Source organism: Agromyces soli, from assembly GCF_022811605.1.
Lineage (GTDB): Bacteria > Actinomycetota > Actinomycetes > Actinomycetales > Microbacteriaceae > Agromyces > Agromyces soli.
Genome location: NZ_CP094533.1, coordinates 1,620,985 through 1,676,017, shown reverse-complemented (window position 1 = coordinate 1,676,017; position 55,033 = coordinate 1,620,985). Strand labels below are relative to the sequence as shown.

Annotated in this window: 52 protein-coding genes and 1 riboswitch (1 of these 53 cut by a window edge); of the genes, 28 read left to right on the top strand and 24 right to left on the bottom strand. The window is 73.6% G+C overall.

Annotated elements, in window-relative coordinates; genetic code table 11:
* The 6 genes from MTP13_RS08070 to MTP13_RS08045 form a co-directional block, all read right to left on the bottom strand.
* On the bottom strand, positions 1-79 hold the start of the coding sequence (locus tag MTP13_RS08070; RefSeq protein WP_243570545.1) for an amidohydrolase family protein. 1,160 nt of this gene lie to the left of the window's left edge; 79 of the gene's 1,239 nt are visible here — the first part of the coding sequence; the start codon lies at positions 77-79; its stop codon lies off the left edge, out of view.
* The gene (locus MTP13_RS08065; RefSeq protein WP_243570544.1) at positions 76-933 is read right to left on the bottom strand and encodes an ABC transporter ATP-binding protein; all 858 of its coding nucleotides are present in this window, start codon (positions 931-933) and stop codon (positions 76-78) included. The genes MTP13_RS08070 and MTP13_RS08065 overlap by 4 nt, the downstream gene beginning before the upstream one ends.
* Entirely contained in the window at positions 930-1,760 is an 831-nt protein-coding gene (locus MTP13_RS08060) for an ABC transporter ATP-binding protein (RefSeq protein WP_243570543.1), read from the bottom strand. Before MTP13_RS08060 ends, MTP13_RS08065 begins: the two co-directional genes overlap by 4 nt.
* Positions 1,757-2,665, bottom strand: a complete 909-nt coding sequence (locus tag MTP13_RS08055) for an ABC transporter permease (protein WP_243570542.1) — start codon at positions 2,663-2,665, stop codon at positions 1,757-1,759. Before MTP13_RS08055 ends, MTP13_RS08060 begins: the two co-directional genes overlap by 4 nt.
* Complete coding sequence (locus MTP13_RS08050; protein WP_243570541.1) at positions 2,662-3,684, bottom strand: ABC transporter permease; 1,023 nt, start codon at positions 3,682-3,684, stop codon at positions 2,662-2,664. The genes MTP13_RS08055 and MTP13_RS08050 overlap by 4 nt, the downstream gene beginning before the upstream one ends.
* 123 nt (positions 3,685-3,807) lie before the next feature.
* Positions 3,808-5,400 (bottom strand): ABC transporter substrate-binding protein, encoded by a 1,593-nt coding sequence (locus MTP13_RS08045; RefSeq protein ID WP_243570540.1) that lies wholly within the window; start codon positions 5,398-5,400, stop codon positions 3,808-3,810.
* Positions 5,401-5,603: 203 nt separating this feature from the next.
* Here MTP13_RS08045 and MTP13_RS08040 point away from each other — a divergent pair, with 203 nt between their 5' ends.
* The gene (locus MTP13_RS08040) at positions 5,604-6,140 is read left to right on the top strand and encodes a cupin domain-containing protein (RefSeq protein ID WP_230763890.1); all 537 of its coding nucleotides are present in this window, start codon (positions 5,604-5,606) and stop codon (positions 6,138-6,140) included.
* Between the two features lie 35 nt (positions 6,141-6,175).
* Here the strand turns inward: MTP13_RS08040 and MTP13_RS08035 are convergent, their stop codons facing one another.
* Positions 6,176-7,342, bottom strand: a complete 1,167-nt coding sequence (locus tag MTP13_RS08035; protein WP_243570539.1) for an RtcB family protein — start codon at positions 7,340-7,342, stop codon at positions 6,176-6,178.
* A gap of 366 nt (positions 7,343-7,708) precedes the next feature.
* A riboswitch (TPP riboswitch) is annotated at positions 7,709-7,801 on the top strand.
* Here MTP13_RS08035 and thiM point away from each other — a divergent pair.
* From thiM to MTP13_RS08020, 3 genes are all read left to right on the top strand, one after another.
* A complete protein-coding gene (gene thiM / locus MTP13_RS08030; protein WP_243570538.1) occupies positions 7,792-8,652 on the top strand; it encodes a hydroxyethylthiazole kinase in 861 nt (286 codons plus the stop codon). Its footprint overlaps the riboswitch before it by 10 nt.
* Positions 8,649-10,934, top strand: coding sequence for a bifunctional hydroxymethylpyrimidine kinase/phosphomethylpyrimidine kinase (locus tag MTP13_RS08025; RefSeq protein WP_243570537.1), 2,286 nt, complete (start codon positions 8,649-8,651; stop codon positions 10,932-10,934). The genes thiM and MTP13_RS08025 overlap by 4 nt, the downstream gene beginning before the upstream one ends.
* Entirely contained in the window at positions 10,931-12,106 is a 1,176-nt protein-coding gene (locus MTP13_RS08020; RefSeq protein WP_243570536.1) for a DUF2510 domain-containing protein, read from the top strand. Before MTP13_RS08025 ends, MTP13_RS08020 begins: the two co-directional genes overlap by 4 nt.
* A gap of 201 nt (positions 12,107-12,307) precedes the next feature.
* On the opposite strand, the gene gap is transcribed toward MTP13_RS08020, so the two are convergent.
* The 3 genes from gap to MTP13_RS08005 form a co-directional block, all read right to left on the bottom strand.
* Positions 12,308-13,309 (bottom strand): type I glyceraldehyde-3-phosphate dehydrogenase, encoded by a 1,002-nt coding sequence (gap, locus tag MTP13_RS08015; protein ID WP_243570535.1) that lies wholly within the window; start codon positions 13,307-13,309, stop codon positions 12,308-12,310.
* A gap of 87 nt (positions 13,310-13,396) precedes the next feature.
* A complete protein-coding gene (locus tag MTP13_RS08010; RefSeq protein ID WP_424221967.1) occupies positions 13,397-14,338 on the bottom strand; it encodes a GlxA family transcriptional regulator in 942 nt (313 codons plus the stop codon).
* 57 nt (positions 14,339-14,395) lie between these two features.
* Positions 14,396-14,770 carry a hypothetical protein gene (locus MTP13_RS08005; RefSeq protein ID WP_243570533.1) on the bottom strand — a complete coding sequence of 125 codons (375 nt, stop codon included), beginning with the start codon at positions 14,768-14,770 and terminating at the stop codon, positions 14,396-14,398.
* A 132-nt stretch (positions 14,771-14,902) separates the two neighbouring features.
* Here MTP13_RS08005 and msrA point away from each other — a divergent pair, with 132 nt between their 5' ends.
* Positions 14,903-15,451 carry a peptide-methionine (S)-S-oxide reductase MsrA gene (gene msrA / locus MTP13_RS08000; RefSeq protein ID WP_243570532.1) on the top strand — a complete coding sequence of 183 codons (549 nt, stop codon included), beginning with the start codon at positions 14,903-14,905 and terminating at the stop codon, positions 15,449-15,451.
* 5 nt (positions 15,452-15,456) lie between these two features.
* Here the strand turns inward: msrA and MTP13_RS07995 are convergent, their stop codons facing one another.
* Positions 15,457-16,392, bottom strand: coding sequence for a 5'-3' exonuclease (locus MTP13_RS07995; RefSeq protein WP_243570531.1), 936 nt, complete (start codon positions 16,390-16,392; stop codon positions 15,457-15,459).
* Positions 16,393-16,427: 35 nt separating this feature from the next.
* Here MTP13_RS07995 and MTP13_RS07990 point away from each other — a divergent pair, with 35 nt between their 5' ends.
* The 4 genes from MTP13_RS07990 to MTP13_RS07975 all read left to right on the top strand — a co-directional run bounded on the left by MTP13_RS07990 (position 16,428) and on the right by MTP13_RS07975 (position 21,428).
* On the top strand, positions 16,428-18,251 hold the full coding sequence (locus MTP13_RS07990) for a BCCT family transporter (RefSeq protein WP_243570530.1): 1,824 nt from the start codon (positions 16,428-16,430) through the stop codon (positions 18,249-18,251).
* Positions 18,252-18,310: 59 nt separating this feature from the next.
* Positions 18,311-19,348: an FUSC family protein gene (locus MTP13_RS07985; protein WP_243570529.1), complete on the top strand. Its 1,038-nt coding sequence runs from the start codon at positions 18,311-18,313 to the stop codon at positions 19,346-19,348.
* A 119-nt stretch (positions 19,349-19,467) separates the two neighbouring features.
* On the top strand, positions 19,468-21,051 hold the full coding sequence (locus MTP13_RS07980; RefSeq protein WP_243570528.1) for a molybdopterin-dependent oxidoreductase: 1,584 nt from the start codon (positions 19,468-19,470) through the stop codon (positions 21,049-21,051).
* A gap of 35 nt (positions 21,052-21,086) precedes the next feature.
* Positions 21,087-21,428: a hypothetical protein gene (locus tag MTP13_RS07975; RefSeq protein ID WP_243570527.1), complete on the top strand. Its 342-nt coding sequence runs from the start codon at positions 21,087-21,089 to the stop codon at positions 21,426-21,428.
* Positions 21,429-21,438: 10 nt separating this feature from the next.
* Here MTP13_RS07975 and MTP13_RS07970 read toward each other — a convergent pair whose 3' ends face one another.
* The gene (locus MTP13_RS07970; RefSeq protein WP_243570526.1) at positions 21,439-21,696 is read right to left on the bottom strand and encodes a hypothetical protein; all 258 of its coding nucleotides are present in this window, start codon (positions 21,694-21,696) and stop codon (positions 21,439-21,441) included.
* A 78-nt stretch (positions 21,697-21,774) separates the two neighbouring features.
* Between MTP13_RS07970 and MTP13_RS07965 the strand changes: the two genes are divergently transcribed.
* From MTP13_RS07965 to MTP13_RS07950, 4 genes are read left to right on the top strand one after another with little or no spacing between them, the layout of a single operon-like run.
* Entirely contained in the window at positions 21,775-22,317 is a 543-nt protein-coding gene (locus MTP13_RS07965; protein ID WP_243570525.1) for a hypothetical protein, read from the top strand.
* Between the two features lie 16 nt (positions 22,318-22,333).
* Entirely contained in the window at positions 22,334-25,258 is a 2,925-nt protein-coding gene (locus tag MTP13_RS07960) for an aminotransferase class III-fold pyridoxal phosphate-dependent enzyme (RefSeq protein ID WP_243570524.1), read from the top strand.
* Positions 25,259-25,303: 45 nt separating this feature from the next.
* Complete coding sequence (locus tag MTP13_RS07955) at positions 25,304-26,431, top strand: DUF2207 domain-containing protein (protein ID WP_243570523.1); 1,128 nt, start codon at positions 25,304-25,306, stop codon at positions 26,429-26,431.
* Between the two features lie 52 nt (positions 26,432-26,483).
* On the top strand, positions 26,484-27,194 hold the full coding sequence (locus MTP13_RS07950) for an alpha/beta hydrolase family protein (protein WP_243570522.1): 711 nt from the start codon (positions 26,484-26,486) through the stop codon (positions 27,192-27,194).
* Between the two features lie 78 nt (positions 27,195-27,272).
* Here the strand turns inward: MTP13_RS07950 and MTP13_RS07945 are convergent, their stop codons facing one another.
* From MTP13_RS07945 to MTP13_RS07935, 3 genes are all read right to left on the bottom strand, one after another.
* Complete coding sequence (locus MTP13_RS07945; protein ID WP_243570521.1) at positions 27,273-28,217, bottom strand: NADP-dependent oxidoreductase; 945 nt, start codon at positions 28,215-28,217, stop codon at positions 27,273-27,275.
* A gap of 62 nt (positions 28,218-28,279) precedes the next feature.
* Positions 28,280-30,010, bottom strand: coding sequence for an amidase (locus MTP13_RS07940; RefSeq protein ID WP_243570520.1), 1,731 nt, complete (start codon positions 30,008-30,010; stop codon positions 28,280-28,282).
* Complete coding sequence (locus tag MTP13_RS07935) at positions 30,007-31,050, bottom strand: agmatine deiminase family protein (RefSeq protein ID WP_243570519.1); 1,044 nt, start codon at positions 31,048-31,050, stop codon at positions 30,007-30,009. Before MTP13_RS07935 ends, MTP13_RS07940 begins: the two co-directional genes overlap by 4 nt.
* A gap of 121 nt (positions 31,051-31,171) precedes the next feature.
* Between MTP13_RS07935 and MTP13_RS07930 the strand changes: the two genes are divergently transcribed.
* Positions 31,172-31,804, top strand: a complete 633-nt coding sequence (locus MTP13_RS07930) for a TetR/AcrR family transcriptional regulator (RefSeq protein ID WP_243570518.1) — start codon at positions 31,172-31,174, stop codon at positions 31,802-31,804.
* Positions 31,805-31,811: 7 nt separating this feature from the next.
* Here the strand turns inward: MTP13_RS07930 and MTP13_RS07925 are convergent, their stop codons facing one another.
* Positions 31,812-32,204: an MmcQ/YjbR family DNA-binding protein gene (locus MTP13_RS07925; RefSeq protein WP_243570517.1), complete on the bottom strand. Its 393-nt coding sequence runs from the start codon at positions 32,202-32,204 to the stop codon at positions 31,812-31,814.
* A 72-nt stretch (positions 32,205-32,276) separates the two neighbouring features.
* Between MTP13_RS07925 and MTP13_RS07920 the strand changes: the two genes are divergently transcribed.
* Positions 32,277-35,834: a TM0106 family RecB-like putative nuclease gene (locus MTP13_RS07920; RefSeq protein ID WP_243570516.1), complete on the top strand. Its 3,558-nt coding sequence runs from the start codon at positions 32,277-32,279 to the stop codon at positions 35,832-35,834.
* An 85-nt stretch (positions 35,835-35,919) separates the two neighbouring features.
* Here the strand turns inward: MTP13_RS07920 and MTP13_RS07915 are convergent, their stop codons facing one another.
* Positions 35,920-36,357 carry a YdeI/OmpD-associated family protein gene (locus MTP13_RS07915; protein ID WP_243570515.1) on the bottom strand — a complete coding sequence of 146 codons (438 nt, stop codon included), beginning with the start codon at positions 36,355-36,357 and terminating at the stop codon, positions 35,920-35,922.
* A 102-nt stretch (positions 36,358-36,459) separates the two neighbouring features.
* On the opposite strand from MTP13_RS07915, the gene MTP13_RS07910 reads away from it, so the two are divergent.
* A complete protein-coding gene (locus MTP13_RS07910; RefSeq protein WP_243570949.1) occupies positions 36,460-36,690 on the top strand; it encodes a glutaredoxin family protein in 231 nt (76 codons plus the stop codon).
* Positions 36,691-36,747: 57 nt separating this feature from the next.
* Here the strand turns inward: MTP13_RS07910 and MTP13_RS07905 are convergent, their stop codons facing one another.
* Positions 36,748-37,749 carry an LLM class F420-dependent oxidoreductase gene (locus tag MTP13_RS07905; RefSeq protein ID WP_243570514.1) on the bottom strand — a complete coding sequence of 334 codons (1,002 nt, stop codon included), beginning with the start codon at positions 37,747-37,749 and terminating at the stop codon, positions 36,748-36,750.
* 92 nt (positions 37,750-37,841) lie between these two features.
* Here MTP13_RS07905 and MTP13_RS07900 point away from each other — a divergent pair, with 92 nt between their 5' ends.
* Entirely contained in the window at positions 37,842-38,222 is a 381-nt protein-coding gene (locus MTP13_RS07900) for a hypothetical protein (RefSeq protein ID WP_243570513.1), read from the top strand.
* Positions 38,223-38,296: 74 nt separating this feature from the next.
* Here the strand turns inward: MTP13_RS07900 and MTP13_RS07895 are convergent, their stop codons facing one another.
* Positions 38,297-39,499 (bottom strand): baeRF11 domain-containing protein, encoded by a 1,203-nt coding sequence (locus MTP13_RS07895; protein ID WP_243570512.1) that lies wholly within the window; start codon positions 39,497-39,499, stop codon positions 38,297-38,299.
* A gap of 158 nt (positions 39,500-39,657) precedes the next feature.
* Here MTP13_RS07895 and MTP13_RS07890 point away from each other — a divergent pair, with 158 nt between their 5' ends.
* The gene (locus tag MTP13_RS07890; RefSeq protein WP_243570511.1) at positions 39,658-40,707 is read left to right on the top strand and encodes an LLM class flavin-dependent oxidoreductase; all 1,050 of its coding nucleotides are present in this window, start codon (positions 39,658-39,660) and stop codon (positions 40,705-40,707) included.
* A 16-nt stretch (positions 40,708-40,723) separates the two neighbouring features.
* Here MTP13_RS07890 and MTP13_RS07885 read toward each other — a convergent pair whose 3' ends face one another.
* Together MTP13_RS07885 and MTP13_RS07880 are read right to left on the bottom strand one after the other, a co-directional pair.
* Positions 40,724-41,953: a sensor histidine kinase gene (locus tag MTP13_RS07885; RefSeq protein WP_243570510.1), complete on the bottom strand. Its 1,230-nt coding sequence runs from the start codon at positions 41,951-41,953 to the stop codon at positions 40,724-40,726.
* Positions 41,946-42,629 (bottom strand): response regulator transcription factor, encoded by a 684-nt coding sequence (locus tag MTP13_RS07880; protein WP_243570509.1) that lies wholly within the window; start codon positions 42,627-42,629, stop codon positions 41,946-41,948. Before MTP13_RS07880 ends, MTP13_RS07885 begins: the two co-directional genes overlap by 8 nt.
* Before the next feature lie 142 nt (positions 42,630-42,771).
* Between MTP13_RS07880 and MTP13_RS07875 the strand changes: the two genes are divergently transcribed.
* The 4 genes from MTP13_RS07875 to MTP13_RS07860 are packed head-to-tail and all read left to right on the top strand — an operon-like array spanning position 42,772 to position 46,239.
* Complete coding sequence (locus MTP13_RS07875) at positions 42,772-43,302, top strand: hypothetical protein (RefSeq protein WP_243570508.1); 531 nt, start codon at positions 42,772-42,774, stop codon at positions 43,300-43,302.
* The gene (locus MTP13_RS07870; RefSeq protein WP_243570507.1) at positions 43,299-44,351 is read left to right on the top strand and encodes a peptidoglycan-binding protein; all 1,053 of its coding nucleotides are present in this window, start codon (positions 43,299-43,301) and stop codon (positions 44,349-44,351) included. Before MTP13_RS07875 ends, MTP13_RS07870 begins: the two co-directional genes overlap by 4 nt.
* Entirely contained in the window at positions 44,348-45,055 is a 708-nt protein-coding gene (locus MTP13_RS07865) for an ABC transporter ATP-binding protein (RefSeq protein ID WP_243570506.1), read from the top strand. Before MTP13_RS07870 ends, MTP13_RS07865 begins: the two co-directional genes overlap by 4 nt.
* Positions 45,052-46,239: an ABC transporter permease gene (locus MTP13_RS07860; protein ID WP_243570505.1), complete on the top strand. Its 1,188-nt coding sequence runs from the start codon at positions 45,052-45,054 to the stop codon at positions 46,237-46,239. Before MTP13_RS07865 ends, MTP13_RS07860 begins: the two co-directional genes overlap by 4 nt.
* A gap of 90 nt (positions 46,240-46,329) precedes the next feature.
* On the opposite strand, the gene MTP13_RS07855 is transcribed toward MTP13_RS07860, so the two are convergent.
* Positions 46,330-46,746 carry a transferase gene (locus tag MTP13_RS07855; protein ID WP_189083430.1) on the bottom strand — a complete coding sequence of 139 codons (417 nt, stop codon included), beginning with the start codon at positions 46,744-46,746 and terminating at the stop codon, positions 46,330-46,332.
* A gap of 130 nt (positions 46,747-46,876) precedes the next feature.
* Between MTP13_RS07855 and MTP13_RS07850 the strand changes: the two genes are divergently transcribed.
* A complete protein-coding gene (locus tag MTP13_RS07850; protein WP_243570504.1) occupies positions 46,877-48,607 on the top strand; it encodes an ABC transporter ATP-binding protein in 1,731 nt (576 codons plus the stop codon).
* The gene (locus MTP13_RS07845; RefSeq protein WP_243570503.1) at positions 48,604-49,416 is read left to right on the top strand and encodes an energy-coupling factor transporter transmembrane component T family protein; all 813 of its coding nucleotides are present in this window, start codon (positions 48,604-48,606) and stop codon (positions 49,414-49,416) included. Before MTP13_RS07850 ends, MTP13_RS07845 begins: the two co-directional genes overlap by 4 nt.
* 67 nt (positions 49,417-49,483) lie before the next feature.
* Here MTP13_RS07845 and MTP13_RS07840 read toward each other — a convergent pair whose 3' ends face one another.
* Positions 49,484-50,470: an FKBP-type peptidyl-prolyl cis-trans isomerase gene (locus MTP13_RS07840; protein WP_243570502.1), complete on the bottom strand. Its 987-nt coding sequence runs from the start codon at positions 50,468-50,470 to the stop codon at positions 49,484-49,486.
* A gap of 264 nt (positions 50,471-50,734) precedes the next feature.
* Here MTP13_RS07840 and MTP13_RS07835 point away from each other — a divergent pair, with 264 nt between their 5' ends.
* From MTP13_RS07835 to MTP13_RS07820, 4 genes are read left to right on the top strand one after another with little or no spacing between them, the layout of a single operon-like run.
* Entirely contained in the window at positions 50,735-51,550 is an 816-nt protein-coding gene (locus MTP13_RS07835; protein ID WP_243570501.1) for a class I SAM-dependent methyltransferase, read from the top strand.
* Between the two features lie 43 nt (positions 51,551-51,593).
* The gene (locus MTP13_RS07830) at positions 51,594-52,172 is read left to right on the top strand and encodes a TetR/AcrR family transcriptional regulator (protein WP_243570500.1); all 579 of its coding nucleotides are present in this window, start codon (positions 51,594-51,596) and stop codon (positions 52,170-52,172) included.
* The gene (locus MTP13_RS07825; RefSeq protein WP_243570499.1) at positions 52,169-52,597 is read left to right on the top strand and encodes a cupin domain-containing protein; all 429 of its coding nucleotides are present in this window, start codon (positions 52,169-52,171) and stop codon (positions 52,595-52,597) included. Before MTP13_RS07830 ends, MTP13_RS07825 begins: the two co-directional genes overlap by 4 nt.
* A 28-nt stretch (positions 52,598-52,625) precedes the next feature.
* Complete coding sequence (locus MTP13_RS07820; RefSeq protein WP_243570498.1) at positions 52,626-54,086, top strand: hypothetical protein; 1,461 nt, start codon at positions 52,626-52,628, stop codon at positions 54,084-54,086.
* Here MTP13_RS07820 and MTP13_RS07815 read toward each other — a convergent pair.
* Entirely contained in the window at positions 54,083-54,925 is an 843-nt protein-coding gene (locus MTP13_RS07815; RefSeq protein WP_243570497.1) for a sulfurtransferase, read from the bottom strand. The two genes, MTP13_RS07820 and MTP13_RS07815, sit on opposite strands and share 4 nt — an antisense overlap.
* Positions 54,926-55,033: the final 108 nt, after the last annotated feature.

The window sequence follows — 55,033 nt, the reverse complement described above, 5'->3', positions numbered from 1 at the left end:
CGTCGAGGAGCTCGGCGTCCGCGCCGGTGAAGATCCGGGCCCCGACGAGCAGGGTGGGGGCGGTGGTCGTGTTGGTCATGCTGATGCTCCGTTCGTGGCTGCCGCGTCGACGCCGGCCGCTGCCGGTTCGACGACGTCCTCGTCGAGGCCCGGCAGCTTCTTGACGGGTCCGATCTCGGGGATCGCGGCGATGAGGGTCTTCGTGTAGGGATGCGTCGGCCGCTCCCAGAGCTGCTCGCTCGGGCCGCGCTCGACGATCTCGCCGGCGTACATCACCGCGGTCTCGTCGGCGATGGCCCGGACGAGCGAGAGGTCGTGGGAGATGAAGAGCATCCCCATGCCGAGCTCGCGCACGAGCGACTGCAGCAGCTGCACGATCTGCGCCGAGGAGAAGGCGTCGAGCGCCGTCACCGGCTCGTCGGCGACGACGAGGCTCGGCTTCGCGGCGAGGGCGCGGGCGATCGCGAGCCGCTGCCGCTGCCCGCCGGAGAACTGCGAGGGGTAGCGGCTGCCCGCCGCCGCGTCGAGGCCGACGAGCTCGAGCAGCCGCGCGACCTCCGCGGCCCGCTGCTCGCGCGGGATCGGCTCCGTGGCGCCGTCGAGCAGCTGGCTCGCGATCGTGCGGCGCGGGCTCAGCGAGGCGTAGGGGTTCTGGAACACCATCTGCAGCTTGCGGTCGGCGGCGGGCCGCTGCCGCATCCGGAGCGGTTCCAGCGGCGCGCCCTCGAAGCGCACCGCGCCCGAGGTCGGGGCGTGGATGCCGCAGGCGACCCGGGCGAGCGACGACTTGCCGCAGCCCGACTCGCCGACGAGCCCGACGACCTGGCCGGGCGCGACGGTCAGCGAGACGCCGCGGACGGCCTGCACCGCCGGGCCGCCGCTGCGGCGGTGGGTGACGACGATGTCCTCGAGTTCGAGCACGTTGGCGGTCATGGGCGGGCCTCCTGCTGCACGCGCTCCTCGGCGAGCGACTGCGCGCGCGAGGCGATGAGCGCCTTCGTGTACTCGTGGCTCGGCTCGTTCAGGATCGTGGTGGTGACGCCCGACTCGACGACCGTGCCGTCCTTGAACACGTAGGTGCGGTCGGCGATCGAGTTCATGACGCCGAGGTCGTGGGTGATGAAGAGCATCGAGACCCCGGTCTCCCGGGCGAGCCGGTCGAAGAGCCGCAGGATGCCGGCCTGCACGGTCACGTCGAGCGCCGTCGTCGGCTCGTCGGCGATGAGCAGTCGCGGCTCGCACGCGAGCGCGATAGCGATCGCCGCGCGCTGGCGCATGCCCCCGGAGAACTGGTGCGGGAAGGCCTTGACCGCGTGGTGCGGGTCGCGGATGCGCACGAGGTCGAGCAGCTCGACCGCGCGGGCGTTCGCCTGCTTCTTCGTGACGCCCTTGTGGTGGATCAGGTGCTCGGTGAGCTGCGTGCCGATCGTGAGGAGCGGGTGCAGCGCCGCCGAGGGGTCCTGGAACACGATCGCGATGCGGTTGCCGCGCACCGTGTCGAGCTCGGCGCGGCTCAGCGAGAGCAGATCGCGGCCCTCGAACATGATCCGGCCGCCGGCGCGCGCGCCGGGCGGGAGGATGCCCATGATCGCCGAAGCGGTCATCGTCTTGCCCGAGCCGCTCTCGCCGGCGAGGCCGACGATCTCGCCCTCGCCGATCTCGATGTCGGTGCGGTGCACGAGCTCGACCGGCCCCGACGGGGTCGGCATGGTCACCGAGAGGCCCTCGACGGAGAGCAGGGGGTCGGCTGCGGTCGTCATCGCGTCCTCGCATTCCGCGACCGGGGGTCGAGGTGGTCCTGGATGGCGTCGCCCAGGAGGTTGAAGGCCATCACGATCGTGAGGATGGCGAGGCCGGGGAACAGGCTCACCCACCAGTTGCCGAGGTTCTGCGAGCCGAGCGCGATCATCGCGCCCCACTCGGCGGCCGGGGGCCGCGGGCCGAGGCCGAGGAACGACAGGGCGGCGAGCATCAGGATGGCGTTGCCGAGCTCGATCGTCGACATCACGAGGGCGGGGCCCGCGCTGTTCGGGATGACGTCCTTCACGATCGAGCGCAGCGTCGGCAGGCCGAGCATCCGGCCGGCGACGACGTACTCCTGCTCGCGGACGCTCAGCACCGAGCTGCGGATGATGCGCGCGTAGAGCGGCCACGACACGATGACGAGCGCGAGCACCGCGTTGCCGACGCTCGGGCCGAAGGCCGCGGCGACGGCCATCGCGAGGATGATCTGCGGGAACGCGAGCACGAGGTCGGCGAGCCGCATCGCGACGTTGTCGACGGCCTTGCCGAAGTAGCCCGCCGCGAGGCCGACGATGCCGCCGACGAGGAGCGAGCACGCGACGATGGCGACCGCGAGCGGCAGCGAGAGGCGCGAGCCCCAGATGAGCCGGCTGAGCACGTCGCGGCCGAGGTCGTCGGTGCCCATCCAGTGCGCGCCGGACGGCGGCTGCAGGTTGTCGCCGACGGTCTCGAGCGGGTCGTAGGGCGCCACCCACGGCGCGAAGGCCGCGAGCAGGCACCACACCACGATGATGCCGAGGGAGATCACGGTGAGCGGTCGCCAGAACGACCCTGTGCCGAGGCTGCCGCCGACGCGCAGGCGGTCGCGCCGGAAGCGCGAGGCGCGCGAGACGGCGACCCGGTCGGAGGGCAGGATGGTCATTTCGCTCCGATCCTCGGGTCGATGACGCTGTAGAGCACGTCGACGAGGAGGTTGATGAGGGTGTAGACGACCGCGATGAACAGCGTCACGCCGAGGATCGCCTGCAGGTCGAGCGAGATGGCGCTCTTGTAGGCGTACTGGCCGAGGCCCGGCCAGGACAGCACCTGCTCGACGAGCACGGCGCCGCCGAGGAGCGACGCGAGCATGAGGCCCGAGACGGTGAGCACCGGCAGGAGGCCCGCGCGGAACACGTGCCGCCAGGTGATGATCCGCCGCGGCAGGCCCTTCGCGATCGCCGAGCGGATGTACTCGGCATCCAGCACCTCGATCATGGCCGAGCGCACGAAGCGGAGGAGGCCGGAGACGGTGAGCGCGGTGAGGATGCCGACCGGCAGCACGAGGTGCCAGAGCGCGTCGCCGAAGACGTCCCACTGGCCGGCGATGGCCGCGTCGACGGTGTACATGCCGGTGACCGCGGGCGGCGGGTCGTAGATGTTGCTGAGGCGGCCGCCGTTGGGCACCCAGCCGAGCAGGTAGAAGAAGACGTAGAGCGCGACGAGCGCGAGCCAGAACGGCGGGGTGGAGAGGCCGACGAGCGCGGCGCTGCGGATGCCGGTGTCGGTCGGGCGGTTCTTGCGCATCGCGGCGAGCATGCCGAGGCCGACCGCGATGACGATGGCGAGGGCCATGGCCGGCAGCGCGATCTCGATCGTCGCCGGCACGTACTGACTGAGGTCCTCGGCGACCGGGCGATGCGTCTGCTGCGAGGTGCCGAGGTCGCCCTGCAGGATGTTGCCGAGGTAGCGCACGTACTGCACCCAGATCGGCTGGTCGAGGCCCCACTTGGCCTCGAAGGCGGCCCGGATCTCCGGGTCGTCGTAGGCCTGCTGCGAGAGGTTCGCCGCGGCGGCGTCGCCGGGGACGACGTTCACGAGCAGGAAGGTCACGACCGTGACGCCCCAGAGCAGCACGATGGCGCTCAGCAGGCGTTTGCCGATCATCTTGAGGAGGGGTGGCATCGAAGCTCCGTCTCGGGTCGCGGTGGCGACGGGTGGTCGCTCGCGCGACGGGGTCGCCTGCGCGACGGGGGAAGCGGGCGCCCCTGACAGGAAGAGAGCAGGGGCGCCCGCGGTCCGTTCCGGCTACTTGCCGGCGATCGCCGCGAGGTCGACCGTCCAGCCGGCGGGCGTGTAGTCCGCGCCGGTCAGGTCGCTCGTCGCGACGACGATGCCGGCGTTGTTCGCCAGGGCGATGTAGGGCGAGACCTCGTTCATCACGTGCTGCCACTCGATCATGGCCTCGTTGCGCCCCTCGGGGGTGAGCTCCGCGGTCACGGCGTTGCTGGCGTCGATCGCCGACTGGTCGGCGCGCTCCAGGGTCCAGCCGGTGCGCAGCGAGGTCGAGGCGCCGGGGGCCATGTTGTTCACGAGCGACGACGAGGCCGGGTAGTTCAGGCTGTTCGGCGAGAAGTTGATCTCGTTCTTGCCCTCGGACTGCGACTGCAGGAACACGTTGATCGGCTGCGGGGTGAGCTCGATCTCGATGCCGGCCTTCTTGGCGTCCTGCTGCACCTTCGTGACGATGGTGCCGAGGTCGACGCCGCGGTAGGTGATCGCCGGGTAGACGAGCGCCACCTTCACGTCGCTGAGGCCCGCGTCGGCGAGCAGCTTCTTCGCGCCGTCGAGGTCCTGCACGGGGTTCTCCGACTCGTCGAGCGCGCCGGCGAAGGCGGGCGGCACGAGGCCGGCCGCGGGGGTCGCCCCCTCGCCGAAGAGCTTCGCGAGGCCCTCGCCGTCGACGGTCAGGCGCAGGGCCTTGATGAACGCCGGGTTCGAGGTGACGGCCGAGACGGCCGGGTCCTGGTTGAGGCTCAGGAAGTACGAGGTGTCGGCGACGCCCGAGACCTGGAGGTCGTCGGACAGCTCGGCGGCCTGCGGGCCCGAGAGGTCGAGCGCGATCTCGTCGCCCTTGGCCTTCGAGATGGTGAGCTTCTGGTTCTGCACGTCGACGTTCTGGATGACGACGCGGCTGTAGGCCGGCTGCTCGCCCCAGTACTTCGGGTTCGCGGTGAGCACGATCTTCGTGCTCGGGTCGTAGCTCTTCAGCACGTACGGGCCGCTGCCGAGGCTGGCGGTGTCGAGCTGGGTGCCGATCTGGTCGCTCGTGGCGGCGTCCTCGGCGTCGGTCGCGCCGAGCTTCTTGGCCTCGGCCGAGTTCAGCACGCTCGCCGCGGGCATCGCGAGGATGACCGGGACGTCGGGGTTCGGCGTCGCGGAGGTGACGACGACCGTGTCGTCCCCCTCGGCGGCGAAGTCGAGGCCCTGCACGGTCTGCGAGGCGGAGCCCTGCAGGTTCTTCAGTCGGTTGAGGCTGAAGACGGCGTCCTCGGCGGTGACGGCGGCGCCATCCGAGAAGACCGCGTCGTCGCGGAGGGTGAAGGTCCAGGTGGTGCCGTCACTCGACTGCTCCCAGCTCTCGGCGAGCTCGGGCTGGAGGGTCGTGACGTCCGAACCCTCGTACGTCACCAGGGTGTCGTAGAGCGCGTGCACGGCGATGTTGCCCGTCTGCTCGTACACTGTGCCGGGGTCGAGTGTCTTCACGACGAATGAGGTGTCGACGGTGAGCGTCTGGTCGCCCGCGTTGGAGGTGCTGTTGCCTCCGGCGCATCCGGCGAGCGCGAGCGTCAAGGCGACGGCGCCGGCGGGCACCGCGAGCTTGGCTGTGAGGGATCTCATGTGCTTCTTTCCCCGGTCGGCGACGGTGACGAAGGAGTTGGAGGAGCGCTCAGCCTCGCTGCCAGTCAGTGCCCGGTGTCGTGTGGATGATGTTCAATCCAGGTACCATGAATTCAAGCACATTAAACACGTGCGGACTCACATGTCAAAACGCGGCCGCCCGTCACACCCAGACGGGGGACGCACAGGAAGGATGACTCAGCGTGCTCGGTGACCGATTGAAGGCCCTGCGCCAGGCCAAGGGCCTGACCCTCCGCGAGCTCTCCGAGCGGACGGGCTTGTCGGTCAGCATGCTGAGCCAGATCGAGAACGGCGCCGCCGACCCGAGCCTCGGCTCCGTGCGCAAGCTCGCCGAGGTGTTCGAGGCATCCATCGCGACCCTCTTCAGCGACCCCGACGCGCCCGCCATCCACATCAGCCGGCCCGGCGAACGGCACAGCCTCGGCGTCGCCGACGCCAGCTTCGCCTACGAGCGGCTCACGCCCGGACGCGGCGACCTCGAGGTGCTGCGCGCCGAGATCCCGCCGGGGCAGGCGACCTCGCCGCGGCTGTGGGGCCACCCCTCGACCGAGTGCGCCTACGTCATCTCCGGCGAGCTGACCGTCGAGCTCGGCGCCGAGCGGGTGACCCTCGCGACCGGCGAGTCGGTCACGTTCGACTCGCGCGAGCCGCACCGCTACGTGAACGAGAGCGACGGCGTCACCACGATCGTCATCGCCGTGACGCCGCCGTCCCCGTAGGCGGGCTTCCCTTCGACGAGCTCAGGGAACCAGGGTCAGTCGCCCTTCACGTTGACGATCTGCCGCAGCGTGTGCCGCACCGCGACGAGCGACGAGGCATCCGCCATCACCCGGTCGATCGGCTTGTAGGCCTGCGGAATCTCATCGATGAAGGCATCCGTGTCCCGGAACTCGATACCGACCATCGCCTCCCGGAGCTGCTCGTGGGTGAAGGTCTTCCTGGCCTTCGACCGTGAGTACTCCCGGCCCGCGCCGTGCGGCGAGGAGTTCAGCGACATCGGATCGCCGAGCCCCTCCACGACGTACGAGGCGGTGCCCATCGACCCCGGGATGAGGCCCGGCCGGCCGACGTCGGCCTGGATCGCGCCCTTCCGCGACACCCACACCCGCTTGCCGAAGTGCTCCTCGCTCTCGGTGAAGTTGTGGTGGCAGTTGATGCGCTCCTGCTCCTCCACCGGCACGCCGGTCCACTCGGACAGCTGCCGGATGACCCGGTCCATCATCTCCTCCCGGTTCAGCAGCGCGAAGTGCTGCGCCCACCGGAGCTCGGCGATGTACCGGGTGAACTCCGGCGTGCCCTCGACGAGGTAGGCGAGGTCGGGGTCGGGCAGCTCGATCCACCACTGCTTCGCGAGCCGCCGGGCGATGCCGATGTGCCGCTGGGCGATCTTGTTGCCGACGCCCCGGCTGCCGGAGTGCAGGAACAGCCACACCCGGTCGACCTCGTCGAGCGAGACCTCGATGAAGTGGTTGCCGCTGCCGAGTGAGCCGAGCTGCTGCCGCCAGTTCCCCGCGTGGGAGGCCGGGTCGAAGCCGCTGCGCTCCGCGAGCTCCTCGAGCTCGGCGATCCGGGGCTGCGCCGTCGCGACGACCTTGCGGTTGTACTTGCCCGCCGACAGCGGGATGGCCCGCTCGATCTGCTCCCGCAGCTCCCGCCGGTCGGCGGGCAGCTCGGACGCGTGGAACTGGGTCCGCACGGCGATCATGCCGCAGCCGATGTCGACGCCGACCGCGGCGGGGATGATCGCCCCGAGTGTCGGGATGACCGAGCCGACCGTCGCACCGAGGCCCAGGTGGGCGTCGGGCATCAGGGCCAGGTGCGGGTGGATGAACGGCATCGTCGACGAGGTGCGCGCCTGCGCGACGGTCTGCTCGTCGAGCAGGCTCGCCCAGGAGACGAGCCGATCGGAGAGTCTCTCCATGATGGTGATTCCTGTCTGCTTTCCCGGAGCCCGCGGTGACGGGCTCCGCTCCGGTGGGTCCTCGGGCCCGAGGGTCCACCGTCGCGCGCAGACGGAATCACCCCGGGCCTCGAAGCGGCACGGGGTGACGGTGGCGATGGATTCGCTGGCGTCAGGGTGCCGGCTCGAGAGCCTGCTCGAGCTTCGCTTCGGGGCGCTGGTAGCGCCCCGCGTTCGCGGGCTCGGCGAAGGCGGGCGTGAAGGTGCGCTGCAGAGACACGGTCACGATTCCACCTGCTTTCAGACTCCGGGGCTGCCGCGCGATGGCGCAGCCTTGGAACCCTAGCGGCCCGCAGCGGTCGAGGTCAAGGACGGGGTAGGCTCGCCCACAGTGACACGGGGTGCCGCACCGCGGCTGAGAACACACCCGTCGAACCTGATCTAGTTCGGACTAGCGAAGGGATGTCGCGATGCAGACGCACGCCGCCATCGCCCCTGCCCACCTCATCGAGACGAGCGGCGAGCTGCTCGACCTCGTGCGATCGACGACGCCGCTGGTGCACTGCATCACGAACGCCGTCGTCACGAACTTCACGGCGAACGCCCTGCTCGCGATCGGCGCGGCCCCGGCCATGGTCGACCTCGTCGGCGAAGCCGGACCGTTCGCGACGGTCGCGAGCGGCCTGCTCGTGAACCTCGGCACGCCCCAGCCGGAGCAGCGCGCCGCCGCGCGCGAAGCGGTCGCCGGCGCCCGCCAGGCCGGCACGCCCTGGGTGCTCGACCCGGTCGCGATCGGCGCGCTGCCGATCCGCACGGAGCTCGCGCACGACCTCGCCGAACTGCGCCCGGCCGCGATCCGCGGCAACGCCTCCGAGATCCTCGCCCTCGCGGGGGTCGGCGCGGGCGGCCGCGGCGTCGACGCCGCCGACGAGACGGATGCCGCGGCCGAACCCGCCGCGGCGCTCGCCCGCCGCACAGGCGCCGTCGTCGCCGTCTCGGGCCCGGTCGACCTCGTGACGGACGGCGCCGCCACGGTGCGCCTCGCGAACGGCGACGCGCTGCTCACCCGCGTCACGGGCGGCGGCTGCGCCCTCGGCGCGGTCGTCGCGGCGTTCCTCGGCGCCGCACGCGGAACCGGTGCCGGCGCGCTCGAGGCCGTCGTCGCCGCGCACCTCGCGTACACGGTGGCCGCCGAGCGCGCCGCCGACGGTGCTGCGGGTCCCGGCAGCTTCGCCGTACGGTTCCTCGACGCGCTCACCGCGGTCGAGGCATCCGAGCTCCGCGCACTCGCCCGCGTCTCGATCGGCGCGCCGCTCGGAGCCGCCGCGTGAGCGCCCGACGCGCCCTCGACCTGTCGCTGTACCTCGTGACCGACGCCGCGCTCTGCGGCGAGCGCGGGGTCGCGGCGACCGTCGAGGCGGCCGTCTCGGGCGGTGCGACGATCGTGCAGCTGCGCGACAAGCACGCGAGCGACGAGGAGCTCCTCGCCCTGCTCGCCCGGCTCGACGAGGCGATCGCGGGCCGGGTGCCGCTCGTCGTGAACGATCGGCTCGAACTCGTGCTGCGGGCTCGCGCCGCGGGCCTGCGCGTCGACGGCGTGCACCTCGGGCAGGGCGACGCGGCCGTGCTCCGCGCGCGGGCCGAGCTCGGGCCGGACGCGATCGTCGGGCTCACCGCCAACACGCCGGCGCACCTCGCTGCGGTGGCCGCCCTGCCCGCGGGAACCGTCGACTACCTCGGTGTGGGCGTGCTGCGGCCGACCTCGACGAAGCCGGATCATCCGCCGGCCCTCGGCATCGCGGGCTTCGCAGCGCTGCAGGCGGCGGCTCGGGATGCCGCGGGCGCGCCGGTGCCGTGCGTCGCGATCGGCGGAGTGCGCCTGGAGGATGCCGCGCCGCTGCGCGCCGTGGGCGCTGCCGGCCTCGCGGTCGTCTCGGCGATCTGCGCGGCCCCGGACCCGCGGCGCCAGGCCGCCGACTTCGCGGCGGCCTGGCGGGGCGGGGCGACCCCGCGCACCGCGCACGAGCCGCGCATCCCGCGGGTGCTCAGCATCGCGGGCAGCGACCCCTCCGGCGGCGCCGGCATCCAGGCCGATCTGAAGTCGATCGCCGCGGTCGGCGGCTACGGCATGGCCGCGATCACGGCGCTCACCGCGCAGAACACCCGGGGCGTGCGCAGCGTGCACGTGCCGCCCGCCGCGTCCCTGCTGGCCCAGCTCGACGCGCTCTCCGACGACCTCATCGTCGACGCGGTGAAGCTCGGCATGCTCGCGAACGCGGAGCTGATCCGCACGGTCGCGGAGTGGCTCGGGCGGGTGCGCCCGCCGCTCGTCGTGCTCGATCCCGTGATGGTGTCGACGAGCGGCGACCGCCTGCTCGACCCGGAGGCCGAGGCGGCCCTGCGCGAGCTCCTGCCGCTCGCCGACCTCGTGACCCCCAACCTCGCGGAACTCGCCGTGCTCGCAGGCGCCGACGGCCCCGCGGCCGACTGGGCGAGCGCCCTGGAGCAGGCGACCGCACTGTCCGCCCGGACCGGGGTGCTCGTGCTCGCGAAAGGCGGCCACCTCGGCGGCGCCGAGGCTCCCGACGCGCTCGTCGACGCCCGCGCGGGCGCGGCGCTCGCGGAGATCGTCGAGTTCCACGGCGAGCGCATCGCGACGCGGGCGACGCACGGCACGGGCTGCTCGCTCTCCTCCGCGATCGCGACGCTCCGCGCGCGCCACGGGGCATGGGAGCCCGCCGTCGCCGAGGCGCGCCGCTGGCTGCGGGAGTCCCTGCGGCACGGGGCGTCGCTCGAGGTGGGCGGCGGGAACGGGCCGGTGCACCACTTCGCCGGGCTCTGGACCCGCGGCGGTCTCGACACGGCGCCCACGCCGGCCGAGCTCGGGGCCGAGTGGTGGGCGGACATCGCCGAGCTGCGCCGGGCGATCGACGAGCTGCCGTTCATCCGCCGGCTCGCCGACGGCAGCCTGCCGCGCACCGCGTTCGACGAGTACCTCGCGCAGGACGCGCACTACCTGCGCGAGTACGCCCGCGCGCTCGCCGAGGCGGCGCGACTCGCCCCGGATGCCTCGGCGCAGGCGTTCTGGGCCGCGGGCTCCCGCGAGTGCCTGACGGGCGAGCTCGCCCGGCACGAGCGGGATCTGGCCGGGGCGCTCGGGGCCGCGACGGGCGGCGCAGCCGCGGAGTTCGAGCCGAACGCCGTGAACCTCGGCTACCTCGACCACCTGCTCGCGAGCGGGGCCCGCGGCGGCTACCCGGAGCTCGTCGCGGCGGTGCTGCCCTGCTACTGGATCTACGACGACCTCGGCCGGCGGCTGCTGGCCGGCGACTTCGGCCCCGAGCCCGGCTCGCCGGAGCATCCCTACGCCGATTGGCTCGCGATGTACGCGGAGCCGTCGTTCGCCGTGTCGACGCAGCGGGCGATCGAGCTCGTCACCGGTGTCGCCGCGGCGGCGACACCGGAGGTGCGGGAGCGGATGCACCGGGCGTTCCGCCGGTCGGCGGAGTTCGAGCTGGCGTTCTTCGCGGCCCCGCTCGCGGCGTCCGCGGATGACGCCCCGGCACCCCCAGGATGCGGGACACGCGCGCTTTCTGCCACGATCGGAGCATGACCGACCCGAACACCGCCCCCGCAGGCTGGTACGACGACGGCTCCGGCCGGCTTCGCTACTGGGACGGCGCGAGCTGGACCGAGCACTTCGCCCCGCTGCCCGAGCCCGAGCCTGCCGCAGCACCCGCCGCAGAACCCGTTGCCGAGCCGGCACCCGAGGCATCCGCCGCGACGACCGAGGTGATCGCGCCGCAGCCGGATGAGTCGACCGCGCCGGAACCGGCCGCGGTGCCGCCGGTCGAGGGCAACCCGGCGTTCCCGGCGGCGCAGCCCGCGTACGGGCAGCAGGCCTACGGCGCGCAGCAGACGCACGAGGCGCAGCAGCCCTACGGGGCGCAGCAGGCGTACGGACAGCAGCCGTACGGGGCCCAGCCGGCGTACGGACAGCAGGCGTACGGACAGCAGCCCTACGGTGCCCAGCCCGCCCCCTACGGGAGCTACACGCCGGTCGCCCCGAAGAAGACGAACGTGCTCGGCCTCGTCGCCCTCGGCGTGGCCGTGCTCGGCGTGATCGGCGTCTGCATCCCGTTCGTGACGCTCATCGGCTTCGTGCTGCTCGTGATCGCATTCATCCTCTCGATCGTGTCGTTCTTCATGTCGGGGCAGCAGAAGTGGCCGGGCTTCGTCGCCCTCGGACTCTCGGTGCTCGGCGGGATCATCGCGGGCGTCGTGCTGCTCGTGTCGATCTTCGTCGGCCTGGCGAACAGCGATCCGTACGTGTCGGATCCGTCCGACAGCTGGCCCGAGGCGAGCGAGGAGGAGCTCGTTCCCAGCGATCCGCCGGCCGACGCGAGCGGCTTCGGCGAGACCTTCGTCTACGACGACGGCGTCGAGCTCACGGTCTCGGCGCCCGCGCCGTACACGCCGACCGAGCTGGCGGCGGGGGCAACGTACCCCGACAACGTGTACTTCACGGTCACGCTGAAGAACACCTCGGACGCCGCGGTCGACGTCTTCGCCTTCGGCGAGCTGGTGTCGGCCGGCGAGTACGGCAGCTCGATCTTCGACTTCGACGGCCCGCAGGGCGAGATCAGCCTGCCGCCGACCGAGACGCTCGAGCCCGGCGCGACGCTCACCTGGATCGAGGCGTGGTCCGTGGCCGACCCGAGCTCCCTCACGTACACGATCTCTCCGGGCTTCGACTACGACGACGCGGTCTTCACGACCGAGTAGTCGCCGCACGCACGGGACGGGCCGGACCTCACGAGGAGGTCCGGCCCGTCCCGCATTCCAGCTCGGACGAAGTCGGATGCGCACCGAGCGGGCTCCACACCGGTCGATACGCATCCGGCCTCGCCCGGGACGCGCGCGCGGGAAGGTCGCGCGCGGCCCGGGAAGCCGGTGGGGCGAGGTCGTCATCCCCGCCCCGTGGGCTCAGGCGCCGGCGAGCAGCCCGAGCGAGTCGACGACGCGGTTGGAGAAGCCCCACTCGTTGTCGTACCAGGCGACGACCTTCACGTGGCGGCCGTGCACCCGGGTGAGGGCCGCGTCGAAGATCGAGGAGTGCGGGTTGCCCTCGATGTCGCTCGAGACGATCGGGTCCTCGGTGTACTCGAGGATGCCGCGCAGCGGCCCCTCTGCGGCAGCGCGGTAGGCGGCGAGCACCTCGTCGAGCGTGACATCCTTCGCGACGGTCGTGTTCAGCTCGACGATGGAGCCGACGGGCACCGGCACCCGGATCGAGTCGCCCTGCAGCTTGCCGTCGAGGCCGGGCAGCACGAGGCCGATGGCCTTCGCGGCGCCAGTGGAGGTCGGCACGATGTTCACGCCGGCGGCGCGGGCGCGGCGCAGGTCGCGGTGCGGGCCGTCCTGCAGGTTCTGCTCCTGCGTGTAGGCGTGCACGGTGGTCATGAAGCCGTGCTCGATGCCGGCGAGCTCGTCGAGCACGTGCGCGAGCGGCGCGAGCGCGTTCGTCGTGCACGAGGCGTTCGAGACGATCGTGTGCAAGGCCGGGTCGTAGTCGGTGTGATTGACGCCGAAGGCGATCGTCGCGTCCGCCCCGTCGGAGGGCGCCGAGACGAGCACGCGCTTCGCGCCGGCCTCGAGGTGGGCGCGGGCGGCGTCGGCGGAGGTGAAACGGCCGGTCGACTCGAGCACGAGCTCGACGTTCAGCTCGCCCCAGGGCAGCTTCGCGGGCTCGCGCTCGGCGAGCACCCGGATGCGCGCGCCGTCGACGACGAGCGCCTCGCCCTCGACGGACACCTCGCGGTCGAAGCGGCCGAGGGTGCTGTCGTACTTCAGCAGGTGCGCGAGCGTGGCCGGGGCGGTGAGGTCGTTGATCGCGACGACCTCGAAGTCGGCGCCGCGCTCGACGATCGCGCGCAGCACGTTGCGGCCGATCCGACCGAATCCGTTGATGGCGATGCGAGTGGTCATGCCTCCAGCATCGTCGCGGGATGCCTCGCGCAGCAGTGGCTCGCAAGCCAGTGTCCGAAAGGATCGCGCCAGTCCGAGCCCGGCCGCTCACTCCCCGCGGGCGAACGTCTCCCGGTAGCCGCTCGGCGAGGTGCCGAGGATGCGCTGGAAGTGCAGCCGCAGGTTCGCACCGGTGCCCAGACCCACCTGCGCGGCGACCTGCTCGACCCCGAGCTCGGTGCGTTCGAGGAGCTCCCGCGCGACGTCCACCCGTGCGCGCAGCACCCACTGCATGGGCGTGTAGCCGGTGTCCTCCACGAAGCGGCGCGAGAAGGTGCGCGGCGACACGTTCGCGTTGCGGGCGAGATCGCCGAGCGTCAGCGGCTCGCCGAGCCGTTCGAGCGCCCACTGCCGGGTCGCGGCGAACACCGGCCCGAGCTCCTCGGGAAGGCTCCGCGGCACGTACTGCGCCTGCCCGCCGCTGCGGTACGGCGCGGCGACGAGCCGCCGGGCGGCGTGGTTCGCGACGCCGACGCCGAGGTCGCGGCGCACGAGGTGCAGGCACAGGTCGATGCCGCTCGCGGCGCCCGCCGAGGTGAGCACGCTGCCCTCGTCGACGAAGAGCACGTTCGCGTCGACGCGGACGAGCGGATGCCCCGCCCGCAGCGCCTGCGTGTAGTGCCAGTGCGTCGTCGCCCGGCGCCCGTCGAGTAGCCCCGTCGCGGCGAGCGCGAACGCCCCCGTCGAGATCGCCGCGAGCCGGGCCCCGCGCTCGTGCGCGGCGCGCAGCGCGTCGACGACCACCGCGGGCGGCGGCTCGCGGTCGGGGTGCCGGTAGCCGGGGATGAACACCGTGTCGGCCCACTCGAGCGCCTCCAGCCCGTGCGCCACGTGGTACGAGAGCCCGTCGCCGCCCGTCACGAGGCCGGGCGCGGCACCGCAGACGTGCACCTCGTACGGCATGCTCGCCCGGGTCGTGAAGACCTGCGCGGGGATGCCGACGTCGAGGGGCTTCGCCCCCTCGAGCACGAGCACGGCGATCCGGTGCAAGGAAGTGGTCACCTGGCAAGGATGCCACGGACCGCAAGCGGATCGCCGCCGCGTGCGTCAGCGCGCGGCATCCTCCCCGAGCGGCGCGAGCCGCAGCACCGTGTGCTGATTCTCGAGGCCTTCGACCATCACGAGCGTGCAGGCGAGCACCCGGCCGCGCCACACCTCCGACACCTCGAGCTGCGCGAGCGGCTCGAACGGGTAGCGGTTCGCGACGAAGCTGTTGCCGCCGTTGCCGCCGATCGAGGCGTGCGCGTGGTTCAGGTACCGGATGCCGGTGTCGAGATCCTGCACCGCGGGCACCGTGTACGCCTGGGACTCGCCGAGCCCGCGGCGCTTGCGCTCCGGGCGGGGATCGGCGAAGCGGGTGAGCTCCACGACATGCCCGACCGGGATGGCCGCCGGATAGTTCAACGCGATGCTGCGCTCCATCGCCTCACCCTATCCGGCGCCGCGCGGACGTCCGCGCGACGATCGCGGGCTCGCGGAACACCCGGGAGGCCGCCTACGTTCTTCTCTGTGGGCCCGTGCGACCGCGAGCCCGCGAGAACGAAGGAGCGGACCATGACCGACACCGGCGCCATCACCAGCATCCCCGGCACCGAGACCGCGGTGCTCGCCGGCGGCTGCTTCTGGGGCATGCAGGACCTCATCCGCCGCCGCCCCGGCGTCATCAGCACCCGCGTCGGATACACCGGCGGGCAGAACGACCACGCGACGTACCGCAACCACCCGGGCCACGCCGAGGCGATCGAGATCGTCTACGACCCGACGAAGACGAGCTTCCGCGAGCAGTTGGAGTTCTTCTTCCAGATCCACGACCCGACGACCCTGAACCGCCAGGGCAACGACCTGGGCACGAGCTACCGCTCGGCCATCTTCCCGACGAGCCCCGAGCAGGAGCAGGTCGCCAGGGAGACGATCGCCGACGTGGATGCCTCGGGGCTCTGGCCGGGCGACGCGGTCACGACGATCGAGCCGAGCGGCCCCTTCTGGGAGGCCGAGTCCGAGCACCAGGACTACCTGGAGCGCATCCCCAACGGCTACACCTGCCACTTCGCGCGCCCGGGCTGGGTGCTGCCGAAGCGCGAGCAGGCGAGCGCGGCGGAGTAACCGGTTCAGGCGGTGCGGTCGAGCGCGGCTTCGAGCCGGCCGACCGTGCCGCCGAGGTTCCACTCGGCGCCGAGCTGCTCGAGCCGCTCGCGGGCGGTGGCGTCCAGCGGCCGGAGCTTCGCCGCGTCCGGCTCGAAGCCGAGCGGCAGCTCGCGGCGCACCCGCACCACCTCGGGAGCCACGGCGAGGTAGTCGGCCGCGGCGGCGAGCTTGGCCCGCACCCCCGCCGACATGCCGGGCTCCCCCGCCTCGGCCGCGGCGAGCACCCCGTCGAGCGTGCCGAAGGTCTGCAGCAGGCCCGCGGCGGTCTTCTCGCCGACGCCGGCGACGCCCGGCAGCCCGTCTGAGGCATCCCCGCGCAGCGTCGCGAAGTCCGCGTACTGCTGGGGCAGCACCCCGTACTTGCCGACCACTGTCGCCTCGGTGACGACCTCGAGCTTGCTCATGCCGCGCGCGGTATTGATGAGCCGCACGCCGGCGGCGTCGTCGACGAGCTGGAAGAGGTCGCGGTCGCCCGTGACGATGTCGACGGGCATGGGCGCACCCGTCGCGAGCGTGCCGATGACGTCATCCGCCTCGGCCTGCGGCGCGCCGACCACGGCGATGCCGAGCACGTCGAGGAGCTCGCGGATGCGCGGGATCTGCGCGACGAGCCCCGGCGGCGTCTCCTCGACGTCGACCCCGCCCGGCACCGCTTCGACCACGCGGTGCGCCTTGTAGCTCGGGATGCGCTCGACCCGCCACGCGGGCCGCCAGTCGTCGTCCCAGCACGCGACGAGGTGCGTCGCCTCGTAGTCCGTCGTGAGCCGCGCGATCATGTCGCCGAGGCCGCGCACGGCGTTCACCGGGGTGCCGTCGGGCGAGACGATCGAGTCGGGCACGCCGAAGAAGGCGCGGAAGTAGAGCGACGCGGTGTCGAGGAGCATCATGCGGTCGGCCATGCGCCGATCCTGCCACGGCTCGCTACCTTTGACGCATGGAGAAACGACTTCCGCCTGTTCAGCGCTGGGTGTTCTGGCCCGCGGCGGTCGTGATCGTCGCCTTCGTGGTGTTCGCCCTCGTCGCCCCCGACGCCGCCGAGACCGTGTTCGGCGCGGTCCAGTCGGGCATCGTGAACACCTTCAACTGGTACTACGTGCTCATCGCCGCGTTCTTCGTCGCGGTCAGCCTGTTCTTCGGCTTCAGCCGCTTCGGCGACATCAAGCTCGGCCGCGACGACGACGAGCCGGAGTTCTCGTTCCCGGCGTGGCTCTCGCTGCTCTTCGCCGCGGGCATGGGCATCGGCCTCGTCTTCTACGGCGTGAGCGAGCCGCTCAGCCACTTCGTGTCCCCGCGCCCGGGCGTCACGGGCACGCCGGAGCAGCTCGCCCAGGCCGCGCTCAGCCAGACGTACCTGCACTGGGGCATCCACGCGTGGGCGATCTACGTCGTGATCGGGCTGGCGCTGGCGTACGCCATCCACCGTCGCCGTCGGCCGATCTCGATCCGGTGGACGCTCGAGCCGCTGCTCGGCAAGCGCGTCGAGGGCGGCTGGGGGCATGCGATCGACGTGATCGCCCTCGTCGGCACCCTCTTCGGCGTCGCGACCTCGCTCGGCCTCGGCGTGCTGCAGATCAGCGCCGGCCTGCACGCCGCCGGCTTCGCCGAGCCGGACGAGTTCACCCAGGTCGTCATCATCCTCGTGATCTCGGTGTTCGTGCTGTTCTCGGTGCTGTCGGGCGTCACGAAGGGCATGAAGTGGCTGTCGACGGCGAACCTCGTGCTCGCCGGACTGCTCGTGCTGTACCTGCTGGTGTTCGGGCAGAGCGAGTTCCTGCTGCGCGAGTTCGTGCAGTCGATCGGCAACTACATCCAGAACTTCGTGGGCCTCTCGTTCAACACGAGCGCGTTCCAGGGCGAGGCGGGCGAGCAGTGGCAGGCGTCGTGGACGTCGTTCTACTGGGGCTGGTGGATCTCGTGGGCGCCGTTCGTCGGCATCTTCATCGCGCGGGTCTCGAAGGGCCGCACGGTGCGCGAGTTCGTGATGGGCGTCATCATCGTGCCCACGCTGCTCGGCATCCTGTGGTTCGCGGTGCTCGGCGGATCGGCGCTCGCGATCGAGCTGCAGACGCCCGGCGCGCTCACCCGGCCCGATGGCACGGTCGACGTGCAGGGGGCGCTGTTCCAGTTGCTCGAGTACGTGCCGGGCACGCAGGTCGTGACCATCGGGGTCATCATCCTGATCGCGATCTTCTTCGTCACCTCGGCCGACTCCGGCGCGCTCGTGATGGGCATGATCGCCACGGGCGGGCAGCTGAACCCGAAGCGCTGGATCCGCACCTTCTTCACCGCGATCACCGCCCTCCTCGCGATCGCGCTGCTGCTGAGCGGCGGGCTCACCGCGCTGCAGACCGCGGCGATCATCATCGCGCTGCCGTTCAGCATCGTGATGCTGCTGATCTGCTGGTCGACGATCATCGCGTTCCGCCGGGAGCGGCGTGCGTACGAGCGGGCGCAGCGCGCGGCCTTCATCGACCGGATCGGCGAGGTGTACGGGCTCGAGGCGGAGCCCGGCGAGGGCGCACCGGTGGGCGCGCAGCCGCGCTGGGTGCGCTCGCTGCGGCGGCGCTTCGGACTGGCGGATGCCCCGACGTCCGAGCGGCGGCTTTCGACGACCGCGCTCGAGGCGGAGCGGCGCGACGAGCTCGGCGTGCCGGGCGCCGACGTGGACGAGCTCGTCGATCGCGACGAGCTGTCGGTGCTCGACGATCCGGAGATCCCGGAGCACGGCGAGGACGAGCCGCGGGGGACGCCCCAGTAGGTCGCTGGCCGGCGGCGCGCAGTCGCGTGGCGCCGAGCCGCGCGCAGTAGCGTGGTCGCATGGGCATGACCGCCGTCTTCCGGGCCGCGAAGCGGGCGTCGCTGCTGCAGGTGGCGAAATCGGCGGTGGCGACGATCGCCGCCTGGCTCGTGGCGGGCTGGATCGTGCAGGGGCAGCTGCCCGTGTTCGCCGCGATCGCGGCGCTGCTCGTGGTGCAGCCGAGCGTGAACCAGTCGTTCGCGAAGGCCATCGAGCGCAGCATCGGGGTGATCGCCGGCGTCGTGATCGCCTCGGCGCTCGGCCTCGTGTTCGGCTCGGCGAGCTGGGTGGTGCTCGTCGCGATCGTGGTGGCGATGCTCGTCGCGTGGGCGCTGAAGGTGACGCCGGGCACCGGCAACCAGGTCGCGATCAGCGCGATGCTCGTGCTCGCGCTCGGCTCGTCGAGCCCGGAGTACGCGATCGACCGCATCTTCGAGACCCTGATCGGCGCCGCGATCGGCATCGTCGTGAACGCGCTCATCGTGCCGCCCGTGCTCGTCGGCCCGGCGCGCCGCGACCTGGCGCTCCTCGGCGGGGAGCTCGCGGCGAGCCTCAGCCGCCTCGCGGCGGCCCTCGAGTCGCCGCAGTCCTCGCACGCGATGCAGCAGCTCATGCTCGAGGCGCGGCTCATGCGGCCGATGCGGGATGCCGCGGAGGCATCCATCACCGCCGGCGAGGAGTCGCTCACCCTGAACCCGCGGCGCTCGGCGCACCGCGACGAGCTCCGCGAGCTGCGGGCGCTGGTCGAGAAGCTGAGCCCGATCGTGACGCAGGTGATCGGGATGACCCGGGCGACGCTCGACCACTACGACCCGGCGCTCTCGGAGGAGCCGGCGGTGCAGGCGATCGCGGAACAGCTGCGCCGTGCCGCGCACGACGTGCGGCTCGCGGTGCATCTCGCGGAGATCGAGCCGGAGCCCGCGCCGATGACGTCGGCGGTGCCGGCGCTCACGGCCCCGCTCGTCGTCACGGCGCCCCGCTCCGGGCACTGGATCCTGATCGGCTCGCTCATGGAGGACCTGCGCCGCATCCACGCGGAGCTGCTGGACGAGGTCTGAGCCTCCCTCCCGCCCTCCCCTCCCGGCCCCGTGAAGTCAGTATTTGCGGTCGGCGCGGCCGCGCACCCGCAAATACTGACATCGCGCCCCACCTCTCGGCGCGGGCGTAGGCTGACCGGGTGACCGGGGCCGTTCGAACGGCGCGACGCCGCGACGCGGCGCTCGCGGGAATCGTTGCGGTCGGGGCAGGCATCGGTGTCGGCGAACTGGTCGCCGCGTTCGTGGCCCCGACCGGCGGCCCGATCACCGACGTCGGCGGTCTCGCGGTGGATCTCGCCCCCGCTTGGGCGAAAGATGCCGCGATCGCCCTCTTCGGCACGGCCGACAAGCTCGCGCTCATCGTCGGCATCGCGCTCGTGCTCGCGCTGCTCGCCGCCGCGGCCGGCGTGCTCGAGGCGATCCGTCCCCCGATCGGCACGCTGCTCGTCATCGCAGCGGGCACCGCCGGCATCGTCGCGACCGCGACCCGGGCGCAGTTCTCGCCGCTCGACCTCGCACCCCCGCTTGTCACCGCGCTCGTCGCCGTGCTGCTGCTGCGGCGGCTCGTGCGCCTCGCGGCGCTCGCGGCGCCGCGAGCGGGGTCCGCCGAGACCGTGGATGCCGAGGCCGTGGATGCCGAGGCATCCGCCCTGCCGGCCGGGCCCGACCGCCGCCGCTTCCTCGCCTGGGCCGCCGGATCCGCGGCGCTCGGCCTGCTCGCCGGGATCGGCGGCTGGACCCTGCGGGCCGGCGCGAGGGTCGCGAGCGCCGCGCGCGACGCCATCCGGCTGCCCGCACCCGCGACGCCCGCCCCGGCCATCCCCGCCGGCGCCGCCTTCGACGTCGACGGCCTCACCCCGCTGATCACCCCGAACGCCGAGTTCTACCGCATCGACACGGCCCTGCAGGTGCCGGTCATCGATCCCGCCGACTGGCAGCTGCGGGTGCACGGGCAGGTCGAGCGGGAGGTGACGCTCGACTGGGAGGAACTGCTCGCCCTGCCGCTCGAGGAGCACGCCGTCACACTCGCCTGCGTGTCGAACGAGGTCGGCGGCTCGCTCATCGGCAACGCCACCTGGCTCGGCTACCCGATCGCCGCGCTGCTCGACCGCGCCGGCGTCTCGGCGGACGCGGACATGGTGCTCTCCCGCAGCATCGACGGGTTCACCGCGGGCACGCCGCTCGAGGTGCTGCGCGACGGGCGAGCTGCGCTGCTCGCGATCGGGATGAACGGTGAGCCGCTGCCCGCCGAGCACGGGTTCCCCGTGCGACTCGTCGTACCCGGGCTGTACGGCTACGTCTCGGCCACGAAGTGGGTGACGGAGCTCGAGGTGACCCGCTTCGACCGGGCCCGGGCGTACTGGACCGACCGCGGCTGGAGCGAACGCGGCCCGGTGAAGCTGTCCAGCCGCATCGACGTGCCGCGCGAGCCCGTCGGGGCGGGCCCGGTCGTCGTCGCGGGCGTGGCCTGGTACCAGCACGTCGGCGTCGAGCGGGTCGAGGTGCGCGTCGACGGCGGCGCCTGGCAGGAGGCCGAGCTCGCGAGCGCCATCTCGGACGACACCTGGGTGCAGTGGCGCTGGAGGTGGGATGCCTCACCGGGATCCCACGAGCTGCAGGTGCGCGCCGTCGGATCGGACGGCACGGTGCAGAGCTCCGAACAGCGACCACCGGCCCCCGACGGTGCGACCGGCCTCGACCGCCGCACCGTCGAGGTGCAGTGACCCGCAGAGATGCACAGTTGGGATACCATTTCGGTGTGAGCGGTCGTATGCACCTCGACGATGAGCACCTCGCGGCAGCGGTGCTTGAGCGGGTCGCTCACGCAGCGGCGCAGGGACTTGTGGTCGAGGCGGCAACCGCCTCACGGGGCTGCATCCGCATCGTCTATCGCTCAGCAGCCCAGGCCCCGCTCATCGGTCGGACGTTCGACTTGGCGCGCCTCCGAGCTCAGTTCGACCCGAGCACGCCAACGGCGCTTGCCGAGGTGATTCTCGACGAGCTGCGCGATCCGACCGATCCTGGGCCGCTGCTCCTGCCGGAGTACGACGCGGCGCTCGTCCCGGGAAAAGGCCCCGTGGGGTGGTGGCCGAGCCCCTGAGGGGCGCCGCTCAGCCGAGCAGTTCGCGGACGGCGAGGCCCCACTCGAAGCCGCACTCGCGGCAGTCGAAGATGGGCGCGTCGTCGAAGGTGAAGCCGTCGAGCCCGGTGTCGGGGTCGGCGGCGGCCTCGACCTCGAGGTCGAGCGGGCCGTAGAGGATCACGTGCACCGCGTGCGAGTCGCACCGCGGGCAGCGCTCGTCGACGGCCCGGGCGGGCGCGGGGCCGGCTTCGGGGTCGGATTCGAGGCTCATCGTGCGGTTCGTCATGGCAGCCACGGTACGCGCGGCCTCCGACATCGACCGGACCGCCGCGGCGCGTCGCCTCCGGAGCCCTAGGCTGGCAGCGTGCCCGCATCGACGCCCGCTCCCGCCCCAGGCCGGCCGACCCCGGAGTCGCCGACGAGCCGCATCCTGCGCGCGAGCTTCGCGACCGAGGAGGCCGTCTACGGCGTCATCCTCGTCGCCGGCCTCATCGCCGTGTCCGGCGTGCACGGAGCGACCTCGTTCACCGTCTTCGCGACCGTGATGATCACGGTCGTCGTGTTCTGGCTCGCCCATCTCTACGCCGGCACGGTCGCCGGGCACGGTCTCGCCCACGACCGCATCATCGGCATCCGGGAGTCGTTCCGCGCCGCGTTCCGCCGTTCGCTCGGCCTGCTGCTGTCCGCCCTCATCCCCTCGAGCATCCTGCTGCTGGGCACGGCCCGCGTCATCGACGATCGGGCCACCATCTGGGTCGCCCTGTGGACGTGCGTCGCGGTGCTCGCCGTGCTCGGCTTCGTCGCCTTCCAGCGTCGCGGCGCCCCGTGGCCCATCCGCGTGCTCGGCTCGCTCACGACCGCCGCGTTCGGCGTCGTGATCATCGTTGCGAAAGCCCTCATCCACTGACCTGGAATCCACCGACATGGAACGGACGAACGACCCCATGCCCGACGCGCCCCTCGGCTTCGACTTCTTCAGCGCCGGCGAGCTCCCCGCCCCGAACCTGCCGGCCGCCGAGGTCGCCGCGATCGCGCGCGAGCACTGGGGGCTCGAGCTCGCCCTCGCGCCGCTCGGCAGCCAGCAGGACCAGAACTTCCTCGCCCGGCTCGCCGACGACGGGTCGACGGATGCCTCGGCGGGCACCCCGATCGGCGTCGTGAAGATCACGAACCCCGCCTTCGGCGCGGAGGAGCTCGCCGCCCAGGACGCGGCCGCCGCCCGGATCGCCGAGGCCTCCCCCGTGCTCCGTATCGCGACGACGATCCGCGACGAGGACGGCGCCCCGCTGCACGTGCGCGCCGAGACGAGCGAGGGCGGCCTCGACCTGCGCCTGCTGCGCTTCCTCGACGGCGGCACCCTCACGGGCGACGCGTACCTCTCCCCCGCGGTCGTCGCCGGACTGGGCGAGCTCGCCGCGAGCTCGGTGCTCGCCCTCGCGGACTTCGACCACCCGGGGCTCGACCGGGTGCTGCAGTGGGATCCGCGGGTCGCGGACCGTGTCGTCGCGCTCCTCGCAGCTCACCACCCGGATGCCTCGCGGCGCACCCTCGTCGAGGCCGCGACCGCCGAGGCGTGGGCCGTGCTCGCGCCGCTCGCCGACGCGCTGCCGATGCAGGCGGTGCACCTCGACCTCACCGACGACAACGTCGTGTGCCGCACCGAGCGCGGCATCCGCCGCCCCGACGGCATGATCGACTTCGGCGACGTGACCCGCAGCTGGGCGGTCGCCGAGCTCGCCATCTCGATCTCCTCGGTGCTGCACCACGACGGAGCGGAGCCCGCGTCGGTGCTGCCCGCGGTGCGGGCCTTCCACGCGCGCCGCCCGCTCAGCGAGGCGGAGATCGCCGCGATCTGGCCGATCGTCGTGCTGCGGGCCGCGGTGCTCGTCGTGAGCGGCGAGCACCAGGTGCAGCTCGACGGCGGCGAGAACGCGTACGCGGCCGCGGGCATCGCCCGGGAGTGGCGCATCTTCGAGCGGGCGACGTCCGTGCCGATCGAGGTGATGACGGCCGTCGTCGCCGACGCCCTCCGCGAGGACGGGGGCGGCGCGGCGACCGCGACCACAGCGACGACCGCCCCGAACCCCGCCGGCGCCGAGCGCCCCGGCGTCGCCCGGCTCGACGTCTCCGTCTTCGCCGACGCCGTCGACGGCGGCGCCTGGCTCGACGGCGCAGCGCTCGAGGAACGGCTCGCCGCCCGCGCGCTCGACGCCGGGGCATCCGCCGCCTGGCTGCCGCGCGCGGTGCCGCGGCTGACCGCGAGCACCCGCCGCTCGGCGGAGTCGGCCGCGACGATCCCGCTCGGCGTCGACGTCTGGTTCGCCGAGCAGACCCGCCTCGAGGCCTCCGAGCACCTGATCCTCGACGGCGCGCTGCAGGAGGCCGACGGCGAGTGGATCGCGCCCGCGCGCACCCGCGTGCGCGCCCGCCTCGGCCGTCCCGACGCCCCGCACCTCGTGCGCCCCGAGTACGCCGCGGGCTGGCTCGCGGTCACCGACGACCCCGCGCCGATGCTGGGCCTCGCCGACCCGGCGCCGGCGCCGGAGCCGGTGCCCGGCGCGAGCACCGCCCCGTCCCTGCTCGCCCGCCGCGACGCCTCCTTCGCCGAGGTGCAGGAGCACTACTACGACACCCCGCCGCAGATCGAGCGCGGCTGGCGCGAGCACCTCGTCGGCACCGACGGCCGGGTCTACCTCGACATGGTGAACAACGTCACGCCGCTCGGGCACGGGCACCCGGGCGTCGCCGACGCCGTCGCTCGGCAGCTGCGCCGGCTGAACACGAACTCGCGCTTCCACTACGCGGCCGTCGTCGAGTTCTCGGAGCGGCTCGCCGCGCTCCTGCCCGAGCCGCTCGACACCGTGTTCCTCGTGAACTCCGGATCCGAGGCCGCCGACCTCGCCATCCGCGTCGCCCTCGCCGCGACCGGCCGGCGCGACGTCGTCAGCGTGCTCGAGTCGTACCACGGCTGGACGTACGGCTCCGACGCCGTCTCGACCTCGATCGCCGACAACCCGAACGCCCTCGCCACCCGCCCGGACTGGGTGCACCCGATCGAGGCGCCGAACCCGTACCGCGGCCGGTACCGCGGGGCCGAGGCCGCGCGCTACGCCCCCGAGGCCGCCGCCGCGATCCACGAGCTCGCCGCCTCGGGCCGCCCGCCGGCCGCGTTCATCGCCGAGACCTTCACCGGCAACGCCGGGGGCATCCCGCTGCCCGACGGCTACCTCGCCGAGGTCTACGCCGCCGTGCGCGCCGAGGGCGGCCTCGCGATCGCCGACGAGGTGCAAGCCGGGTACGGCCGGCTCGGCGAGTGGTTCTGGGGCTTCGAGCAGCAGGGCGTCGTGCCCGACGTGGTCGCCGTCGCGAAGGCGATGGGCAACGGCCATCCCCTGGGCGCCGTGATCACGAGCCGCGAGATCGCCGCGCGCTTCCGCACGCAGGGGTACTTCTTCAGCTCCACCGGCGGCAGCCCGGCCTCCTCGGTCGCCGGCCTCGCCGTGCTCGACGGCTACGCCGAGGAGGGACTGCAGCAGCACGCGGCCGAGACCGGCGCGTACCTGAAGGGGCTCCTCGAGGAGCTGCAGACCCGGTATCCGCTCATCGGCACGGTGCACGGGCTCGGGCTGTACCTCGGCGTCGAGTTCGTCCGCGACCGCGAGACGCTGGAGCCTGCGACCGAGGAGACGGCGGCCATCTGCGACCGCCTGCTCGAGCTCGGCGTCGTCATGCAACCGACCGGCGACCACCAGAACGTGCTGAAGACGAAGCCGCCGCTCGTCGTCACCAGGGAGAGCTGCGACTTCTTCGTCGCGATGCTCGACCGGGTGCTCGGGGAGGGTTGGTGACGCGCCGCGACGCGCTCTGCTCCAGCTCGTCCCTAGACTGAGCCCGTGCTGCCCCTCGTCGTCTCCGTCGCGCTCGTGCCGGCGATCGTCATCCTGGCGTTCGGCATCGCGGTGCGACTGGTGTCCCGGCAGCCGGCGGTCTCGCCGGTCGTGCAGTACCTGCCCGACCGCACCTCGACGGTGCTGCGCGACGCGCTCCTCGCCGACGCCGACCGCCGCGCGGTGCCCGCAGCACTCATCGAGCTGGCCGTGCGCCGCAAGATCCGGCTGGTGGCGGATGCCTCGGCCGGCGACCGTGCGCCGATCGGCGTCGTCATCGTGGCCGGCGCGCGATTCACGCCCGAGGAGTACGCCGTGCTCGAGGCGCTCGTCGGCCCGGACCACGTTCCCGGGCGGCTGCGCCGCTTCTCGGCCGACCGGCGTGCCCTCGGCCTGCGAATCAAGGCGCTGCTGCGCTTCACGGAGGATCTGCTCGCCCGCGAGGGCCTCGTCGCCACGCGCCGCATCAGCTGGCCGGGCACGACGCTCACGGTGCTGGCGTACCTCGGCATGCTCTCCGAGGCGGTGCTCATCGTCTTCGCCCTCGTCGCGAACGACTGGCTCGCCCTCGGCGTGACCCTCGTCGCAACGGCGGCCACGATCCTCACGGTGATCATCACCCCCGCGTCGTGGCGGAAGTACCTGCCCGCGGCCCGCCCGAAGCGGGAGCACCTCGACGGGCTGCGCCAGTACCTGCAGGTGGCGGAGGCCGACCGCCTCCGGGCGCTGCAGTCGCCCCGCGGCGCACCGCTCGTGCCGGAGCCGGCCGAGAGCGCCCCGGCCGAGAGCGCCCCGGCCGAGAGCGCGTCGGCCGAGCCGCGCGCAGATCCGGGCGAGCCGGGCGGCGACGTCCTCGCGCGGTTCCACCTGCACGAGCGGCTGCTGCCGTACGCCGTCGTGTTCGGCGTCGAACGCGAGTGGGCGGCCAAGCTGAAGCTCGAGGCCGCCGAGGCAGCGAACGCCTCGAATGCCGAGACGCTGGCCGAGCTCGTCGAGCTCACGGCGGAGCTCGCGCAGCTCATCGAGCTCGCGGGCGGCGCCGTCGAACTGGTCGCCTCGCTCGGCGAGCTGAGCGATGCCACGGGCGCCGTGATCGAGGGCGCAGGCGCCTTCTTCGACGCGCTCAACCCGTGACCCGAGCCGTGAACCGAGCTGCGACCCCGTCCGCACCGCGTGAGGAGCCGAGATGACCGAGCAGGAGTCGCCCGACGCAACCGTCGCCGAGCGCGAGCTGCAGATCGACGTCGACGGGACCCCGGTGTCCGCGGTCGCGACCCGGCCGGACGACGCGCTCGCAACGGTCGTGGTCGCGCACGGCGCCGGCGCCGGCCTGGCGCACCCCTTCATGTCGGGCTTCACCCGGGCGCTCACCCGTCTCGGCTTCGCGACCCTGCGCTTCAACTTCGCGTACATCGAAGCCGGACGGCGGATGCCGGGCCGGCCCGCCGCCGCGATCGCCGCGTGGCGGGCCGCGGTCGAGACGGCCCGCGCGCTCGCCACGGAGGCCGGTGCGGCCGAGGAGTCGATCTGGGCGGCGGGCAAGTCGTACGGCGGCCGGATGGCCTCCATGGCGGTCGCGGAGGGGATGCCGGTCGACGGGCTCGTGTACCTCGGCTATCCGCTGCACGCGCCGGGTAAGGCCGGGCAGCTCCGCGACGCCCACCTGTACGGCGTGACGACGCCGATGCTGTTCCTGCAGGGCACGAACGACCCCTTCGCGACGCCGAACTCGGAGCTCGACGACGTCGTCGCCCGCATCGGCCCGACGGCCGTGCTCGAGTGGATCGACGGCGGCGGGCACTCCTTCGAGGTGAAGGGGAAGAAGCGCCCGCCCGCCGAGATCGCCGCGGGGCTCGCCCCGCGCGTCGCGGACTTCATCCGGCCGCGGCTCGGCTGAGCTGCGAGGTCGCCTGAACGGCGCATGCTGGCGCCGGGCGGCCGCGATTCGCGTGACGTCGCGAGTGGACCGGCGCCGCTACGGCACGAGGATGAGCTTGCCGCGCACGTGCCCGTCCTCGCTCAAGCGGTGCGCCTCGGCGGCTTCGGCGAGCGGGAGCACCTGCGCGATCTCGACGTCGAAGCGTCCGGCGGCGAGCAGCAGCGCGGCGAGGGGCACGGCGTCGGCGCGCAGTCCGAGTTCCTCCGGCGTGAGCGGGATCGGGCTGCCACCGCTCCAGGCACGGATGCCGAGCTCCTCCGCCTGCGGCCCGAGCACGATGGTGCCGATACGAGCCGGGTCGCGGACGAACTGCTTCGACACGGCGATCGCCTCGTCGGTGCCGACGAGGTCGAGTGCGGCGTCGACACCCTGCGGGGCGAGGGCGCGCACCCGCTCGGCGAGGCCGTCGCCGTAGCTCACCGGTTCCGCGCCGAGCTCGCGCAGCCGCTCGTGGTTGCGTTCGCTCGCCGTCGCGATGACCCGGGCGCCGACCCGGCGGGCGAGCTGGATGGCGGCCTGGCCGACCGCGCCCGCGCCGGCGTGCACGAGCACGGTCTCGCCGGCGGAGACGTCGAGCGAGACGAGCGCCTGGTGGGCGGTTCCGACCGGGATGCCGAGCGCGGCGGCCTGCTCGAAGGAGACGCCCGCGGGCTTCGGCGTGAGCAGGGCGGCGTGCACGGCGACCTCGCTCGCGTACGTGCGGGCGGCCCAGGCGACGATGACCTCGTCGCCGGGCAGCCAGCCGGCCACGTCGGCGCCGACGGCGGTGATGACGCCCGAGGCATCCGCCCCCGGCCGGCGCGGCGTCGTGATCGGCCCGCTCGGCCGGAACGCCCGGCGCACCTTGGCGTCGATCGGGTTCACCCCGATCGCGCGCACGGAGACGACCACCTCGCCTGGCGCCGCCTCGACCGCTGGGACCTCCCGGTACCGCAGCACCTCGGGTCCGCCGAACTCCTCGTACTCGATCGCGAAAGCCATGCGCCCAGCCTAGGCAGGCCGGGCGCACGGCGGTCGCGGATGACGCCGGGCTACCGCCGCGCTCACGCCGCCAGGCGCGGGGTGCGCGGCGGCTCGGTGCGGCGGTCGCCCGTCGCCTCGAACGCCGCGGCGAGCGCGAGCAGCGCGGTGTCGTCGTAGGCGCGCCCGGCGAGGGTGAGGCCGACCGGCATGCCGATGTCGGACATGGTGCCCATCGGCACGGTCACGGTCGGGATGCCGAGGTGGCGCGGCACGAGGTTGCCGTTCGCGACCCAGACGCCGTTGCGCCAGCCGAGCTCGGCCGAGGCCTCGTTCACGTCCATGTCGGCGGGGCCGACGTCGGCGACCGCGGGGAAGGCGACGGCGTCGAGCCCGAGGCCGTCCATCCACTCCTCGAGGTCGATGCGCCGGGTCTCCTCGAGTCCGCGCAGGCCAGCCTCGAGCTCCGGGATCTCGGTGAACGAGGCGTACGGGTGCGCGGCCACCTGCGCGGGGTAGTCGGCGATGTCGTCTTCGAAGCCGTCGACCCGGTCGGGCAGCGCACCCTCGGGGTGCGGGAAGATCAGCGTGCCGTCGACGCCCACGAGGGTGTGGAACGCCGGGTCGCCGTTGGCCTGCAGGAAGTCCTCCCACGCCCACGCCGAGAGGTCGACGATCTCGCGCTTCAGGAACTCCTCGCTGACGAGACCGCGGGTCTTCAGGGTCGGAGCACCGGGCCGGTCGCCCTCGTAGTTCGAGACGACAGGGAAGTCGACGAGCACGACCTCGGCGCCGGCGGCCTCGAGGTCGCGGCGCGCGGCCTCCCACAGCTCCATGACCGAGGCGCGGGTCTCGATGCGCTGCCCGGTCGGGCCGCCGATGCCGCCGTCCGGGTTCGTGCCGGCCTCGGGGTCGGCGTTCACGTACATGCGGGGCACGCCGATGCGCTTGCCGGCGAGCACCTCGCGCGCGGCCGCCGCGTCGCCCGGCCGGAGCGCGGGATACGAGCTCGGGCGCACCTCGGACGCCGCCGGGATGCGCACCCAGGGCTGCGCGCGCCAGAAGTCGCCGCGCGTCTCGGGGTCGTCGGCGACGATCACGTCGAGCAGCTCGAAGAGGTCGGCCATGGTGCGGGTGTGCGGCACCACGACGTCCATCGTCGGCACGAGCGGCCAGTTGCCGCGCACCGAGATCACGCCGCGGGAGGGTGTGTACGCGCAGAGCGCGTTGTTCGTCGCCGGGCCCCGGCCGCTCGACCAGGTCTCCTCGCCGAGGCCGAACGCCCCGAACGAGGCCGCCGTCGCGGTGCCCGAGCCGTTGGAGGAGCCCGAGCCGAAGGCGGCGGTGAGGAAGTCGGCGTTGTACGGGCTCTCGGCGCGACCGTAGACGCCGCGCTGCATGCCGCCGTTCGCCATCGGCGGCATGTTCGTGAGACCGATCAGCACGGCGCCCGCCTCGCGCAGCCGCTGGATCGTGAACGCGTCGCGCTGCGCCACGAGGTGCTCGAACGCCGGGCTGCCCGCGGCGGCGGTGAGCCCCTGCGCGAGGTAGCTGTCCTTCGCGGTGTACGGGATGCCGTCGAGCGGTCCGAGCGTCTCGCCGCGGGCGCGGCGCGCGTCGGAGGCCTCGGCGTCGGCCCGGGCGGCCGGGTTCATCACGACGAGCGCGTTCAGCGCCGTCGGGGTGCCAGGTGCGTCGTAGGCGGCGATGCGGGCGAGGTAGGCGTCGAGCAGCTCGACCGCCGAGGTCTCGCCCGACTCCAGGGCGGCGCGGAGTCGGGCGATGGGCGCCTCGACGACGTCGAAGCCGCTCATCGGGCGCCCCCGTCGATCGTGGGCTGCTGCTGGGTGATGCAGTGGATGCCGCCGCCGCGGGCGAAGATCGGCCGGGAGTCGACGGTGACGGCGCGGCGGCCGGGGTAGGCCGCCTCGAGGATCTCGCGGGCGCGGGCATCGGCGCGCTCCTCGCCGAAGCCGCAGGCGATGATGCCGTCGTTCACGACGAGGTGGTTGACGTAGCTGTAGTCGACGAAGCCCTCCTCGTCGCGCAGCGTCTCGGGCGCCGGGAGGTCGACGATCTCGAAGCTGCGGCCCGAGGCATCCGTCGCCTGCTCGAGCACCCGGCGGATCTCGCGCGAGACCTCGAAGTCGGGGTGCTCGGGGTTCTGCTGGGCGTGCAGCAGCACGGTGCCCGGCGCGGTGATCGTCGCGACGATGTCGACGTGGCCGTTCGTGCCGAACTCGTCGTAGTCGCGGGTGAGGCCGCGGGGCAGCCAGACGACCTTCGTCGCACCGATCGTGCGGGCGAGCTCGGCCTCGACGCGCTGCTTGTCGGCGAAGGGGTTGCGGCGCGGGTCGAGCTGCACGGTCTCGGTGACGAGCACGGTGCCCTCGCCGTCGACGTGGATGCCGCCGCCCTCGTTCACGAGGACGGAGCTCACGAGCTCGGCGCCGGTGTGCGCCGCCGCGAAACGGGCGATCTCGGCGGACTTCTGCCACTCGGACCACTCCGGCGCGCCCCAGCCGTTGAAGATCCAGTCGACGGCGCCGAGGACGCCCGGGCGCTCGTCGTCGACCACGAAGGTGGGGCCGAAGTCGCGCATCCAGTACTCGTCGAGCGGCGCCTCGAGGAGCTCGATCTCGGAGCTCAGCATGCGCCGCGCCCGCTCGATCTCGCTCGGGTCCACGACCATCGTGACCGGCTCGAACTCGGCGACCGCGTGCGCCACCGCCGTCCACGCGTCGTACGCGGTCTGCTGGTGGGCCTCGCCCTCGCCGAGGGTGATGCCCTCGCGCGGGAACGCCATCCAGGTGCGGTCGTGCGGTGCGGTCTCTGAGGGCATGCGCCAGCTCATCGGGGAGCCTCCACTTCGAGGTTCGGGATGCCTCGGCGGTCCGGGGCATCACGTCTAGGTTCGCAGATTCTATTGACCAAATGATCAATATCTGCGCCGAGGCTATCTAGGATGGGGGATCATGTCAACGCCGACCCGTCAGCGCGCCACCAGGATGTCCCCCGCGGAGCGGGCGCTCTCCATCGCGAACGCCGCCCGCGCGCTCGCGCTCGAGGAGGGGCTCGCCGCCGTCACCCTGCGCGCCGTCGCGGCGCGCGCCGGCGTCGCCCCGGCGCTCGTCGCGCACTACGTGCCGAGCATGGACGTGCTCATCGCGCGCACCTTCGCCTCGGTCGTCTCGGCCGAGGTCGCCGAGATCGAGGCGCTGCTCGACGGGCTGCCCGGCCCGCGCGAGCAGCTCGGCATGCTCGTGCGCACCATTCTCGACGGCAGCCGCGACGACGTCACCCTCGTCTGGGTCGAGGCGTGGGCGCTCGGCCGCCGCAACGAGACGCTCGCGGTCGAGGTGCGCGCGCAGATGGATGCCTGGCAGGGCGTGATCCAGGACGTCATCTCGGCCGGGGTCGACGCGGGCGAGTTCGAGACCGAGGACCCCGCGGCGGTGGCCTGGCAGCTCCTCGGCATGGTCGACGGGCTGAACGCGCAGGCGCTCGTGCGCTGGGGCGACACGACCGATCGGGGCTCGCTCATCAGCCACGCCGTCGAGGGGATGCTCGGGTTGCCCCGCGGCGCCCTCGACGCGCCCGGGGCGTAGGCGGCGCTCAGTCCGGGTGGGCCTCGAGCCACTCCCGGCCGAGCTTCGGCGGCGCCATCAGCAGCCAGGCCTCCTCGACGAGCTCCTCGAGGCGCCGGTCGGAGATGCGGTCGAGCCGCGCGAGGACCGCCGACCAGCCGTCGAAGTGGTGGATCGTGAAGAACACCGCCGGGTCCTCCTCGACGAGGGCGAGCTTCACCGCCTCGTCCTCGACCCTGGCGCCCATGATCGGGCCCGGCTGCTCGTCGAGGCCGAGCTCCGCAAGGTCGGTCTTGCGCAGCGGCCGCTCCCAGACGAAGCCCTTGCCGTGCACGCGCCAGTGCGCAGACCCCCAACTCGTGCCCTCGCTCGTGTCGGGCAGGGCGAGGGCGAGACGGCGGAGCTGCTCCCAGTCGGCCATGCCGCACACCCTACGCCGATGCCGTGTCGGACGCACCGGCTAGCGTGGAGGCATCCCGAACGAAGGAGCCCGATGTACCTGCTGAACGGCTCCGTGGTGACGAGCGCGAGCGACCTCAAGAAGGCGAGCGACTGCGAGTTCGCCTTCCTGCGCGAACTCGACCAGAAGCTCGGCCGCGACGCGCTGTTCGCCCCGCTCGACGATCCCATGCTGCGCCGCGCCGGCGAGCTGGGCGATGCGCACGAGCTGCGCGTGCTCGAGCGCTACCGGGCGGAGTTCGGCGACGGGGTCGTCGAGATCGAGCGCCCCGACGTGCGCGACCTCGAGCAGGTGGCGGCCGCCGTCGCGGCGACGAGCGCGGCGTTCGCCGCCGGGGCGCCCGTCGTGTTCCAGGCGACCTTCGCCGAACCCGATTTCATCGGCTTCGCCGACTTCATCGTGCGCCGGCCCGACGGCAGCTACCGCGTGCAGGACTCCAAGCTCGCCCGGCACGCCAGGGTCACCGCCCTGCTGCAGCTCGGGGCCTACGCCGAGCAGCTCGACCGGCTCGGCGTGCCGCTCGACGACACCGTCGAGCTCCTGCTCGGCGACGGCTCCGTGAGCGCGCACTCGCTCGCCGACATCCTGCCGGTGTACCGCGAGCGGCTCGCCCGCATGCGCCGCATCGTCGCCGAGCGCGAGGCCGACACCGCGCCGGTCGCCTGGGGCGACCCGCGCTACACGCACGACGGGCGCTGCCCCACCTGCGAGCTCGAGGTGCAGGCCAACCGCGACGTGCTGATGGTCGGCGGGCTGCGCACCACGCAGCGGGAGCCGCTCGCGGCGGCCGGCATCACGACGATCGACGGGCTCGCCGCGTCGACCGGCCCCGTGCCCCACCTCGCCGAGGCGACGCTCGAGAACCTGCGCGCCCAGGCCCGGCTGCAGCTGCGCGCCGAGTCCGAGGCGAGCGCCGCCGAGGCGTCCGGCGCCTGGCGCGAAGGCGACCCGCCCCTCGCCCCGCCCGTCGAGCTGCGCGAGGCGCGCGCGATCGCGGCCATCCCCGAGCCGAGCCCGGGAGACCTGTTCTTCGACTTCGAGGGCGACCCGCTCTACACCGAGGGCGACGGCACGAAGTGGAACCTCGACTACCTCTGGGGCATGATCGACACCGCCGAGCAGTACACGGCGTTCTGGGCGCACTCCTTCGCCGAGGAGCGCGAAGCGCTCGTGCGATTCCTCGAGCTCGTCAAGCTGCGCCGCCAGGTGCACCCCGAGCTGCACATCTTCCACTACGCGAGCTACGAGCGCACGCACCTGACCGCCATCGCCGCCCGGCACGGCGTGGGCGAGGCCGAGGTCGACCAGCTCCTCGCCGACGGCGTGCTCGTCGACCTCTACCCGATCGTCAAGCGCGCGGTGCGGGTGGGCAGCCGCTCGTACTCCATCAAGAAGCTCGAGCCGCTCTACATGGGCGCCGAGCTGCGCGAGGCCGACGTCAAGTCGGGCGCCGACTCCATCACCGAATACGTGCGGGCGAGCGAGCTGCAGGCGGCGGGGCAGCTCGAGGGCGATGCGGAGGCCGCGGCCGAGGCCGCCCGCATCCTCGCCGACCTGGCCGACTACAACCGCTACGACTGCGTCTCCACCCTGCGCCTGCGGGACTGGCTGCTCGAGCTGGGCCGCGGAGCCGGCGTCACGCCGGTGCCGGGCGCGCTGCTCGCCGACCGGGCGCCCGGGCGCATCTACGAGGCCTCGCCGCTCGCGCTCCGTCTGCGCGCGATGGTGCAGCAGCGCGAGGCGGCCCGGCCGACGCTCGACGGCGTCCGGCGCGACGCCGACACCGAAGCGCTCGCGCTCGCCTCCGCCGCGATCGACTACCACGCCCGAGAGGCCAAGAGCTTCTGGTGGTCGCACTACCTGCGCTGCGACCAGCCCGTCGAGAGCTGGGAAGACCACCGCGACGTGCTCATCGTCGACCCCGCGCGTTCGCGTGCGCTCGGCAACTGGTACGAGGAGCCGCGCTGGCAGAGCGCCCGCCGTGAGCTGCTGCTCGACGGTCGGGTCGCCCCCGGCTCGCGCTTCAGCCCGGGCGCCGAGGTGTTCCTCCTCTACGACTGGCCGGCGCCGTTCGACGCCCAGTCCGCGAGGCCGGGGCAGCGGGCCTGGTCGAACGCCGTCGTGGTCGAGGCCGGTGACGCCGGGGTGCGGGTCGAGGAACGCGGCCAGCCGGGGCGCACGTGGCGCGACCTGCCCGTCGCGATCGCGCCCGGCGCTCCCCCGCGGGCCGACGCCCTGCGCGACGCGATCGCCGAGTGGGCTGCGGCGATCCCGACCCTCGACCCCGAGCTTCCCCGCAACCCCGGCATGGACGTGCTGCGGCGTCGCCCGCCGCGCACCACGGGTTCGCTCGCGCCGGTCGGCGCCGAGCACGACTACCTCGGCGCCGTCGTCGACTCGGTGCGCCGGCTCGAGCACTCCTACCTCGCCGTGCAGGGTCCGCCCGGCACCGGCAAGACCTACCTCGCCGCCCGCGTCATCGCCAGACTCGTCCGCGAGCACGGCTGGCGCATCGGCGTCGTCGCGCAATCGCACACCGTCGTCGAGCACCTGCTCGAGGCGATCGTCGCCGCAGGGCTCGACCCCGGGCTCGTGGGCAAGGCCGTGAAAGACCCGGCCGAGGCGGGGCTGCGCGCGTTCACCGCGTTCGCCCGAAAAGACGAGCTCACGTCGTTCGTCTCCGAACGGCCCGACGGCCACGTCGTCGGCGGCACCGCCTGGGACTTCTGCAATGTGCGCCGCATCCCGCGGGGCTCGCTCGACCTGCTCGTCATCGACGAGGCCGGCCAGTTCTCCCTCGCCTCGACCATCGCGGTGTCGGTGGCGGCCCGCAATCTGCTGCTGCTCGGCGATCCGCAGCAGCTTCCGCAGGTGAGCCAGGCGCTGCACCCGGAGCCGGTCGACGCCTCGGCGCTCGGCTGGGTCGCCGACGGGCACGACGTGCTGCCGGCAGAGTTCGGCTACTTCCTCGCCGAGAGCCGGCGCATGCACCCGGCCGTCGCGGCCCCCGTGTCGCGGCTCTCCTACGAGGGCGAACTGCAGTCCCATCCCGTCGCCGCCAGTCGCTCGCTCGACGGCGTCGCGCCCGGGCTCACGCCGATCCCGGTCGAGCACGAGGGCAACTCGACGCACTCGCCGGAAGAGGCGCAGGCGGTCGTCGACCTCGCCCGCTCGCTGCTCGGCCGCGAGTGGATCGACGCCGACGACTCGGCCGACGGTCCGGTGCGGGCGGCGCCCCGCCGGCTCGAGCCCGCCGACCTCATCGTCGTCACCCCGTACAACGCGCAGCTCGGCGTCGTGCGGGAGGCGCTCGACGCTGCCGGCCTGCACGAGGTGCCGGTGGGCACGGTCGACAAGTTCCAGGGGCAGGAGGCGGTGATCGCGATCGTGTCGCTCGCGGCATCCTCGGCGCGCTCGGCGCCGCGCGGGCTCGAGTTCCTCCTGCTCAAGAACCGGCTGAACGTGGCGATCTCGCGGGCCAAGTGGGCGGCCTACCTCGTGTACTCGCCCGGGCTGCTCGACGGGCTCCCGCACCGAGCCGAGGGGGTGGCCCAGCTCAGCGGCTTCATGCGTCTCGTCGGCCGCGCCTGACCGCAACGGCGTCAGCGCAGCGGCGTCAGCACAGCGGCGTCAGCACAGGGGCGTCAGCACAGCGGCGTCAGCACAGCGGCCGAGCTCAACCCCCGACGAGCTTCGCGACCGCGGCGTCGATACGGCGCTGCCGGGTCTCCGCGGCCTTCGCCTGCTCGATCGCGGTGACGTGGGCCTTCTTGTGGCTCGGCGCCAGCGCCTCGAACGCGGCGACGGCACCGGGAGCGGCCTCGAGCGCGGCCCGGAAGTCCGCTGGAACCTCGACGGTGCGCGGCGCCGTGTCCAGCTCTACCTCGACCTCGATGGCGTCGCCGCCGCCGATCCCGGTCTCCGCCCGCTTGTCCGAGCTGAACGGGATGAGCGAGCGACCGCCCATCACCCCGACCGTGCTGCGGTACTCGTAGCCGTTCACCCGCACGAGCACGGGCGGCCGCTTGCCGCCGCCGAGCGCCTCGATCACCTCGGGCGGCATCTCGATGCCCGTGTTGTTGCCCAGCTGGGACATCGTCGTCTCGAATCGCATGCCCTCAGTCTGACCGGCGGGCGGCGTTCGGGAATACCCCAGCCAGGTAATGCGTACAGTATCGATGTGACTGCTACTGCTGCGAACCCCGACCGGATCACCATGTACGGCGCCGCCTGGTGCGGCGACTGCCGTCGCTCGAAGGCGCTGCTCGACCGCCGCGGCGTCGACTACGAGTACGTCGACCTCGAGGTGCACGTCGAGGCCGCCGACACGGCGAAGTCGATCTCGGGCCGCACGAACATCCCCGTCGTGGTCTTCCCCGACGGCACCCACTTCACCGAGCCCACCGACGCCGAGCTCGGCGCGAAGCTCGACGCCGTCGGCGCCTAGCTCGCCGTCGGCGCCGAGCTCGCCGTCGGCGCCGCCGCGCGACGCCGAGCGCTCAGCTCAGCTCAGCGCGGGGATGACCTCGCGCTCGAAGAGCTCGAGCCCGCTGCGGTCGTACGCCGCCTCCGGGAAGTAGTGGATCGCGTAGCCGAGGCCGCGCTCGCGCATGTCCCGCAACCGTTCCACGACGGCGTCGACCGTGCCGACGGCGATCGCGGCATCCGCGCGGAAGTCGGCGATGAACTTCGCCGCCGCGGCGTCGCCCGCCGAGCCGGCGAGGCGCGCGTGCACCGCCTCGAGCCGGCGCTCCACGTCGGCCTCGTCGACGCCGATGACGGTGTTGAAGTTCGCCGAGCGGGTGATCTCGTCGAAGGGCCGGCCGAGGCGCTCGCAGTGCCCGCGCAGCACCTCGCTCTTGTGGCTGAACTCCTCGGGGCTGCCGAAGAAGTTCGTCGCGCTCGCGTACTTCGCCGCGATGCGGAGCGTGACCTTCTCGCCGCCGCCGGCGATCCACATGGGGATGCCGCCGTCCTGCAGCGGCTGCGGCTGCACGATCGCGCCGTCGACCCGGTAGTGCTCGCCGTGGAAGGTCGCAGTCCCGGTGGTCCACGCCTGGTGCATGATCTCGACGCCCTCGCGGAGCCGAGCCAGCCGCTCGGGCACCTCGGGGAAGCCGTAGCCGTACGCGCGCCACTCGTGCTCGTACCAGCCGCCGCCGATGCCCATCTCGACGCGCCCGCCTGAGACGATGTCGACGGTCGCCGCGACCTTCGCGAGGTAGGCGGGGTTCCGGTAGCTCATGCACGTGCACATCTGCCCGAGCCGCACGCGCGAGGTCGACGCCGCGAACGCGGCCATCAGCGACCACGCCTCGTGCGTCGCCTCGTGCTCGGACGGCACCGGCACCGTGTGGAAGTGGTCGTAGACCCAGATCGCCTCCCACGGCGAGCCCTCACGGTCGGCGAACTCGGCGAGGGAGCGCATCACGCCCCACTGCTCGCGGGGATCGATGCCGACGAGGTCGTGACGCCAGCCCTGGGGGACGAACATTCCGAAGCGCATGCTCACGATCGTACGCGGGCGACCTCACCCTGAGACCGGTTCAGCGCTCGCCCTGAGGCCGCGCGGCCTCGCCCGCGGCTACCGTCTGCGGCATGACCCGGCCCTTCTCCCCCGTACTGTTCTGCGACTATCGCGCGGTCCGCTTCCGGGCGACGGCCGTGCGCTCCTGCGGCTCACGCCTGATCCGCATCGTCGGCTCGGGGCTCTGCCCGAGCCCCGGCTGGACCCTCGCGCTCGTCCCCGTCAACGGCGGGGTGGTGCCGCACCCGGACTCGCTGTGGCTGGCCGTGCGCGAGACCCCGCCCGACGACGCGGTCCTCCGCGCCGACACCGTCACCCAGGTGGAGGCCATCGTCGAGGACTCCGCCGCCACCGAGATCGTCATCCAGCTCCCCGGGCGGGAACCGCTCGCCGTGGCCGTCGCCGAGCCTGCACCCGACCAGGCGGCCGCGGGCGAGCTGATCCGGGGCTGACGCCGGGCGACGCGAACGGCGGGATGCCTCGGGGAGGCATCCCGCCGTTCCGCGCCTGCGCGCGAGGGTCGTGCTCAGGCGAGGGCGAAGCGCAGCTCCGCCATCGCCGGCGCCGACCAGACGCCGCCGTCGAGCTCGCTGGCCCGCACGGTGACGACCTTGCCGCCCTTCGAGACGACGAGCAGGGCGAGCTGCGGCAGCAGGTCGCCCGCCGGCGTGCCGTCGGCGAGCGCGTCGCCGGCGCCGTGGTCGGTGGCGAACTCGATCGCGCCGGACTCCCGGTCGAGGGTGCCGTTGACCGAGGTGGTGAAGTCGAACCAGAAGGTCTCGACGGCGCCGTCGGCCGCCTCCCTCGCGATCGCGGCGAGGTCGCGCTCGACCCGGCCGGCGCTGCCCTCGGCGAGCGCGCGGAGCGCCCGCTCGGCCTCGCGCACGTTCAGCCGGCCGAGTTCGCGGCGGAGGATCTCGTCGAGCTCGGCCGCACCGAGGCGGTCGGGCGAACCCGGCACGGCGACGACGCGGCGCGAGTTTCTGGTGTTCTGCAGGAAGAGGCTGAGCAGCGGCTCGGCGGCGAACACGAACACCGGCACCCGCTCGTCGGGGTCCCGTTCGAGCAGCTCGCGCCGGGCGACCTCGATGACGCGCTTCGTGTACTGGTCGAGGAGGGTCTTGCGGCCCTCGTCGCCGAGCAACCGGCTGGCGCCGCCGAACTGGCTGGCGGTGCCGCGGTTCGAGCCCCGGGGCTTGTCCTCGCCGGGCTCCCGGTTGGTGGCCTCGTCGAGGTTCGCGGTGCCCTGCTGGTCGATCGGCAGCTTCACGGCGCGGTCGGTCGGGGTCGCGTGCCAGAGCGCCCACTCGCTCGCCGAGATGGTGATCGCGAAGGCCTCCTGGTCCTGGCTCGGTGCGCGCAGCAGCTGGCCGAGCGTGAAGTGGGAGCCGACGTGCACGGCGTCGTCGAGCCGGTTCGGCAGCACGAACACCTCGCTCACGTCCGGCGAGACGAACAGCGCGAGCGAGCGGGCGAGGCCGCCCCAGAGCTGCTGGTCGCCGAGGATCCGGTCGCGCTCGGCGCGGATCGCGTCGAGTTCGGCCGTGTCGGCGCCCGCGGCCTTCAGATGTTCGAGCGCCTCGTCGAAGCCGCTCTTGACCGCCACCTCGGCGCGTTCGCGCTCGCTCACCACGGGTGAGGTCGAGGCGTAGATCGTGACCGCCGGGTGATGCGCCCCCGCCAGCACCGAGAAATCCGCGGCCGTGGGCAGTTCGTAGTGGACCGTCATCCGTACCCCCTCGAGGATCGTGAGCGACGGCGATGTCGCTCCCTCCCCACCATAGGAAGGCGCACCGCTCGGCAACACCCCCAGCTGCGGCATCCGGATGGCATGTTCAGGATCGGCCGCTGGAATAGCGGCCGCCGCTCCCGGCGTTGGCAGGAGTGATGACCACGACGCCGAAGCTCTCCGTCCTCGACCTCATTCCCGTCCGCGACGGCCAGACGAGTGCCGAGGCGGTGCGCGCCTCCATCGGGCTCGCCCGCCTCGCGGACCGCGCGGGCTACGAGCGGTACTGGTTCGCCGAGCACCACAACATGCCCTCGGTCGCCTCGACGACGCCGCCCGTGCTGATCGCGGCGGCCGCGGCGAGCACCGAGCGCATCCGGGTGGGCTCCGGCGGCGTGATGCTGCCGAACCACGCGCCGCTCGTCGTCGCCGAGCAGTTCGCCGCACTCGAGGCACTCGCGCCGGGTCGCATCGATCTCGGCATCGGCCGGGCGCCCGGCAGCGATCCGGTGATCACGCAGCTGCTGCGCATCTCGGGTCCGACGGCCGACGTCGACCGCTTCCCCGACCACATCGCGGACATCCTCGCGCTGCTGTCCCCCGACGGCGCGACTCTGCGGCTCACGAGCGGGCGGGAGTACGCGATCCAGGCGACGCCGGCGGCGACCGAGGTGCCGACGCTGTGGTTGCTCGGCTCGAGCGACTACTCGGCGAAGCTCGCGGCCGAGCTGGGGCTGCCGTACGTGTTCGCGAACCACTTCTCGGGCGAGGGGCTGGAGCGCGCGCTCGAGCTGTACCGCAGCGGCTACCGGCCGAGCGAGGCGCACCCCGAGCCGGAGACGTTCCTCACGGCGAACGTCGTGGTCGCGCCGACGGCCGAGGAGGCCGCGGAGCGGGCGCTTCCCCAGCTGCGGGCGATGGCGAGGCTCCGGCTGAACCGGCCGATGCGCCCGCTCGAGACCGTCGACCAGGCGCTCGCAGCTCCCCGCGACTCCGACGCCGAGCAGCTCATCGACGCGATGCGGCACCGCTGGATCATCGGCGATGCGGATGCCGCGGCGGCCGAGCTGCGCACCCTCGCAACCAGGCACGGGGTCGAAGAGATCATGGTGTCGCCCGTGGCGGGCGCCCGGACGGACGAGCCGCGGGACGCCGCCCCGGGCCGGGAGCAGTCGCTGACCCTGCTCGCGGAGGCGCTCTCCGCGTAGCCCGGCTCAGCCCGGCTCAGCAGCCGGGGAAGCGCAGCTCCACCTCGAGGCCGCCGCCGTCGCGGGCACCGAGCACGAGCTCGGCGCCGTGGCGCTCGGCGATGGCGGCGACGATCGAGAGGCCGAGCCCGCGCCCCTGCACGCCGACAGTGGCGACCCGGCCCGGGGCGCGGAAGAAGGGTTCGGTGAGGGCCGCGAGGGCGTCCTCCGGCACGACGGGTCCGGTGTTCCCGACGCGCAGCCGCACGCTCGGGGCATCCCCGCTCCCCGCCGACCCCGTGGCCGGCTCGATCCGCACGATCATCTCGCCGTCCGCCCGGTTGTGCCGGATGGCGTTCTGCACGAGGTTCAGCACGAGCTGGCGCAGGAGCGGCGCGGAGGCGGCGACCGTCGCCGGTGCGAGCGCGCTGCGCACGCGGATGCCGGCGGCCTCGGCCTCCGGGGCGAGCTCGACGAGCACCTCCGCCACGAGCCGGTCGAGCCGCACGGGGGCGGTCTCGATCGGGCCGCCGCGTTCGAGCTGCGAGAGGTCGAGCAGCGCCTCGACGGCGGCGATGCTGCGCTCGTTCACGAGCCGGAGCCGTTCGAGGAGCTCCCGCTCCGCGGCATCCGGGCGCCCGCCGATCGCGACGTCGAGCATCGTCCGCGTGGTCGCGAGCGGGGTCTGCAGCTCGTGCGAGGCGTTCGCGGCGAAGCGGCGGTGCGCGTGGAAGGCGCTCTGCAACTCGCCGAGCATCTCGTCGAAGGTGTCGGCGAGGTCGGTGACCTCGTCCCGCGGCCCGGCGAGCGCCAGCCGATGGTCGAACCGGCCGCGCGCGGCCCTGCGGGCGGCGACCCCGATGTCGTGCAGGGGCTGCAGCACCCGCCCGGCGAGCGCCCAGCCGGCCCAGCTCCCGACGGCGGCGAGCAGCACGAGCATGCCGGCGGCGACCCAGAGATAGAGCTGCTGCAGGTCGTCGCGCGAGGCGACCACGATGCCGGGCGTCGCCGAGGTGGCGGCGAAGCCCGCGTCGTAGTTCACCTCGGAGCGCAGCCACTCGGGCTGCGCCGGCACGAGCGTCGTCATCGCCGTCGTCGAAGCGTCGAGGAGGGTGACCGACGCCGAGGAGAACGCGTAGCTCGGCAGCACGCCGAGTGCGAAGTAGATGAAGCCGAGCAGGAGCGCGCTCGATCCCACGAGGAGCCCCGAGTAGGTGAGCGCGAGCCGCGCGCGGATGGTGAGCCGGAACGGCCGCACCTCAGCCACGCGGCTCGGCCCCCGACGGCTCCCCGATCACGTAGCCGACGCCGGGCACCGTGCGGATGGCCCAGGGCTCGCCGAGCTTGCGGCGGAGGGTGCTGATCGTCACCTTCACGGAGTTCGTGAAGGGGTTGGCGTGCTCGTCCCAGGCCTTCTCCAGCAAGTACTCGGCGCTGCGCACCGTGCCCGGCTCGCGCAGCAGCACCTCGAGCACCGCGAACTCCTTGCGGGACAGCCGCACGACCCGCGGCCCGCGGAACACCTCGTGCCGCACCGGGTCGAGTCGCACGTCGCCGGCGCGCAGCACCGGCGGGCGCGCCTCGAAGCGCCGGCGGGTGAGCGCGCGGAGCCTCGCGACGAGCTCGGGGAACTCGAACGGCTTCAGCAGGTAGTCGTCGGCGCCGAGCGCGAGGCCGTCGACCCGTTCCTCGAGCCGACGGGCGGCGGTGAGCATGAGGATCGCGGGCCGGTTCGTGCGCCCGGCGAGCTCGGTGCACACGTCGTCGCCGTGCAGCACCGGCAGGTCCCGGTCGAGCACGACGGCGTCGTAGTCGTTCACGTCGATCGCGGCGAGCGCGGCCTCGCCGTCGCCGGCGAGATCCGCGGCGATGGCGTGCTGCGCCAATCCCGCCCGGATCGCTTCGGCGAGCATCGTCTCGTCTTCGGCCACCAGTACGCGCATCGAATCATCCCTCCGGCGACCATCGAAGCAGCCGGGAGGTATGGAAAACGTCAGCGGAGTCCTTGACGCCGCTATGACCGGGCTTCGGATCAGCTGGGTATGCCCGCGATCCGGCGGGCCACGAACACGGGAGGACCCCGCCATGCCCACCGCACCCACCGCCCTGCGCCTGCTGGGCGCCGCGTCCCTCGTCGGCTTCGCGGCGCTGCTCAGCGCCTGCAGCGCCGCACCCGGCGCCGACGGCGCGAACGAGAACGGCGGCGCGCTGCAGAACAGCACGTACGAGCAGCAGTACGACGACTGGCGCCTGAAGTACGACGCCTGCATGAAGCAGGCCGGCATCGAACTGCCGAAGCCCGTCGACACCGGCGAGGGCGGCCAGGCCGTGACGCTCGACGCGGGCGAGATCGACTTCGACGCGTTCCAGGCCGCCGACGAGGACTGCCGGGACGAGGTCGGCGACCCGCCCGTCGACCCGGACGCGCCGACCATGGAGGAGATGTACGAGCAGCAGCTCGTCTTCGCGAAGTGCATGCGCGAGGCCGGCTACGACTACCCCGACCCCGAGCCGCCGAGCGAGAACGGCATGTCGGCCGCGATGGCCATGGCCGACTACGACGAGGCCGACCTCGACCGCTGCAGCGAGGCCGCCGGATTCGGGACGGGCGAATGAGGCGCCGCTGGCTGCTGCCGGTCGCGGGCGTCGCGGCCGCCGCGGTCGTCGCGGCCGGGATCTGGATGCTCCGCCCGGACCCGCAGGCGGAGGCCGACGCCGGCGCGGACGCCCCGGCGCCGGAGTCGGCCGAGGTCACCGTCGGCGACCTCGTCGAGACCGCCAGGGTCACCGGCCAGCTCGGCTACGGGGGCTCGCAGAAGCTCGCCTCCACCTTGCCGGGCACGGTCACCTCGCTGCCGAAGGTCGGCGAGGTGATCGGCCGCGGCGGCACGCTGCTGCGGGTCGACGACACCCCGGTCGTCCTCTTCCTGGGCGAACTGCCCGCCTGGCGCTCCTTCGACGAGGGCATGAGCGACGGCGCCGACGTCCGCCAGCTGGAGGAGAACCTCGCCGCCCTCGGCTTCTTCGACCGCGAGCCCGACGAGGAGTTCACCTGGCGCACGGCCTCCGCGATCGAGGACTGGCAGGAGGCGCTCGGGCTCGAGGAGACCGGCTCGATCGAGCTCGGTCGCATCGTGTTCTCGGCCGGCGACGTGCGGGTGCGTGCGCTCGAGGCATCCGTCGGCGGCGCCTCCGGCGGTGCCGCGCTCGACGTGACCGGGACCGCGCGCGAGGTCACCCTCGACCTCGACCCGACGCTGTCGAGCACCGCACCCGTCGGCGGGAAGGTGGAGCTGCGGCTCCCGGGCGGGGCGACGACCACCGCGACCGTGCAATCCGTCGGCTCCCCCGTCGAACGCGACGACGGGATGGGCGGCAGCGCGATGAAGCTGCCGGTGCGGCTGAGCCTCGACGACCCGGCCGCGGCCGCCGAGTTCGGCGAGGTGAAGGTGACCGCGACGTTCAGCCACGTCCTCGCGAGCGAGGTGATGCTGGCGCCCGTGACCGCGCTGCTCGCGCTGCCGGGCGGCGGCTCGGCCGTCGACGTGGTCACCGCGACGGGCCTGAAGCGCGTCGAGGTGGAGCTCGGCTCCTTCGCCGGCGGCATGGTCGAGATCGTCTCGGGCGAGCTCGAGGCGGGCGACCGGGTGGCGGTGAGCGCATGAGCGCCCCGGTCCTGGAGCTCGTCGGGGCGAGCCGGGAGTACGGCTCGCCGCCGACCCTCGCCCTCGACGGGGTCGATCTCGTCATCCGCCGCGGCGAGCTCGCCGCGATCGTCGGCCCCAGCGGCTCGGGCAAGTCGACGCTGCTGAACCTCATGGGCACGCTCGACCGGCCGACGGCGGGGACGGTGCGGGTCGACGGCATCGACGTGGGCGAGCTGGGGGATGCCGCGCTGAGCGCCCTGCGAGCGCGCACGATCGGCTTCGTGTTCCAGCAGTTCCACCTCGCCGACGGGGTGACCGCGCTCGAGAACGTGGCGACCGGGCTGCTCTACTCCGGCGTGCGCGCGAGCGTCCGCCGGGAGCGCGCCGCGGAGGCGCTCGACCGCGTCGGCCTCTCGCATCGCGCCCGGCACCTGCCGCGGCAGCTGTCCGGCGGCGAGCGCCAGCGGGTCGCGATCGCCCGGGCGATCGTCGGCGACCCGGCGGTGCTGCTCGCCGACGAGCCGACGGGCAGCCTCGACAGCCGCTCCGGCGCGACGGTCGTCGGCATCCTCCGCGAGCTGCACGCGAGCGGCACCACCGTGGTCGTGATCACGCATGATCGGGAGCTCGCCGCCGGACTGCCCCGACGCATCGGCATCCGCGACGGCCGGCTCGACGAGGCGGACGCCGGCGCTCCCGTCGGAGCGGGGGCGGCGGCATGAGCGCGCCCAGGTCCCGGCTCCGCGCCGCCGACCTCGTCGCGCTCGGCGCGCACGGCGTGCGCGCGCACCCGCTCCGGGCGGCGCTCTCGGCGCTCGGCATCGCGATCGGCATCGCGGCGATGGTCGCCGTCGTCGGGCTCTCGGCGTCGAGCCGGGCGCTCGTGCAGCAGCAGCTCGCCGCACTCGGCACGAACCTGCTCATGGTGACCGCGGGCGACGACCTGTTCGGCAAGGCGAGCGAGCTGCCCGAGGAGGCGACCGGGCGGATCCTGCGCCTGGACGGGGTGGAGACGGCCGCGTGGACGGCGGCCCTCGAGAAGGTGCACGTCTACCGCAACGCGATGATCCCCCGCGGCGAGACCGGCGGGCTCTCGGTCCTGGCCGCGGACGCGGCGCTCCTCGAGGCGACCGGCAGCTCGCTCGCGCGCGGACGCTGGCTCGCCGAGGTGCCCGCCTCGCTCGACACCGTCGTGCTCGGGGCGAAGGCCGCCGAGCGGCTCGGGGTGCACGGCGCCGGCACGCAGCTCTGGCTCGGCGGGCGCGAGTTCACCGTCGTCGGCATCCTCGATCCGTCCCCGCTGACGCCGGAGCTGGACACCGCCGCCCTCGTCATCGGGGAGCGAGCGGCCGAGCTGTTCGGCTTCGCGGGTGCGCCGACGACCATCTACGAGCGTTCGGCGGAGGACGCCGTGGCCGAGGTGCGCGCGCTCCTCGCGGCCACCGCGAACCCGGAGGCGCCGGAGGAGGTGAAGGTGAGCCGCCCGTCCGACGCGCTCGCGGCGAAGCAGCTCATCGACCAGGCCTTCACGGGCCTGCTCATCGGGGTCGGCTCGATCGCGCTGCTCGTCGGCGGCATCGGGGTGGCGAACACGATGGTGATCACCGTGCTGGAGCGGCGCCGAGAGATCGGGCTGCGCCGGGCGCTCGGCGCGACGCGGGGGCACATCCGGGCGCAGTTCCTCGTGGAGGCCATGCTGCTCGCGGCGCTCGGCGGGGTGCTCGGCGTCGGCCTCGGCTGGCTGGTGACGGCGATCGTCGCCCGCTCGAACGGATGGCTCGTGGCGATGCCGCTCGAGGTGCCGCTCGCCGGGGTCGCGGTGACCGTCGCGGTCGGGGCCCTCGCAGGCGTGCTGCCGGCGCTCAGGGCGGCGCGCACCTCGCCGACGGCCGCGCTCGGGCACTAGGGCTCCCGCCACGGCGGGACGAGGGAAGGGGAAACGCAGGGGGAACGGGAGTCCGGCCCGGCCAGGGGGTGGCCGGGCCGGACGGCGGGCTCAGGCCGCGAGGCCGAGCCGGCGCAGATCGTCGCTCGAGGGCCGGTACTCGGTTCCCTCGGCGACGGACGTGTCACGGGGGACGCGGGCGCCGTTGTGCACCTTCGCGTCCGGGCCCACCGTCGCGTACGGGCCGACGACCGCGCTGCGGCCGACGACGGCACCGTGCCCGATGCGGGCGTTCACTCCGATGACCGCGCGCTCGGCGACGATCGCATCGGCCTCGACCCAGCCGCCGTGCTCGATGGAGGCGCCGCGCTGCACGACGGCACCCGGATCGACGTAGGCGGTCGGATCGACGTAGGCCGTCGGGTCGACCTTCGCGGTGGTCGCGACCAGGCCGCGTCCATTCGCGTGCTTGCGGTAGCGGCGCAGAACTCCGTGCTCGTCTTCGAATTCGACGTAGCTGATGCCCACGTTCCGCCTCCTTCACTGTCAGGACGGACTCTCCGCCCCGAACATAGACACAACACGGGTAGCCGCCGGGGTATTCCCGAGCTGACCGGGCTCTCGGCATCCGCCCGGCCCACGAGGTTAGGCTTGCCTCATGCCCGACGCCCCGCTGCTGCAGCTCGAGGGCGTCCGCATCCGGCACGAGGGCGCCGAACGCGCCACGCCCGACGGCGTCGACCTCGTCGTGCGGCCCGGCGAGGTGGTGCTCCTGCTCGGGCCGTCCGGCTGCGGCAAGTCGACCCTCGCGCTCGCGCTGAACGGGCTCGTACCGCACTCGGTGCCGGCCGAGCTCGACGGCCGGGTGCTCGTCGGCGGGCTCGACACCCGCGAGCACCGCGTGGGCGAGCTGGCCGAGCGGGTCGCGATGGTCTTCCAGGACCCCGACGCCCAGGTCGTCACGAACACGCTGCTCGACGAGGTCTGCTTCGGCCCCGAGAACCTGCGCCTGCCCGTCGCCGAGGTGCTCGAGCGCGCCGAGCGGGCGCTCAAGCTCGTCGGCCTCTGGGAGCGGCGCGCCGACGACCCCGCGCGGCTCTCTGGCGGCGGACGGCAGCGGCTCGCGATCGCCGCGGCCCTCGCGATGGGCTCCCCCGTGCTCGTGCTCGACGAGCCCACGGCGAACCTCGACCCGGCGGGCATCGACGAGGTGTACGCGGTGCTGCGCGAGCTCGCCTCCGATCGCGACCACGCGATCGTGCTCGTCGAGCACAACCTGGATGCCGCCGCCGACCTCGTCGACCGCGTCGTCGTGCTCGACGCCGACGGCCGGCTCGTCGCGGACGGCCCCACCCGCGAGGTGCTCACCGGCCGCGCCGACGAGCTCGCCGCGCTCGGCGTGTGGCTGCCGGTCTCCACGCTCGCCGCGCTGCGCCTGCGCGAGACCGGCGTCGCGATCGAGCCGCTGCCGATCACCCCGGCCGAGCTCGGCGCCGCCCTCGACGCCGCCCCGACGCTGCCCGCGCCGCGCGAAGCGGCGCCGGCGCCCGTCGAGCCCGGATCGCCGGCCGTTCCACCGCTGGTCTCGGCCCACGGCCTCTCGGTGCGCCGGGGCGGGCGGCGCGGCCCGCTCGTCGTGCACGAGGTCGAGCTCGAGGTGCCCGCGGGCGACTTCCTCGCCGTGGTCGGCGTGAACGGCGCCGGCAAGTCGAGCCTGCTGCAGGCGCTCGCCGGGGTGCTCGCGCCCGCGGCTGGGCGCATCGAGGCGGCCGGCATCGATCCGGCGAGGGCGGATGCCGCGACGCGCAGCCGCGCGATCGGCTACGTCTTCCAGAACCCCGAGCACCAGTTCGTCGCCGGGACCGTCGCGGGCGAGCTCGAGCAGGCGCTCGCCCTGCAGGGTGCGCCCGAGGCGAAGCGGGCGGCGTCGGTCGCCTCGATGCTCGAGCGCTTCGGCCTGGCCGAGGCCGCGACGAGGCATCCGTTCCTGCTCTCCGGCGGGCAGAAGCGCCGGCTCTCCGTCGGCACGGCGCTCATCGCCGGCGCGCCGCTGCTCGTGCTCGACGAGCCGACCTTCGGCCAGGACCGCGAGCGGGCGGGCGAACTCGTCGCGCTGCTGCGCGGGCTGAACGACGCGGGCACGACCGTGATCGCCGCGACCCACGACCTGCAGCTCGTCGCCGACCACGCGAGCCGGGTCGCCGTCATGGCCGAGGGCCGGTTGCTCGGCGTCGGGCCGACCGCCGAGGTGCTCGCCGGCCCCCTGATCGAGCAGGCGGGCCTGCGGCATCCACCGCTCGCCCGCGCCACCCGCGGACTCGCGAACCACCCGGAGTGGCGCGCCGTCACCCGGTGGGCGCAGCTGCCCGCTCCGCGGGGCGAGGCATGAGCGCGCTCGGCGAGACGACCGTCGCGCACGGCGGCCCCCTGCGCTCGCTCAACGCGCTCGCGAAGCTCGCGGGCCCCGTGCCCGTGATGATCGCGCTCGTCTTCACCCGCGGCGTGCCGCTGCCGCTCGCCTTCGCGGTCTTCGCGGCGCTCGTGCTGCTCGTCGGGGCGCGGCTCGGCGCGGGCTGGGTCCTCGTGATCCTGCTCGGCGTCCCGGCGCTCGCCGCCGTGCTCGGCGCGAGCTTCGGCATCTGGGTCGACCAGGCCACGCTGCCCGCCGACGCGGCCGGCTCGCAGCTCGTGCTCGCCGAGCTCGGCGACTGGCGCTTCACCGGGGCGATGTACCTCGTCGGCTTCGCGACGGCGCTGCGGATCGCCGCGATCATCTTGCTCGCGTTCGTCTCGGGGCTCACGACGACGGGCGCCGAGCTCGTACGGGCGCTCGTGCAGCAACTGCGGGTGCCGTACCGACTCGGCTACACGGCGCTCGCGGCGATGCGCTTCGTACCGCGCTTCGGCCACGAGCTCGAGGTCATCCGCGCGGCCCGGCGCGTGCGCGGGGTCGACCGTGATCGCGGGCCGATCGCCTGGCTGCGCGGCACCGTCGGCCTCGCCGTCCCGCTGCTCGCGAGCGCCATCCGGCACGCCGAGCGCGTCGCCCTCGCGATGGACGCCCGCGCCTTCGGCGCCCACGACTCGCGCACCGAGCGCACGATCAGCCGCTGGCGCCGCCGCGACACGGTCTTCGTGCTCGGCTTCTGGCTCGTCTCGGCCGTCCTCTGGTGGGCGGTCGAGACGGCGGTGGCCTGAGCCGGACGCGGCTGAGGCCCGGGCGATGCGCCCGGGCCTCAGCCGTCGATGCTCAGTGCGCCGGGGATCAGCCCGCCGAGGCGGTGTCGACGATCTCGACGACGAAGACGAGGGTGCGGCCTGCGAGCTCGTTCGAGTCGCTCTTCTCCGCGCCGTAGCCGAGGGCCGGCGGGATCGTCACGATGAGCTTCGTGCCCACCTTCTGCCCGACGAGCGCCGCGCCGAAGCCCTGGATCACGCCCGAGGTGGAGAACGTCGCCGGCTCGCCGCGCGAGTAGCTGTCGTCGAAGACCTGGCCGTCGTCCCAGGTGAGGCCCGCGTACTGCACGGTCACCTGGTCGCCGTCGGCGACGGTCTTGCCGTCACCGGGCTCGAGCACCTTCAGCTCGAGCTCGGTCGAGGCATCCGTCTTCGGAATGACGACCGTCGGGGTCTTGTCGCCGTTGAAGGCGACCTCGGGCACGTTCGTGGTCCACTCGGCCGGGGTGGGCAGCGGCTCGGGGGTCGGCTCGACGTACTCCTCGACGACGTCGGCGACGATGACGACCGTGTCGTCGGCGGTGACGCCGAGCGACTCGTTGCCGGTCTCGCCGTAGAGCGAGGCGGCGGGCGCCACGGTGACGGTGCGGGTGCCGTAGGGCTGGCAGTCGATCGCCGAGCGGAAGGCTTCGAGCAGGCTCGTGTCGCCCATCGCGAGCGGCACCTCCTGCGAGACGATCTGCTCGCCGCTCGTGCCGTTGAACATGGTGAGCATGACGTTGGCGCTCACGCCCGACTCGGTCTTCTCGCCGTCGCCCTTGATCGCGACGGTGGTCTGCAGCTCGTCGGCGGCGAGCGGCGTGGTGAACTCCGCGGTCGGCGTGCCGCCGAAGTCGCCCGACACCTTCACGGCGTCGCTCTGGGCGCCCGGCTTCGCCTCGAAGCAGGCGGCCGCGGTGGCGGCCGGGTCGCTCGAGGAGGCGGGCGCGTCGGCGCTGCCGGCGCATCCGGCGAGCACGAGGGCGGAGGCGGCGGCGAGCGCGATGGGCGCGGTGCGGCGCAGGGCGCGGTTCATGAGGTCTCGATTCGTGATGCGGGATCGGAGCGCGGCCTCCAGGCGGTGCGGGCCTGCGGGCGCTGTCGCCCAGTCTGCCGTATGCGCCTTTCGATTCGCTGAGACGGGGCGCGGCGGGGTCGCCTCGGTGCCTCCTCGGGGTCGCCGCGGTGCTTCCTCGGGGTCGCCTCGGTGCTTCCTCGGGGCCGCCTCGGGGACCGCCGAGACGGTCTCGCCGGGGCGCGGCATTGCGCCTGACGCCCCGATGGGGGCCACAATGGTCGAATGGGGGACGAGCAGCAGCAACCCGACGCCGTCCGGCGCTTCGTCAGGCACGCCGACGCCGTCCTCGCGATCGACGAGGAGCTCTGGCAGCCGATCTCGCTGTCCGCGATCGCGCGCAGCGAGCCGCAGTTCGGCGAGACGGTGCTCGACGCCTGCTGCGGCGCCGGCGCCTCCGCCGTGCCGACCGCCGAGCTCGTGGGCCCCGACGGGGTCGTCGATGCGGTCGACGCCGCCGCGCCGATGGTCGAGCTCGCGCGCGCCCGTGCCGAAGCGGCCGGCGGCCTGCCCCGGCTGCGGCTGCACGTCGGCGACGTACGGGAATGGGAGCCGGCCGGCTACGACCTCGTGCAGTGCGTGCTCGGCGTGTTCTTCTTCGACGAGCTCGACGACGGCACCCGAGCCCTGATCGAGCGCGCGAGGCCCGGCGGCCGGGTGGCGGTCACGGTCTGGCGGCACGGCGCCTTCCACTCCTTCCGGCAGGCGCTGGCGGATGCCGTCGCCGAGGTCGGTGGCGGCTCCCCGGAGGCCCCGCAGGAGGCGGACCGCACGCCCGGCACGACCGGCGCGGTCGCCGGCTGGCTGCACGGGCTCGGGCTGGAGCGGGTGCGCGCCGACGCCGTGCCGCGTCATCTCGCGCTCGACGACGACCTCGCCTGGCGGCTCGTGCTCGGCACGGGGCGGCGGAGCCTGCTCGACGGTCTCGGCAAGAAGGCGAGGCGCCGGGTGCGCGAGCGCTTCACCGCCCTGCTCGCCGAGCGCGGGATCGACCGGGTGGATGCCTCGACGATCACCGCCGTGGGGTACCGCCCGGCCTGATCGAGGGTGGCATACCTACCTCTAGGTATGGCATGCTCGGGGCATGACCACCGAGGCACGGCGCACCCTCATCGAGGCCGCGCAGGAGCTGTACGCGACGAACGGCGTCGCCGCGACGACCCCGCGCGAGGTGCTCGCCCGCAGCGGCGTCGGGCAGGGCAGCCTCTACCACCACTTCCCGTCGAAGCGGGATCTCGCCGCCGCCGCCGTCGCGCAGACGGTCGACGACACGCTCGGTTCGGCCGCCGCGACGCTCGACGGCGCGGACGCCCCGCAGCGGCGCATCGCCGACTACCTCGAACGCCCGCGCGCGGCGACCGCCGGCTGCCGGGTCGGCCGGCTCACGGCCGATCCCGTCGTCATGGGCGATGAGACCCTCCGCGGCGAGGTGTCCCGCTACTTCACCGAGCTCATCGAGCTCGTCGCGCAGGCGTTCGCCGAGCAGGGGCTCGACGCCGCCGCGGCCCGCGACCGGGCGACGACGGCGGTCGCGGTCATCCAGGGCGGCTACGTGCTGTCCCGCGCGCTCGGCGACGACGCCGCGATGAGCTCCGCCGTGCGCGGGCTCCTCGAGCTGATGGAGCCCCGTACCGACTGGGCAAGAGGAGAGGAGCAGGCATGAGCGACTACGAGGTGCTCGAGATCGGCGCGCTCGACGCGTGGCGATCGCACTACGGCGGCTTCGACGCGGCACGTTCCCGCGACGGGCGCCGCATCGTCGACCACGAGCTGGCCATGCAGTACCTGGGCCTGTCGGCGAACGCGCTCGAGCCCGGCGAGGAGGCGGGCTACTGGCACACGCACGCCCGCATCGAGGAGCTCTACGTGTTCCTCGCCGGCACCGGCCAGATGGGCCTCGACGACGAGGTCGTCGACGTCGGCCCCGGCAGCGTCGTCCGCGTCGGCCAGGACGTGTGGCGCACCTGGCGGGCGCACCCCGACAGCGAGGGCGAGCTGCGCTGGCTCTGCATCCGCGGCGGCGGCGAGCCGCTCCCCCGCACCCCCGACGACGGCCGACGCGACCCGGACCGCCCTTCGCCGTGGTGAGCCGGCCGACGCTCGGTAGCATGCGGGAGTGACCGCGATCCGACTGGGCCTGCCCATCCCCGCCGACGCCCCTCACGCGGCACTCAGCGCGAGCCGGCTGCTCGGTCCGGAGCTGCTCGTGACCTCGTGGGTGGAGGGGCGGGCGACGATCCGACTCGGGGTGCTCGATCTCCGCGACGGCTCGTGGCGGATCGGTCGGGGGCTTCGGGGACTCCTCCGCGACGCCCTGCTGCTGCCGAGCTCGCGGCACGCACTGCTGCTCGGCGCGACCGGCCTCGTCGAGGTGGAGCTCGACTCGCTGCTGGCGACCCGCACGCTGACGGCGGGCCTCGGCCGGGACCACGCCTGGCTCGCGCCGGTCGACGACGACACCGTCGCCGTCGGCTCGGCGGGCCGCGCGATGGAGACGCTCGTCTCGCTCTCTCGCTTCGCCGTCGTCGGGCGACGGAAGCGCGGCGGGATGCCGGTTCCCGACGCCCGGGAGCGCCGCGCCGGGCTCGCCCGAGTGCTGGGCCGCGGCGACGGCTTCACCGTCGGCGCGAGCGAGGAGCGGGCGACCGCGCCGCAGCGGATGCTCCTGCTGGGCGATGGCGAGCAGACCGCGCGGCCGATCGCGGAACTGCCCCAGGGGCTCGTCGACGCGCTGCTCGTCGGCGACGGGGTGCTGGCCTCGGCATCCGACCTCGCCGCGGCGCGCTCGCTCACCGCGGTGCCCGGCCTTCGCCCGGCGCCGACCGGCCTGCTGCCGCTCGAGGAGCTCGCCGCCGCGGCGAGCGCCTCGGCCGAGGCGCTGCTGCGGCCGGCCCGCGGGCGGCCGGCGCCGCGCACGGTGCACCGCGACCGCCGGCTCGAGCCCGGCGAGACGATCGAGGGGATCGTCGCCGAGCGCGTGACGCTCGAGGGCTGGCGGGTCTCCCGCGCCGAACGGAAGCAGGAGCGACCGCGCCTCAGCGGCATCCGCGTGCGCGATCTCGAGATCCGCGCCTCGACGCTCGACGGGATGGTGCTGGAGGACGTCACCGTCGACGGCCTGCGGCTCGACGACTCCGGCTTCCTCTTCGGCTGCGAGTTCCGCCGAGTGACGCTGGCCGGCCGCGTCAGAGGACTCGTCCTGAACCCGGTGCTCCAGGATCCCGACGAGACGGCGACGGCGCGCTACGCCCGCTGGCATCGCGAACGCCTGGACGACGCCGAGTGGATGCTCGACCTCTCCCGGGCGACGGGCGACATCACGATCCGCGGCTACCCCTCCCGTTTCATCCGGCGCAATCCCGAGCTGCACGCGGTCGTCACCGCGGCCGCCGTCTCGGACGGCGCGTGGCGCGAGGTCGACCACGGCCGGTCCGCGCTGCGCGTGTCGCTGCTGGAGCTCGCCCGCTCGGGCTGGGAGGACGTCACCCTCGTCGCGGATCCGCACGGCCGGCGCGCCGAGGACGATCTGCGCTACCTCGACGCGCTGCGCACGGCGGGGATCGCCGAACCCGACTAGGCCGGTTCCTCCCCCGTCGCGACCGGGCGGGCCGGGTCGTTCGACCATTGGCTCCACGAGCCCGGGTACAGCGCGGCGGCGACGCCGGCGAGTGCGAGCGCCGCGACGCCGTGCGAGGCGGTGACGCCGGAGCCGCAGTACACCGCGACGGGGCGCTCGCCGTCGGCGCCGAGGGCGGCGAAGCGCTCGCGGAGCGCCTCGGGCGGCAGGAAGCGCCCGTCGGCGTCGAGATTGCCCGCGCTCGGCGCGGAGCGCGCGCCGGGGATGTGGCCGGCGGCCGGGTCGATCGGTTCCACCGCGCCCCGGTACCGTTCGGCGGCGCGTGCGTCGAGCAGCACGCCGTGCTCGGGGAGGGCGGCCGCGCCATCCGCGTCGATGACCGGCATCGCCCCGACGTGCGCCGTCGCATCGCCCGGCTCGGGCTCGACGTCGCCCGTCTCGAGCGCGCCGCCCGCGGCGCGCCAGGCGGCGAGGCCGCCGTCGAGCATGCGGACGTCGGCGACGCCCGCGTGGCGCAGCAGCCACCAGGCGCGGGCGGCCGACTGGTTGCCGAGGTCGTCCATGACGACGACCGGTTCGCCGTCGCGGAGCCCCCAGCGGCGCATCGCCGCGGTGAACGCGGCCTCGTCGGGGAGCGGATGCCGCCCGGCGGCGGGCGAGGGCGGCGCCGTCAGCTCGGTCTCGAGGTCGACGAAGACCGCACCGGGCACGTGGCCGGCTCGGTAGGCGGGGCGGCCGTCCGGGGCGGCGAGGCTCCAGCGCACATCGAGCACGACCGGGCGGGATGCCTCGTCGGCGAGCCGCTCGGCCAGCTCCTCGGCGGTGATGAGGATCGACATGCCTCCAGCTTGCCCTGCCGCGCCCGCTCCCACCCAGGGTTGCCCGACTTTCATGAAAGTCGGGCAAGTCGGGTTCCCCAGAATCAGGGTTGCCCGACTTTCATGAAA

What these genes read in the sequence shown, in the direction of transcription:
- MTP13_RS08065 (WP_243570544.1), bottom strand. Translation starts at nt 933, where the DNA reads ATGACCGCCAACGTGCTCGAACTCGAGGACATCGTCGTCACCCACCGC.
- MTP13_RS08060 (WP_243570543.1), bottom strand. Translation starts at nt 1,760, where the DNA reads ATGACGACCGCAGCCGACCCCCTGCTCTCCGTCGAGGGCCTCTCGGTG.
- MTP13_RS08055 (WP_243570542.1), bottom strand. Translation starts at nt 2,665, where the DNA reads ATGACCATCCTGCCCTCCGACCGGGTCGCCGTCTCGCGCGCCTCGCGC.
- MTP13_RS08050 (WP_243570541.1), bottom strand. Translation starts at nt 3,684, where the DNA reads ATGCCACCCCTCCTCAAGATGATCGGCAAACGCCTGCTGAGCGCCATC.
- MTP13_RS08045 (WP_243570540.1), bottom strand. Translation starts at nt 5,400, where the DNA reads ATGAGATCCCTCACAGCCAAGCTCGCGGTGCCCGCCGGCGCCGTCGCC.
- MTP13_RS08035 (WP_243570539.1), bottom strand. Translation starts at nt 7,342, where the DNA reads ATGGAGAGACTCTCCGATCGGCTCGTCTCCTGGGCGAGCCTGCTCGAC.
- thiM (WP_243570538.1), top strand. Translation starts at nt 7,792, where the DNA reads ATGCAGACGCACGCCGCCATCGCCCCTGCCCACCTCATCGAGACGAGC.
- MTP13_RS08020 (WP_243570536.1), top strand. Translation starts at nt 10,931, where the DNA reads ATGACCGACCCGAACACCGCCCCCGCAGGCTGGTACGACGACGGCTCC.
- gap (WP_243570535.1), bottom strand. Translation starts at nt 13,309, where the DNA reads ATGACCACTCGCATCGCCATCAACGGATTCGGTCGGATCGGCCGCAAC.
- MTP13_RS08005 (WP_243570533.1), bottom strand. Translation starts at nt 14,770, where the DNA reads ATGGAGCGCAGCATCGCGTTGAACTATCCGGCGGCCATCCCGGTCGGG.
- msrA (WP_243570532.1), top strand. Translation starts at nt 14,903, where the DNA reads ATGACCGACACCGGCGCCATCACCAGCATCCCCGGCACCGAGACCGCG.
- MTP13_RS07995 (WP_243570531.1), bottom strand. Translation starts at nt 16,392, where the DNA reads ATGGCCGACCGCATGATGCTCCTCGACACCGCGTCGCTCTACTTCCGC.
- MTP13_RS07990 (WP_243570530.1), top strand. Translation starts at nt 16,428, where the DNA reads ATGGAGAAACGACTTCCGCCTGTTCAGCGCTGGGTGTTCTGGCCCGCG.
- MTP13_RS07985 (WP_243570529.1), top strand. Translation starts at nt 18,311, where the DNA reads ATGGGCATGACCGCCGTCTTCCGGGCCGCGAAGCGGGCGTCGCTGCTG.
- MTP13_RS07970 (WP_243570526.1), bottom strand. Translation starts at nt 21,696, where the DNA reads ATGACGAACCGCACGATGAGCCTCGAATCCGACCCCGAAGCCGGCCCC.
- MTP13_RS07960 (WP_243570524.1), top strand. Translation starts at nt 22,334, where the DNA reads ATGGAACGGACGAACGACCCCATGCCCGACGCGCCCCTCGGCTTCGAC.
- MTP13_RS07950 (WP_243570522.1), top strand. Translation starts at nt 26,484, where the DNA reads ATGACCGAGCAGGAGTCGCCCGACGCAACCGTCGCCGAGCGCGAGCTG.
- MTP13_RS07945 (WP_243570521.1), bottom strand. Translation starts at nt 28,217, where the DNA reads ATGGCTTTCGCGATCGAGTACGAGGAGTTCGGCGGACCCGAGGTGCTG.
- MTP13_RS07940 (WP_243570520.1), bottom strand. Translation starts at nt 30,010, where the DNA reads ATGAGCGGCTTCGACGTCGTCGAGGCGCCCATCGCCCGACTCCGCGCC.
- MTP13_RS07935 (WP_243570519.1), bottom strand. Translation starts at nt 31,050, where the DNA reads ATGAGCTGGCGCATGCCCTCAGAGACCGCACCGCACGACCGCACCTGG.
- MTP13_RS07930 (WP_243570518.1), top strand. Translation starts at nt 31,172, where the DNA reads ATGTCAACGCCGACCCGTCAGCGCGCCACCAGGATGTCCCCCGCGGAG.
- MTP13_RS07925 (WP_243570517.1), bottom strand. Translation starts at nt 32,204, where the DNA reads ATGGCCGACTGGGAGCAGCTCCGCCGTCTCGCCCTCGCCCTGCCCGAC.
- MTP13_RS07920 (WP_243570516.1), top strand. Translation starts at nt 32,277, where the DNA reads ATGTACCTGCTGAACGGCTCCGTGGTGACGAGCGCGAGCGACCTCAAG.
- MTP13_RS07915 (WP_243570515.1), bottom strand. Translation starts at nt 36,357, where the DNA reads ATGCGATTCGAGACGACGATGTCCCAGCTGGGCAACAACACGGGCATC.
- MTP13_RS07910 (WP_243570949.1), top strand. Translation starts at nt 36,460, where the DNA reads ATGTACGGCGCCGCCTGGTGCGGCGACTGCCGTCGCTCGAAGGCGCTG.
- MTP13_RS07905 (WP_243570514.1), bottom strand. Translation starts at nt 37,749, where the DNA reads ATGCGCTTCGGAATGTTCGTCCCCCAGGGCTGGCGTCACGACCTCGTC.
- MTP13_RS07900 (WP_243570513.1), top strand. Translation starts at nt 37,842, where the DNA reads ATGACCCGGCCCTTCTCCCCCGTACTGTTCTGCGACTATCGCGCGGTC.
- MTP13_RS07895 (WP_243570512.1), bottom strand. Translation starts at nt 39,499, where the DNA reads ATGACGGTCCACTACGAACTGCCCACGGCCGCGGATTTCTCGGTGCTG.
- MTP13_RS07890 (WP_243570511.1), top strand. Translation starts at nt 39,658, where the DNA reads ATGACCACGACGCCGAAGCTCTCCGTCCTCGACCTCATTCCCGTCCGC.
- MTP13_RS07880 (WP_243570509.1), bottom strand. Translation starts at nt 42,629, where the DNA reads ATGCGCGTACTGGTGGCCGAAGACGAGACGATGCTCGCCGAAGCGATC.
- MTP13_RS07875 (WP_243570508.1), top strand. Translation starts at nt 42,772, where the DNA reads ATGCCCACCGCACCCACCGCCCTGCGCCTGCTGGGCGCCGCGTCCCTC.
- MTP13_RS07870 (WP_243570507.1), top strand. Translation starts at nt 43,299, where the DNA reads ATGAGGCGCCGCTGGCTGCTGCCGGTCGCGGGCGTCGCGGCCGCCGCG.
- MTP13_RS07865 (WP_243570506.1), top strand. Translation starts at nt 44,348, where the DNA reads ATGAGCGCCCCGGTCCTGGAGCTCGTCGGGGCGAGCCGGGAGTACGGC.
- MTP13_RS07860 (WP_243570505.1), top strand. Translation starts at nt 45,052, where the DNA reads ATGAGCGCGCCCAGGTCCCGGCTCCGCGCCGCCGACCTCGTCGCGCTC.
- MTP13_RS07850 (WP_243570504.1), top strand. Translation starts at nt 46,877, where the DNA reads ATGCCCGACGCCCCGCTGCTGCAGCTCGAGGGCGTCCGCATCCGGCAC.
- MTP13_RS07845 (WP_243570503.1), top strand. Translation starts at nt 48,604, where the DNA reads ATGAGCGCGCTCGGCGAGACGACCGTCGCGCACGGCGGCCCCCTGCGC.
- MTP13_RS07840 (WP_243570502.1), bottom strand. Translation starts at nt 50,470, where the DNA reads ATGAACCGCGCCCTGCGCCGCACCGCGCCCATCGCGCTCGCCGCCGCC.
- MTP13_RS07835 (WP_243570501.1), top strand. Translation starts at nt 50,735, where the DNA reads ATGGGGGACGAGCAGCAGCAACCCGACGCCGTCCGGCGCTTCGTCAGG.
- MTP13_RS07830 (WP_243570500.1), top strand. Translation starts at nt 51,594, where the DNA reads ATGACCACCGAGGCACGGCGCACCCTCATCGAGGCCGCGCAGGAGCTG.
- MTP13_RS07825 (WP_243570499.1), top strand. Translation starts at nt 52,169, where the DNA reads ATGAGCGACTACGAGGTGCTCGAGATCGGCGCGCTCGACGCGTGGCGA.
- MTP13_RS07815 (WP_243570497.1), bottom strand. Translation starts at nt 54,925, where the DNA reads ATGTCGATCCTCATCACCGCCGAGGAGCTGGCCGAGCGGCTCGCCGAC.